At 71.3% G+C, this 57671-nt stretch carries 45 protein-coding genes and 2 pseudogenes (2 of these 47 only partly in view); 27 read left to right on the top strand and 20 right to left on the bottom strand.

The features are described from left to right. Window positions 1-689 carry the beginning of a serine/threonine-protein kinase gene (locus CGL27_RS28620; RefSeq protein ID WP_162953089.1) on the bottom strand. It extends 1030 nt beyond the left edge of the window, so the window shows 689 of its 1719 coding nt (coding positions 1-689); its start codon is at window positions 687-689; its stop codon lies off the left edge, out of view. A gap of 188 nt (window positions 690-877) precedes the next feature. Here CGL27_RS28620 and CGL27_RS28615 point away from each other — a divergent pair, with 188 nt between their 5' ends. The 8 genes from CGL27_RS28615 (at window position 878) to CGL27_RS28580 (ending at window position 8609) form a co-directional block, all read left to right on the top strand. Beyond that, the gene (locus CGL27_RS28615; protein ID WP_119990906.1) at window positions 878-1819 is read left to right on the top strand and encodes a TetR/AcrR family transcriptional regulator; all 942 of its coding nucleotides are present in this window, start codon (window positions 878-880) and stop codon (window positions 1817-1819) included. 65 nt (window positions 1820-1884) lie between these two features. Beyond that, window positions 1885-2778 carry a 3-keto-5-aminohexanoate cleavage protein gene (locus tag CGL27_RS28610; protein WP_014054324.1) on the top strand — a complete coding sequence of 298 codons (894 nt, stop codon included), beginning with the start codon at window positions 1885-1887 and terminating at the stop codon, window positions 2776-2778. A 74-nt stretch (window positions 2779-2852) separates the two neighbouring features. Beyond that, window positions 2853-3866, top strand: a complete 1014-nt coding sequence (locus CGL27_RS28605) for a 3-hydroxyacyl-CoA dehydrogenase NAD-binding domain-containing protein (protein ID WP_119990903.1) — start codon at window positions 2853-2855, stop codon at window positions 3864-3866. Beyond that, window positions 3863-4336: a thioesterase family protein gene (locus CGL27_RS28600; protein ID WP_119990901.1), complete on the top strand. Its 474-nt coding sequence runs from the start codon at window positions 3863-3865 to the stop codon at window positions 4334-4336. Before CGL27_RS28605 ends, CGL27_RS28600 begins: the two co-directional genes overlap by 4 nt. A gap of 151 nt (window positions 4337-4487) precedes the next feature. Further along, window positions 4488-5429: a class I SAM-dependent methyltransferase gene (locus tag CGL27_RS28595; protein WP_240450662.1), complete on the top strand. Its 942-nt coding sequence runs from the start codon at window positions 4488-4490 to the stop codon at window positions 5427-5429. A gap of 129 nt (window positions 5430-5558) precedes the next feature. After that, window positions 5559-6578 carry an NADP-dependent oxidoreductase gene (locus tag CGL27_RS28590; protein ID WP_119990897.1) on the top strand — a complete coding sequence of 340 codons (1020 nt, stop codon included), beginning with the start codon at window positions 5559-5561 and terminating at the stop codon, window positions 6576-6578. A 171-nt stretch (window positions 6579-6749) separates the two neighbouring features. Then, window positions 6750-6935, top strand: a complete 186-nt coding sequence (locus tag CGL27_RS28585; RefSeq protein ID WP_205587762.1) for a hypothetical protein — start codon at window positions 6750-6752, stop codon at window positions 6933-6935. A gap of 45 nt (window positions 6936-6980) precedes the next feature. Next, window positions 6981-8609 (top strand): recombinase family protein, encoded by a 1629-nt coding sequence (locus CGL27_RS28580; protein WP_119990895.1) that lies wholly within the window; start codon window positions 6981-6983, stop codon window positions 8607-8609. A 443-nt stretch (window positions 8610-9052) separates the two neighbouring features. On the opposite strand, the gene CGL27_RS28575 is transcribed toward CGL27_RS28580, so the two are convergent. Then, a complete protein-coding gene (locus CGL27_RS28575; protein WP_119994588.1) occupies window positions 9053-9832 on the bottom strand; it encodes a helix-turn-helix transcriptional regulator in 780 nt (259 codons plus the stop codon). A 384-nt stretch (window positions 9833-10216) separates the two neighbouring features. Between CGL27_RS28575 and CGL27_RS28565 the strand changes: the two genes are divergently transcribed. Next, on the top strand, window positions 10217-11257 hold the full coding sequence (locus CGL27_RS28565; protein WP_162953088.1) for a pyridoxal-phosphate dependent enzyme: 1041 nt from the start codon (window positions 10217-10219) through the stop codon (window positions 11255-11257). Between the two features lie 689 nt (window positions 11258-11946). Here CGL27_RS28565 and CGL27_RS28560 read toward each other — a convergent pair. Further along, window positions 11947-12885: an ATP-dependent DNA ligase gene (locus CGL27_RS28560; RefSeq protein WP_205587761.1), complete on the bottom strand. Its 939-nt coding sequence runs from the start codon at window positions 12883-12885 to the stop codon at window positions 11947-11949. Beyond that, on the bottom strand, window positions 12882-13838 hold the full coding sequence (gene ligD, locus CGL27_RS28555) for a non-homologous end-joining DNA ligase (protein WP_078643044.1): 957 nt from the start codon (window positions 13836-13838) through the stop codon (window positions 12882-12884). The genes CGL27_RS28560 and ligD overlap by 4 nt, the downstream gene beginning before the upstream one ends. Window positions 13839-13868: 30 nt before the next feature. Between ligD and CGL27_RS28550 the strand changes: the two are divergent. After that, a pseudogene (locus CGL27_RS28550) lies at window positions 13869-14968 on the top strand (Ku protein). Window positions 14969-15112: 144 nt separating this feature from the next. Here CGL27_RS28550 and CGL27_RS28540 read toward each other — a convergent pair. Further along, the gene (locus CGL27_RS28540; RefSeq protein WP_119990893.1) at window positions 15113-15940 is read right to left on the bottom strand and encodes an NAD(P)H-binding protein; all 828 of its coding nucleotides are present in this window, start codon (window positions 15938-15940) and stop codon (window positions 15113-15115) included. A 135-nt stretch (window positions 15941-16075) separates the two neighbouring features. Between CGL27_RS28540 and CGL27_RS28535 the strand changes: the two genes are divergently transcribed. Further along, window positions 16076-16684, top strand: a complete 609-nt coding sequence (locus tag CGL27_RS28535) for a TetR family transcriptional regulator (protein WP_240450661.1) — start codon at window positions 16076-16078, stop codon at window positions 16682-16684. Between the two features lie 9 nt (window positions 16685-16693). Here CGL27_RS28535 and CGL27_RS28530 read toward each other — a convergent pair whose 3' ends face one another. Beyond that, on the bottom strand, window positions 16694-18160 hold the full coding sequence (locus tag CGL27_RS28530) for a glycoside hydrolase (RefSeq protein WP_119990891.1): 1467 nt from the start codon (window positions 18158-18160) through the stop codon (window positions 16694-16696). A 302-nt stretch (window positions 18161-18462) separates the two neighbouring features. Here CGL27_RS28530 and otr(A) point away from each other — a divergent pair, with 302 nt between their 5' ends. Continuing rightward, the gene (gene otr(A) / locus CGL27_RS28525) at window positions 18463-20427 is read left to right on the top strand and encodes a tetracycline resistance ribosomal protection protein Otr(A) (RefSeq protein WP_119990888.1); all 1965 of its coding nucleotides are present in this window, start codon (window positions 18463-18465) and stop codon (window positions 20425-20427) included. A gap of 6 nt (window positions 20428-20433) precedes the next feature. On the opposite strand, the gene CGL27_RS28520 is transcribed toward otr(A), so the two are convergent. Then, window positions 20434-21933, bottom strand: a complete 1500-nt coding sequence (locus tag CGL27_RS28520) for an IPT/TIG domain-containing protein (RefSeq protein WP_162953087.1) — start codon at window positions 21931-21933, stop codon at window positions 20434-20436. A gap of 99 nt (window positions 21934-22032) precedes the next feature. Continuing rightward, the gene (locus tag CGL27_RS28515; RefSeq protein ID WP_078643038.1) at window positions 22033-22785 is read right to left on the bottom strand and encodes an IPT/TIG domain-containing protein; all 753 of its coding nucleotides are present in this window, start codon (window positions 22783-22785) and stop codon (window positions 22033-22035) included. 465 nt (window positions 22786-23250) lie between these two features. Between CGL27_RS28515 and CGL27_RS28510 the strand changes: the two genes are divergently transcribed. The 5 genes from CGL27_RS28510 (at window position 23251) to CGL27_RS28490 (ending at window position 31234) form a co-directional block, all read left to right on the top strand. After that, window positions 23251-24966, top strand: a complete 1716-nt coding sequence (locus CGL27_RS28510) for a serine protease (RefSeq protein WP_240450660.1) — start codon at window positions 23251-23253, stop codon at window positions 24964-24966. Window positions 24967-25259: 293 nt separating this feature from the next. Beyond that, window positions 25260-27518: a serine/threonine-protein kinase gene (locus CGL27_RS28505; protein WP_240450659.1), complete on the top strand. Its 2259-nt coding sequence runs from the start codon at window positions 25260-25262 to the stop codon at window positions 27516-27518. Window positions 27519-27537: 19 nt separating this feature from the next. Further along, the gene (locus CGL27_RS28500; protein WP_119990881.1) at window positions 27538-29022 is read left to right on the top strand and encodes a VWA domain-containing protein; all 1485 of its coding nucleotides are present in this window, start codon (window positions 27538-27540) and stop codon (window positions 29020-29022) included. Further along, the gene (locus CGL27_RS28495; RefSeq protein ID WP_119990879.1) at window positions 29019-29951 is read left to right on the top strand and encodes a hypothetical protein; all 933 of its coding nucleotides are present in this window, start codon (window positions 29019-29021) and stop codon (window positions 29949-29951) included. Before CGL27_RS28500 ends, CGL27_RS28495 begins: the two co-directional genes overlap by 4 nt. Beyond that, entirely contained in the window at window positions 29948-31234 is a 1287-nt protein-coding gene (locus tag CGL27_RS28490) for an extracellular solute-binding protein (RefSeq protein WP_119990877.1), read from the top strand. The genes CGL27_RS28495 and CGL27_RS28490 overlap by 4 nt, the downstream gene beginning before the upstream one ends. A 6-nt stretch (window positions 31235-31240) precedes the next feature. On the opposite strand, the gene CGL27_RS28485 is transcribed toward CGL27_RS28490, so the two are convergent. Beyond that, the gene (locus tag CGL27_RS28485) at window positions 31241-33142 is read right to left on the bottom strand and encodes an MFS transporter (protein WP_119990875.1); all 1902 of its coding nucleotides are present in this window, start codon (window positions 33140-33142) and stop codon (window positions 31241-31243) included. Window positions 33143-33343: 201 nt separating this feature from the next. Further along, window positions 33344-35995, bottom strand: a complete 2652-nt coding sequence (locus tag CGL27_RS28480; protein WP_119990874.1) for a D-alanyl-D-alanine carboxypeptidase — start codon at window positions 35993-35995, stop codon at window positions 33344-33346. A gap of 255 nt (window positions 35996-36250) precedes the next feature. On the opposite strand from CGL27_RS28480, the gene CGL27_RS28475 reads away from it, so the two are divergent. The 3 genes from CGL27_RS28475 to CGL27_RS28465 all read left to right on the top strand — a co-directional run bounded on the left by CGL27_RS28475 (window position 36251) and on the right by CGL27_RS28465 (window position 38677). Continuing rightward, complete coding sequence (locus tag CGL27_RS28475) at window positions 36251-37000, top strand: GPP34 family phosphoprotein (RefSeq protein ID WP_078643030.1); 750 nt, start codon at window positions 36251-36253, stop codon at window positions 36998-37000. A gap of 380 nt (window positions 37001-37380) precedes the next feature. Further along, the gene (locus CGL27_RS28470; protein WP_014054303.1) at window positions 37381-38274 is read left to right on the top strand and encodes a helix-turn-helix transcriptional regulator; all 894 of its coding nucleotides are present in this window, start codon (window positions 37381-37383) and stop codon (window positions 38272-38274) included. Between the two features lie 193 nt (window positions 38275-38467). Further along, window positions 38468-38677, top strand: a complete 210-nt coding sequence (locus CGL27_RS28465; protein WP_078643029.1) for a DUF397 domain-containing protein — start codon at window positions 38468-38470, stop codon at window positions 38675-38677. A 133-nt stretch (window positions 38678-38810) separates the two neighbouring features. Here the strand turns inward: CGL27_RS28465 and CGL27_RS28460 are convergent, their stop codons facing one another. After that, window positions 38811-39638: a hypothetical protein gene (locus CGL27_RS28460; protein WP_119990872.1), complete on the bottom strand. Its 828-nt coding sequence runs from the start codon at window positions 39636-39638 to the stop codon at window positions 38811-38813. A 185-nt stretch (window positions 39639-39823) separates the two neighbouring features. On the opposite strand from CGL27_RS28460, the gene CGL27_RS28455 reads away from it, so the two are divergent. After that, complete coding sequence (locus tag CGL27_RS28455; protein WP_119990870.1) at window positions 39824-40606, top strand: SDR family oxidoreductase; 783 nt, start codon at window positions 39824-39826, stop codon at window positions 40604-40606. A gap of 313 nt (window positions 40607-40919) precedes the next feature. Then, window positions 40920-42491, top strand: coding sequence for a sodium:solute symporter family protein (locus CGL27_RS28450; RefSeq protein ID WP_078643026.1), 1572 nt, complete (start codon window positions 40920-40922; stop codon window positions 42489-42491). A gap of 36 nt (window positions 42492-42527) precedes the next feature. On the opposite strand, the gene CGL27_RS28445 is transcribed toward CGL27_RS28450, so the two are convergent. Continuing rightward, window positions 42528-43103 carry a GNAT family N-acetyltransferase gene (locus CGL27_RS28445; protein WP_078643025.1) on the bottom strand — a complete coding sequence of 192 codons (576 nt, stop codon included), beginning with the start codon at window positions 43101-43103 and terminating at the stop codon, window positions 42528-42530. 290 nt (window positions 43104-43393) lie between these two features. Between CGL27_RS28445 and CGL27_RS28440 the strand changes: the two genes are divergently transcribed. Beyond that, entirely contained in the window at window positions 43394-44818 is a 1425-nt protein-coding gene (locus CGL27_RS28440) for a glycosyltransferase 87 family protein (RefSeq protein WP_119990868.1), read from the top strand. Here CGL27_RS28440 and CGL27_RS28435 read toward each other — a convergent pair. Then, the gene (locus tag CGL27_RS28435) at window positions 44803-45927 is read right to left on the bottom strand and encodes an ADP-ribosylglycohydrolase family protein (protein ID WP_078643023.1); all 1125 of its coding nucleotides are present in this window, start codon (window positions 45925-45927) and stop codon (window positions 44803-44805) included. The genes CGL27_RS28440 and CGL27_RS28435 overlap by 16 nt on opposite strands. Window positions 45928-46087: 160 nt before the next feature. Here CGL27_RS28435 and CGL27_RS50235 point away from each other — a divergent pair, with 160 nt between their 5' ends. Both CGL27_RS50235 and CGL27_RS52300 read left to right on the top strand, forming a co-directional pair. Continuing rightward, window positions 46088-46261 carry a hypothetical protein gene (locus CGL27_RS50235; RefSeq protein WP_162953086.1) on the top strand — a complete coding sequence of 58 codons (174 nt, stop codon included), beginning with the start codon at window positions 46088-46090 and terminating at the stop codon, window positions 46259-46261. Window positions 46262-46669: 408 nt separating this feature from the next. Beyond that, a pseudogene (locus tag CGL27_RS52300) lies at window positions 46670-46799 on the top strand (RNA-guided endonuclease TnpB family protein); the annotation flags it as partial. Window positions 46800-46857: 58 nt separating this feature from the next. Here CGL27_RS52300 and CGL27_RS28420 read toward each other — a convergent pair. Next, window positions 46858-49470: a bifunctional FO biosynthesis protein CofGH gene (locus tag CGL27_RS28420; protein ID WP_078643022.1), complete on the bottom strand. Its 2613-nt coding sequence runs from the start codon at window positions 49468-49470 to the stop codon at window positions 46858-46860. 324 nt (window positions 49471-49794) lie between these two features. Between CGL27_RS28420 and CGL27_RS28415 the strand changes: the two genes are divergently transcribed. Then, complete coding sequence (locus CGL27_RS28415; RefSeq protein WP_119990865.1) at window positions 49795-51315, top strand: CehA/McbA family metallohydrolase; 1521 nt, start codon at window positions 49795-49797, stop codon at window positions 51313-51315. 171 nt (window positions 51316-51486) lie between these two features. On the opposite strand, the gene CGL27_RS28410 is transcribed toward CGL27_RS28415, so the two are convergent. Next, a complete protein-coding gene (locus CGL27_RS28410; protein ID WP_119990863.1) occupies window positions 51487-52146 on the bottom strand; it encodes a class I SAM-dependent methyltransferase in 660 nt (219 codons plus the stop codon). Window positions 52147-52233: 87 nt separating this feature from the next. Here CGL27_RS28410 and CGL27_RS28405 point away from each other — a divergent pair, with 87 nt between their 5' ends. Further along, a complete protein-coding gene (locus CGL27_RS28405; RefSeq protein ID WP_119990861.1) occupies window positions 52234-52884 on the top strand; it encodes a TetR/AcrR family transcriptional regulator in 651 nt (216 codons plus the stop codon). A 54-nt stretch (window positions 52885-52938) separates the two neighbouring features. Here CGL27_RS28405 and CGL27_RS28400 read toward each other — a convergent pair whose 3' ends face one another. The 5 genes from CGL27_RS28400 to CGL27_RS28380 form a co-directional block, all read right to left on the bottom strand. Further along, on the bottom strand, window positions 52939-53682 hold the full coding sequence (locus CGL27_RS28400) for an SDR family oxidoreductase (protein ID WP_119990859.1): 744 nt from the start codon (window positions 53680-53682) through the stop codon (window positions 52939-52941). Window positions 53683-53686: 4 nt separating this feature from the next. Further along, window positions 53687-55429, bottom strand: a complete 1743-nt coding sequence (locus tag CGL27_RS28395; protein WP_119990857.1) for a D-aminoacylase — start codon at window positions 55427-55429, stop codon at window positions 53687-53689. Between the two features lie 140 nt (window positions 55430-55569). Then, window positions 55570-56697 carry an LLM class flavin-dependent oxidoreductase gene (locus CGL27_RS28390; RefSeq protein WP_078643017.1) on the bottom strand — a complete coding sequence of 376 codons (1128 nt, stop codon included), beginning with the start codon at window positions 56695-56697 and terminating at the stop codon, window positions 55570-55572. 113 nt (window positions 56698-56810) lie between these two features. Further along, window positions 56811-57593 carry an SDR family NAD(P)-dependent oxidoreductase gene (locus CGL27_RS28385; protein ID WP_078643016.1) on the bottom strand — a complete coding sequence of 261 codons (783 nt, stop codon included), beginning with the start codon at window positions 57591-57593 and terminating at the stop codon, window positions 56811-56813. Between the two features lie 10 nt (window positions 57594-57603). After that, a protein-coding gene (locus CGL27_RS28380) for an LLM class F420-dependent oxidoreductase (protein ID WP_119990856.1) crosses the window boundary here: on the bottom strand, window positions 57604-57671 show its final stretch. Its footprint extends 880 nt past the window's final position; the window shows 68 of its 948 coding nt (coding positions 881-948); its start codon lies off the right edge, out of view; the stop codon is at window positions 57604-57606.

Below are 57671 nucleotides of genomic sequence, written 5' to 3'. Positions count from 1 at the left end.
AAGGTGACGGCGTGCAGCGCGGCGGCCCCGGTGGGGCGCTGGAAGGGCGGCACGCCGGAGGCGACCGCGGACAGGGTCGCGCCCAGCGACCACAGGTCGGACGGCGGGCCGACCTCCTCCGCGGTCAGCCGCTCGGGCGCCATGTAGCCGATGGAGCCGAGGAGTTCGCCGGTGGTGGTGAGCGATTCGTCGTCTTCCAGGGCGGCGATGCCGAAGTCGGTGAGGACGGCGCTGCCGTCCCCGCGCAGCAGGATGTTGGCGGGCTTGATGTCGCGGTGCAGCGCCCCGGCGGCGTGCACGGCCTCCAGCGCGCCGAGCAGTTGCAGCCCGAGGGCGGCGGTGTGGCGGGGCGGGAGGGGGCCGCTGTCGGCGATCCGGCGGGCCAGGGAGGGGCCGTCGATCAGCTCCATCACGATCCAGAGCCGGTCGTCGTGTTCGACCAGGTCATGGACGCCGACCACATGGGGGTGGCGCAGCCGGGCGACGGTACGTGCCTCCCGCTGGGCCCGGCGCAGCCGTCGGTGGTGCTCGTGGTCGTCGCTCGCGACGTGCAGCTCCTTGGCGGCGACCTCGCGCGCCAGCATCTGGTCGTACGCGCGCCAGACCGTGCCCATGCCGCCGCGTCCGAGCCGGTCGCCCAGCTGGTAGCGGCCGGCGATCAGCCGCATGTCGTCCCCGCCCGATGTCACCCGATCTCTCCTGCTCTCACGCCCGGTGAGCATAGTCGGAAGCGTTCGAACCAAATCGATCTCAACTGATTCAACAGTCAGTCCGCATCGCAACGCCCAGGTGAAATTCCCGCTGATTTAGGGAGGAAGCAGGCATTCGCCATCCACATTCATTGCGCTTATCTCAACGCATCCGTACCGTGTCGGCCATGCGGCAACAGTTCGAGGTGGCGGAACGCGTGCGCGAGGTGATCGGCAAAGCCGGTTGCACCCAGCGCGAATTCGCCCGGCGGGTCGTGATGGACCCGTCCAAGCTCTCGCGTTCGCTCAGCGGGAGCCGGCGCTTCACCGTGGCCGAGCTGGCGCGGATCGCCGACGCCGGAAACGTGGACGCCGGATGGCTGCTCGGCACCGCGGCGACCGGCGGGGCCGCCGACACACCGCGGCCGCCCGCCCCGGCCGCGCTTCCCGACAGCGGGCGGCCGCTGCAGATCGTGCGGGAGACGGTGCGGCTCATCGCCGAGCGCGGCTTCCACGCCGTACGCGTCGCCGACATCGCCGCCGCCTGCGACACCAGCACCGCCACCATCCACTACCACTTCCCGGGCCGCGCCGAGCTGCTCGAAGCCGCCGTGCGCTGGTGCATGGACGAGGACACCGCGCGCCGCGCCGCCCGGACCGCCACGGCCGACGACGCGCGCGAGGAGCTGCGGCAGCTCATCGCGCTGCAGGCGCCGTACACCGAGCGGCAGCGGCAGCAGTGGCTGGTGTGGATGGACCTGTGGGCCGAGGCCGCGCGGTCCACGTCCATCGGACGGCTGCACGCCGACTTCTACCAGCAGTGGCGGCAGACCGTCGCCGAGGTGATCCGGCGCGGGATCGAGCAGGGGGTCTTCCGCGCCGTCGACCCGGAGTTCAGCGCGCTGCGCCTGACCGCGCTGATCGACGGACTGGCCATTCAGGTGCTCGCCACCGCTCCCGGAGAGGGCGGCACGACCGCCGAGGCCATGGACCTCGCCTGCAACGCGTACGTGGACTCCGAATTGACCGTACACACGACCGCACAACCGTCCGCACGTCCGTCCGCACGACCGACCGCACGGCGCTCCGGCGCCGATGAGGCCGGGCCGCCCGACCAGCCCGGACCGTAGGGCGGCCGACCAGCGCGGACCGTAGCTCCGCGCTGTTCCGCACCGTAAGAGAGGGAGAGAAGCCCATGCCCATGAACGACAGCGTCATCATCACCTGTGCCCTGACCGGCGCCGGTGACACTGTGGGCCGCAGCCCCCATGTCCCCGTCACCCCCGAGCAGATAGCCCGCTCCGCCGTCGAGGCCGCGGAGGCCGGGGCGGCCGTGGTCCACATCCACGTACGCGACCCCGAGACCGGCGCCCCCGCCCGCGATCCGCGGCTCTACCGCGAGGTCGTGGAGCGGGTCAAGGAGACCGGCACCGACGTCGTCATCAACCTCACCGCGGGCATGGGCGGCGACCTGGTCATCGACCCGGAGAACCCGCTCACCCACCTCCCCGGCACCGACCTGGTCAGCGGCCTGGACCGGCTCCCCCACGTCGAGGATCTGCTCCCCGACATCTGCACCCTGGACTGCGGCTCGCTCAACTTCGGCGACGGCAGCAACCTCTACGTCTCCACCCCCGACATGCTGCGTACCGGCGCCAAGCGCATCCAGGAGCTGGGCGTCCGCCCCGAGCTGGAGATCTTCGACACCGGGCAGCTGTGGTTCGCCAAGCAGTTGCTGGCCGAGGGGCTGCTGGACGACCCGACCGTCTTCCAGCTCTGCATGGGCATCCCGTGGGGCGCCCCGGCCGAGCCGGGCGTGCTCCAGGCCATGGTCAACATGCTGCCCGAGGGCGCCCAGTGGGCCAGCTTCGCGCTGGGCCGGACGCAGATGCCGTGGGTGGCGCAGTCCATCCTGCTCGGCGGCAACGTACGGGTCGGGCTGGAGGACAACCTCTACCTCAGCCGGGGCGTCAAGGCCACCAACGGCCAGCTCGTCGAGCGCGCGGTCCAGATCACCGAGCTGCTGGGCGCGACGGTCGCCACGCCGGACGAGGCCCGGCAGCGGCTCGGCCTCAAGCCCCGCGCGTAGTCCCCCCACCCCCCACCAGCTCCTCGTCTCTCTCTTCTCCCTCTTCTCTCTCCCCTCACACCCTTAGGACCGCCATGCCCTCATCCCCCTGCGCCCCCGAAGAGGTACGCCGCGTCGCCTGCGTCGGCGCCGGAGTCATCGGTGGCGGCTGGGTCGCCCACTTCCTGGCGCGCGGCTACGACGTCACCGCCTGGGACCCGGCACCCGACGCCGAGGAGAAGCTGCGCCGTCTCGTGGACGCCGCCTGGCCCGCCCTGACCCAGATCGGCCTCGCCGACGGCGCCTCCCCCGACCGGCTGACCGTCACCGCGACCGTCGAGGAGGCCGTGGCCGACGCGCAGTTCGTCCAGGAGAGCGCCCCCGAGAAGCTGGAGCTCAAGCGGTCGCTGCTGGCCCAGCTGGACGCGGCGGCCCCGCCCGGTGTCGTCATCGCGTCTTCCACCTCCGGCTATCCGATGACCGATATGCAGACCGAGGCCGCCGACCCCGGCCGCCTCGTCGTCGGCCACCCCTTCAACCCGCCGTATCTCATACCGCTGGTGGAGGTCGTCGGCGGGGAGAAGACCGACGCCGCGGCGGTCGAGTGGGCCTCGCGCTTCTACAAGGTGGCGGGCAAGTCCGTCATCACCATGGAGCGCGAGCTGCCCGGCTTCATCGCCAACCGGCTCCAGGAGGCGCTGTGGCGGGAGGCGCTGCACATGGTCGCCAACGGTGAGGCCACGGTGAAGGAGATCGACGACTCGATCACCGAGGGGCCCGGGCTGCGGTGGGCGTTCATGGGCCCCTGCCTCACGTTCGCCCTGGCGGGCGGCGAAGGAGGCATGGGACATATGCTCGACCACTTCGGACCCTCGTTGAAGTCTCCGTGGACCCGCCTCGAGGCGCCTGAGCTGGACGACACGCTGCGTGCGGCCATGGTCGACGGCTGTGACGAGGCGGCGGGCAGCCGTACCATCGCGCAGCTCGTCGCGGAGCGGGACCAGGGCGTCATCGACGTCCTGCGGGCGACTGGCCGACTGCCGGGGCAGCGCGCCGAGGGGACGGATTCCATCGCACATACCCCCAGCACCATGGGAGACGAGAAGTGAGCACCACGCTCCCCGACTACCGGCAGACCGTACGTCCCGAGTGGATCGACTACAACGGCCATATGAGCGAGGCGTTCTACGTCCTCGTCTTCGGCCACAGCACCGACGAGATGATGGTGGAGACCGGCCTGGACTCCGCCTACCGCGCCAAGACCGGCTGCTCCCTCTACACCGTGGAGTCGCACATCCGGTATCTGAGCGAGGTCGAGGAGGGTGCCGAACTCACGATCCGTACGCGCGTCATCGGCGTGGACGGGAAGAAGGTGCGCTTCACCCACGAGATGCATGTGGGCGAGCCGGTCGGCGCCCCCGTGGCCACGACCGAGCTGCTCGCGCTCCACATCGACCAGAACGAGAGCCGCTCGGCTCCGTTCCCCGAGGAGATACGGGAGCGGCTGACGGACCTGGTGGAGAAGGCCCCCGAGTGGGCGGGCCGGGCGATCGGCCCGGTTCCGGCCGAGGCGGGTTGAACGACCGCCGTCCCTCCTGAACGCCCCGGCCCCGGATTCGTCCGGGGGCCGGGGCGTTCGCCGTTCCGGATGAGGGATCGGGTGAGGTTGAATGGCGGTGGAGGCGGTGGCGGAAACGCCGAGAGACGCGTGTGCGAGGAGTGACGACGCCATGGCGGACGCCGGAGCGGGCACCGGACCGGATGCCGGACCGGACGGGAGCGGGAACAGGAACGGGAACGGGAACGGGAACGGGAACGGGAACGGGAACGGGAACGGGAACGGCAAGGGTGGTCGGCGCGTCGAGCTGAGCGAGGTGCCCGAGACCTTGCTGTGGAACCTCTATATGCGGGCCGCCGAGGCCCGCCGGGCCCGGACCGTGCTCGACGACCCCAAGGCCGTCGAGCTGGTCGACCGCATCGACTACCCCTTCGAGGAGACCTTCGGAGCGCCCACCCCGCTGCTGGCGCAGGGCCACGCGCTGCGCGTCCGCACCTTCGACACGGCCGTACGGACCTTCCTCGACGAGCATCCGGACGGCACGGTCGTCACACTCGCCGAGGGTCTCGAGACGCAGTTCTGGCGGGTGGACAACGGCCGGGCGCGCTGGCTGTGCGTGGAGCTGCCGGAGACCGCCGAGGTGCGGCGGGCGCTGCTGCCGGACGAGGAGCGACGGCGCACCCTCGCCCGCTCGGCGCTCGACCTGTCCTGGCGGGACGAGGTCGATCCCGCGCGCGGGGTGCTGATCACCGCCCAGGGGCTGCTGATGTATCTGCGGCCGACCGAGGTGAAGGACCTGATAGCGGGGTGCGCCGAGCGGTTCCGGGGCGGGGCGCTGGTCTTCGACGCGGTGCCGCGGTGGTTCAGCGCCCGGACGACGCGCGGCGAGATGCGCACCGCGCAGGGCTATCGCACACCGCCCATGCCGTGGGGCATGGACGCGGGCGAGCTGCCGAAGGTGCGGACGGCCCATCCGGCGATCACGGACGTACGCGAGATGCCGCCGCCGCGCGGGCGCGGCTTCTACTACTGGGCGGTGGCGCCCCTGATGCGGTGGCTGCCCGCGGTACGGAACCTGCGGCCGACGATGACGGCGATCGCCCGCTTCTCGTGACGTTCCGGGCCGCCACGCTCCGGGCCTGACGTCCCCGGCTGACGTCCCCGTCCTGACGTCCGCGGCTGTTGGCTGTTGGCTGTTGGGTCCGGTTGACCTTGCCGCATGCCTCACGTTTGGTTGGAGTCCATGACGAACCACACGCACCGCGAAGTCCGACTGGTGGCCCGCCCCGAGGGACCGGTCAAGAATGACCTCTTCGAGATCGCGGAGGTGCCAGTCCCCGAGCCCGGACCGGGCCAGGTCCTCGTGCGCAACACCCATATGGGCGTCGCCGCCGTGATGCGCACGCTGATGGACGAGAACACCGATGTGCCGATGCCCTCCTTCGAGATCGGGGCACCGCTGAACGGGCCGGCGGTCGGCGAGGTCGTAGCCGCTCCCGGTACCGACCTCACCCCCGGCGACCTGGTGGAACACCGGCTCGGCTGGCGGGAGTACGCGCTGCTCGACGCGGATCAGGCCCACCGCCTCGAACCGGGCCTGATGCCCGACCCGGCCGCCTACCTCTCCCAGGGCCCCACCGCTCTGATGGGCATCGAGCGCGGCGCCGCGGTGCGGTCCGGTGACACGGTGTTCGTCACCGGGGCGGCCGGTGGCGTGGGCTCCCTGGCCGGCCAGATCGCCCGGCAGTTCGGCGCCGCCCGGGTCATCGGCAGCACCGGCTCGCGGCAGAAGGCCGACCGGCTGATCGGCGAACTGGGCTATGCCGCGGTGGTCATCCGCGGCGCGGGCCCCATCGAGGACCAACTGCGCGAGGCCGCCCCGGACGGCGTCGACGCGGTCTTCGACAATGTGGGCGGCGAGCAGCTGACGGCGGCCATCGCCGTCGCCAACAGGGGCGCCCGGATCGCCATCGTGGGCGCGCTGGCCAGTCAGCTCGCCACGGAGGCCACGAATGCCTCCAATGCCTCCAAGACCGAGATCGACACGCTCTCGCTGCTCTCCCGCAGCATCACCCTGCGGGGCATCGCCCTCTACGACCACCTGGACCTGATCCCCCAGTGGAACCGCCGCTTCGCCGAGGGCCTGCGCACGGGCACCCTCTCCTTCCCGCACGCCCGGCTGCGCGGCATCGAGCAGGCCCCCCAGGCACTCCGCGAGCTGACCGAGGGACGCCACCTGGGCGCCGTCATCGTGGAGCTGTGAGGCCACGGGACGGGCAGTTGCCGACGGCCGGTTCCCAGCCGGCCGTTGTCAGCGGCCGATCGCAGTCTGTGGACGCGCCATGACCCGGCCCTCGCAGTCTGTGGACGCGCCGTGGCCCGGCCCGGTCGCGGGCAGCGGCGCCCGGTCGCGGGCAGCGGCGAGAATGGAGAGGTGAGACGCTCCGTGGACACCTCCGGCCCGATACGGCCCCGGCTGCCGTCCCCGACGTGGGACGTGCCCGAGCCGTGGCTCGCCGAGCGAGGCGTGGAGCTGCGGCTGAAGCGGGACGATCTCATCCATCCGCTGGTGCCCAAGAGTAAGCCGAATGGTGGCAACCGAGTGGGCCAGGCGTTTTAGACGCAAAACTGGACTACCCGGTGCGCCTTGACCGAAGGTGAACTCATGGGCAGAACAGCAGATCCGTCCAGGCTGTGTGATCTGTTCCTCCGCCGAAGCACATTGCAGGACGACAAGACCACGCTCAAGGCCCACGAAAGCGATTTGAGGGAGCGCGCCAAGCGGGAGGGCCTGACCGTCCGCAAGATCTGGAAAGAAGAGCTGTCCGCGTTCAAGGCGGGCGTCATACGAGAGGAATTCGACTCCGCGATAGCGGCCGTGCTCGCTGGGGAAGTACGTCACCTCCTGGTGTGGAAACTGGACCGGCTGAGCCGTCGGGGCATGGGGCAAGTCGGTCAGGTGCTCGACCAATTCGAGGCGGCGGGCGCACGTCTGGTAGCGCATGTTGATGGACTTGACAGCAGTGTTCCGCAGCATCGCGGGTTGTTCGCCTGGCTGGCGGAACAGGCCCGCTCGGAATCGTTCAACACATCCACCCGCACGCGCAGAACGAAGGCAGAAAAGAAGAGCTCGGGCGCCTGGCCCGGAGGGCAACCACCGTACGGCCTGCACATCAACAGGCGAACAAAACAGACGGAGCCTCACCCCAAGGAATATGCCACCTCTCGCCGTATAGCTGACGCACTCCTCAGGAACGAAGCGGCGGGTGCCATCGCCGACAAGCTCAACACGGAGGGACTGAAGACTCGCCGGGGCGGCAAGTGGCGGTCGTCCACGATCACCCAGCTTGCCCACTCCCCCGCGTGGGCTGGGCTCATGCCGGTCCACGAGCGCTACACCGACCGCGCCGGACGGGAGCGCTGGCGGGCCACCGGCGAGCCGTTCATCGGCCCGGACAGCAAGCCACTCCGCATTGGTGAGGGCGTGGTCACGGCAGAAGAGCGGGCACGCATTCTGGCGGGTCTGCGGTCTCGCACGTCCGAGTCCTTGGCCACCGGGAGGCGCGGTAAGCCGCGAGCCCAGTCACTCCTTTCCGGGCTGCTGAAATGCGGCCGGTGCGGGGGAAACATGACGAAGGGCGGCCGGTCGTATCGCTGTTATCGGCGTGTGAACCTGGGCAAGGCGGTGTGTCTGGGCATGAGCGTGCTGGTGGAAGACGCAGACAGGGCGTTGACGTCTGCTTTCATGTCACGCGTCACGTCACTCAAGGACGAACACGAGGTTTTTCAAGCGCTGGCTCACCGTTGGCTCGCCTACGAGAATCCGAAGGCGGACGCGCGCCGCAAGGAATTGTCCCTCGCCATGGACGATGCCGAGGCACGCTTGAACGCACTGGACGACGCCTACTTCGTGAAGGGGCATTTCAAGGGCGCCAAGGGGCAGCATCGATACGATCAGCTTCGAACAGCCATCGCTGGTCAGCTTGAAAGCATCACCGCCGAGTTGGAAGAGATCTCACAAGCCACGGACCTCACAGTTCTCCGGGATGGCGACCGACTGCACGAAGCATGGACCTCCGCCGATCTGGAGCAATCCCGGACGCTGCTCCGCATCGCCCTCCACTCGGTGACACTGCTCCCTCCTCCGAATACCGGTCCCCGGTCCTGGTTCGAGCTCTTCACGCGATTCTGCTTCCACTGGGTGGGCGAGAAACCACAACCGCTGGAGGTGGACAGGGCGCGCCTCGACGGCATCTTCTACTTCGTACCCGACACGGCAAGGCTGGCCGCGTAGGCACGGTGCCTGAAAGGCGCGCTGCGGGCACGCCGACGGCCGTAGAGGCTTTGGACGGGAGCTGCCACGGGGCGAGAGACCAGGGGGCCATACGCTGGCCCGCGAATCGGGCTGGCTCCTCGCCTGCCCGCAATGGCCCGATCGGCCCCCTGGTCTTGGAGGCTCGCCCCGTGGTGGCTGTCTAAAGCCTCGGAGGCCGTCGGCCCCCGCCACGACGCCCTGTCGCGACGGCGGCCGAGGGGCGCAGGGAAGGGAGTCGGACCGTGCCGCTCGCGGAAATCTCCCACATCCGGGCCGCATCGCTTCGCCGGGCGGTGGGCGCCCGGCCCGCCCGGCGCGCCGCAGGCGCGCCCTTGAGTAAGTAAAGAGACTTTAGAGGCGCCTTGGCCCAGCCCTCTGCCTACCGATCATGGCCGACCCATCGAGCCCCCTGAGCGGACCGGTCACTCCGGCGGGACGCTGTACCGCTCCAGGGTGGCCTTGGAGACCGAGGTGTCCATGAGGCGCAGCTCCCATGGGCCAGTGTTGACGTCAAAGTCCTTGCCGAAGCCGACCCACTTGCCAGCCATGCGGCGGCTGGTCGGCTCCACGAGCATCTGAATCGCGCCGTGGTAGCACGCGCCCTGGTAGTAGCCGTCGGTGGCCGTCTGTTCGGTCCACGTGCCCGTGACCACGCTCCGGTCAACGGTGAGGTCCAGGGAGAGCGGGGAGTCGGGGTTCAGGGACGCCCCGTTGAGTGACCTCGCCGTCAGACGATTGCCGTGCTGCACGAGCACCACGTAATGCCTGCCTTCGAAGGCATCCTCACGGCCTGACGAGTAGTACTCGTACCGGGAAAGCCAGACACCGCTGTAATTGTCTCCTGCCGTCTGCTGGCCCGCCCGGGTGTCGGCGGAGGCGGGGGCCACACCCCCGGCGCTCGGTGTCATGTCGTGCCCTCCTGTCCCATCACCATGGACTCTCGCCATGGGCACCTGCGGGGCGAATCCCAACGACTCGATCGGCATCCCTGTGACCCTCTCCAGTGCGCGGATGTAGACCGGCCTCGGCGATCTGCTGATACCGGATTCCCAGCGTTGGACCAGCCGCTTACTGGCCTCGTTCGGCTCGCCTAATTCGACACCTGCTCGGCGGAGCGCCTTCGCCAAGTCGTCCTGGCTCAAGCGGAGGCCGATCCGCACGGCCCGCAGCGCGTCATTTGGTACGTGCACCTCGGTCGTCATGACGTCCACGCTAGCCCCGAACGTCCACGAATGACACCGAAATGACGCCCTTTGAGGGACGCCCAAACAACGCCTTTTCTGTCGTCGCGATGCCCCGGGCAGTGGCGGCACCATCACGACCCAACGCGACAGAAGAGGCGAATCGTGATGGACGGATTGGAAAAGGGACAGCGGCTCATGAGCTTCCGGGTGTCCCATGACAGTGGCCGGACCTGGGGCGCCGAGGTGGTGGTCATCAGCAGCGACCCACTGGCTCCTCTTCTCACCTCGACCTGGCCACCCTGCCAGTGCTTACGCTGCGTGACCGGGTCACGCCCCGCGTCCGCCTCCCGGCTCACTGGCGGCACGGCTCAGTAAACGAGGGGCAGCGGTCAGAATGGACAGGTGAGACGCCCGATAGACCTCGCCACCCTGTACCAGTCCTGGCCGCCGTCCCCGTTGCAGGACGTACAGGACGAGTGGCTTGCCCGCCGGGGCGTGGAGCTGCGACTCAAGCGGGATGACCTCATCCACCAGTGGCTTTCCGGCGCCACCGGGGCACATGCACCAGCGGACCTGTACCCTCCGGGCAACAAGTGGCGCAAGCTCACACCGAATCTGCGCGCGGCCGTCGAGCAGGGTCATACCCGGCTGCTCACCTTTGGCGGTGCGTACTCCAACCACATCCGCGCGGTGGCGGCTGCGGGGGCCGCTTACGGGCTGTCGACGGTCGGGGTCATCCGGGGCGACGAGCTGGCCGGCGCGCCGCGCAACTGGTCGTTGGCGCGGGCCGAGGAGCATGGCATGGAGCTGGCCTTCGTCACCCGCTCCGCCTACCGCGAGACGCTGCGCGGCCTGAGCGAGGACGACCCGGGCACGCTGCGGGGGCTGGAGGAGCGGTGGGGGCGCGCCTACGTCCTCCCGGAGGGCGGTACGAACGTCCTGGCGGCGGGCGGGGCCGCGGACCTCGTCGCGGAGCTGCCCGACCTGGGTCCGGGCGATGTGGTGTGCTGCGCGGTGGGCACCGGGGGCACCCTCGCCGGTATCGCGGCCGCGCTCCCGGCCGGTGCGCGGGCGGTGGGGTTCGCCGTCCTGAAGGGGGCGGACGGCTATCTGGAGGGCGAGGTGGCCGAGTTGCACCGGCGCGGCTGGGGGTGCTCGTTCGGCAACTGGCGGATCGAGCACGGCTATCACGGCGGCGGGTATGGGCGCGTTCCGGTGGAGTTGGAGGCGTTCGCGGCTCGATTCGAGGGGCGGCATGGGGTGCGGGTGGAGCGGCGGTATGTGGCGAAGATGCTGTGGGGTGTGTACGGGCTGGCGGAGCGGGGCGAACTGGCCCCGGGTAGCCGGGTGACGGCGGTGGTCACGGGGCCGCCGGATCCGGAGGGTTCGGTGGGTTTGGTGGGTTCGGACGGTTCGGTGGGTGGTGCGGCGCTGTCGACCTGACGGGCGTCGTCGGTACTGCCCTGTCAGGGTTGCCCTGGTGCGGGGTGCCCCCTCACCAGGGCAACCCACTACCGGGCAACCCGCGCCGGGGTGTGTGGTGGGTGGCGGGGGTGGGGCCTCCGGTGCGGCGCCCTGGACCGCATATTTACGGCGCCGGTGCCCGGAGGCGTGGGGTGGGCCGGGGATTGGCGCCACAAATATGCGAAAGCGTCCAGGACACCACCCCTGCGACCCCACCCCCTCCCGTCTCGTCGGCGGCCACCCGCCGGTGGCCCAGTGCGTCCGTCCGGCTCACGTTCAGCCCGGGGGCCGAGAATTCAGCCCCTCCGGCGTTTGAAGACCGGGGCCCGGAGCAGTGCCCGCTATTCAGCCCCGGCGTTTGAAGAGCGGGTCCGGGGCGGATCGCTATTCAGCCCCGGCGTTTGAGGAGCGGGGGCGAGGGGCGGAGCCCGCTATTCAGCCCCTCCGGCGTTTGAGGAGCGGGGTCCGGGGCGGAGCCCCGGCGGGGGTCTAGGGGGCGGAGCCCCATCCCGCGCGGCGGAGCCGCATATTTGATGCTGTGGGAAGGGGCGGGGTGGGGGACTTTCCGCCGGAGGCGCCCACGGTCCGCACTCGGCATTCGGCCCCGGGGCCAGGTGCTGGGTGGGTGCGAGCCCCGGCCCTCTGCCGGCGGTGGCTCAGGGGGTGGGTCAGTCCGGGATGCGGAGGCGCATGACCGTCGTCGCCGCGTGGCGGACCGTGCTTTCCTGGCGGACCTCGACCGTCAGGTCCGGGGCGATCGGGCGGTAGGCGATCTCGGCACCGACCCGGTCCAGTGCGGTGGGGTGTTCGGCGGGCGGGGGCTGGGGGTCGGGCAGGTCGCGCAGGGCCGTGCTGAGCTGGGCCCGGACGGCCGTGGCGAGCGGGGCGGAGATGACGGGCGCGTCGTCGCCGGGAAGCACCAGCGCGAGGGCGCGCGGGCGGAGGCGGGGGCCGACGACGCCGACGACGACGGCGTCACGGGTCTCCGAATGGCGCAGCTTCCGCCAGTGGCGGCCCGGCCGGTAGGGCTGGTCCAGGTCCTTGATGACCAGGCCCTCGACCCCGATCTCCGGAAGCGCCTCGTACCAGGTGGCGGCGAGCTGTGGATCGGTCGTCATCGGCACGGCCTGCAGCGGTGGGCCGAGCGGTTCGAGGAGCGCCATCAGCCTGGCCCGGCGCTCCGCGTACGGAAGCGGCCGCAGATCCTCCTCGCCGATCGCGAGCAGGTCGAAGGCGGCGTAGGAGGCGGGCAGTTCCCGGGCGAGCCGGCCCGCCCGGGACTCGGACGCGGCGAAGGCGCGCTTCTGGACGGCGGCGAAGTCCGTACGGTTGCCCGCCCACACCACCACCTCGCCGTCGAGGACCGTGCCGGGCGGTAGCGGCCGCGCGGCGGCCTCCAGGTCGGGGAAGGCGCGGGTGATGATGCGGCCGGAGCGGGCCTGCATCCTTACGGCGTCCGCCAGCCGGAAGATCAGCAGCCGATGGCCGTCGAACTTGGGCTCGTAGGCCAGCCGCCGTCCGGGCGGGGCGGTCGGCAGGGTGGGGACGACGCGGGCCAGCGCCACGTCCACGGGCGGCTGAAGGGGCGGCTCAGGGGACGACGTCATCGGTCGACCGCGCCTTCGTCGTCGGCGTCCTGTTCTCCGTCGCCTTCACCGGCACCGCCCTCCCCCGTCGGCAGCGGGCGCGCCTGCGCCGGGTCCAGCAGCGGGGCGAGCAGATCCCCGTGGCGGTCGAGCCGCGCCGGGATGTCGTCGATCAGGAAGGACAGCGCCGCCGGGGTGTGGCACTCCTCGACCTCCTCCCAGGTTACGGGCGTGGAGACGGCCGGTTCTGGGAGGGCGCGGGGGGTGTAGGGGGCGGCGGTGGTCTTCGCGGCCGCGTTCTGGCTGAAGTCCACGTACACCTTCCCCGGCCGCAGCGCGCGGGTCATCTTGCGGATGACCAGGTCCGGCATGGCGTTCGCGGCCTCCAGGGCCAGCCGTCTGGCGTAGGCGGTGACCTGCCGGGAGGGGGTCGGCTCCACCGGCACCAGCAGATGCAGCCCCTTGGAGCCACTGGTCTTGGCGTACGCCGTAAGGCCGTCGGCGGCCAGCCGCTCGCGCAGCCATACGGCGACGACGCGGCAGTCCACGATCGTGGCGGGCGGCCCGGGGTCGAGGTCGAAGACGAGCCGGTCGGCGATGCCCACGCCCTGGTCGATCCGCCACATCGGGGCGTGGAGCTCCACCACGAGGTTGGCCGCCCACATCAGCGAGGGCAGGTCCTGGATCAGCACCTGTTGCGCGGTCTCCCCCTTATGGCGGGTGACCTCGGCCGTCGTCACCCAGGAAGGCGTGCCCGGAGGCGGGTTCTTGGTGAAGAACTTCTGGCCGTCGGGGCCGTCCGGGTAGCGGAGGAACGCCAGCGGCCGACCGTGCAGATGGCCGAGGAGCGGGTCCGCGGCCGACGCCAGGTAGTGCAGCAGCTCGCCCTTTGTGGTGCCGGTGGCCGGATGGATGACCTTGTCGAGGTTCCTGAGCGTGATCCGCCGCCCCTCCACCTCCGCGATCGGGGACATACGATAAGAATCTCACGAAAGGGATCAAGCATGCGATCTATCTGGAATGGGAACATTTCGTTTGGCCTGGTGAGCATTCCGATCAAGATCTATCCGGCCACCGAGGACCACTCGATCTCGTTCCGGCAGATCCACACCCGCGACGGCGGCCGCATCCGCTACCGCAAGGTCTGCGAGCTCGAGGACAGTCCGGTCGAGTCGAGCGAGATCGGGCGGGCGTACGAGGACGCGGACGGCGCGCTGGTCCCGATCACCGACGAGGACCTCGCGGCCCTTCCGCTGCCCACCACCCACACCCTGGAGATCGAGGCGTTCATCTCCGCCGCCGAGATCGACCCGCTGCAGATGGGCGACGCCTACTACCTGGGCACCACCGGCGCCGCCGGGGCCAAGCCGTACACCCTGCTGCGCGAGGCGCTCAAGCGCAGCGAGAAGGTCGCCATCGCCAAATACGCCCACCGTGGCCGCGAGCGGCTGGGGATGCTCCGCGTCGTGGGCGACACCATCGCGCTGCACCGGCTGCTCTGGCCGGACGAGGTGCGCGAGCCCGCGGGGGTGGCCCCCAAGGAGAAGGTGACCGTCAAACCGGCCGAACTGGACCTCGCCGACACCCTGATGGAGACGCTCGGCGAGGTGGATCTGAGCGATCTGCACGACGAGTACCACGAGGCGCTGGAGGAGCTGGTGGCGGCGAAGGTGTCCGGCGCCACGCCCACCGCCGAGCCCGGTGAGCGGCCCGCGGGCGCGCAGGTGGTCGACCTGATGGCGGCGCTGAAGGAGAGCGTCCGCAGCGCCAAGGAGGCCCGGGGAGAGGAGGCCGGGGAGGCTGCGAAGGGCGAAGCCGAGGAAGGGGAGGAGGGGGAGGGGGCGGAGGCGACGGTCCACGAACTGCGCGGCCGTAAGAAGGCCCCGCGAAGAAGGCCGCGGCGAAGAAGGCCCCGGCGGGCGAGAAGAAGACGGCGGCGAAGAGGAGCGGGGCGAAGGCGGCGAAGGCCGCGGAGGAGGAGCCCGCGGAGAAGGCCGCCGGGAAGACCGCCGGGAAGAAGCAGACGGGCACGAAGAAGGCCGCGGCCAAGAAGACCACCGCGAAGAAGCAGACGGGCGGACGCGGCACGCGAACCGCCTCCTGAGGCGGGCTTTCCCCTACCCGGGGCTGATTTCAGCCCGTCCGGCGTTTGCGGACACGCCCGAAGGGCGTCCGGGGTCCAGGGGGCGGAGCCCCATGGTCCGGGAAGGGGCGGGGTGGGGAAGGCCCGCCGCAGGCGCAACCCCGGTCAGCGGAAGGCGGCCACCCGGTCCTCCACCCACTGCGAGAACGTACGCCCGGGACGGCCCGTGATGCGCTCCACCTCCGGTGAGACCGCCTGCGGCCGGTCCACCAGCTCCGCGAAGACGCGCAGCAGCGAGTCCGCCATCTCCGGCGTGAGGAACCCGCCGGCCATCCGCTCCCGCGCCGCCTCGTGCGGGATCTCCTCGTACCGCAGCGGCCGACCGACGACCTCGCCGATGATGCGCACCTGGTCGGCGAAGCTCAGCGACTCGGGTCCGGTCAGCTCGGGCGTCTGGCCGACCAGGTCGTCGGCGAGCAGGGCACGGGCGGCGACCGCGCCCATGTCGGCCTCGTGGATGGCGGCCATCTGCGCCCCGGCGTACGGCCCGTACACCACGTCCCCGGCCTTGATCTGGTCCACCCACTGCAGGGCGTTCGCGGCGAAGGCGCCCGGGCGGACGAACGTCCACTCCAGCCCCGTGCGCTCGACCTCGTCCTCCAGTGCGCGGTGGCGAACGCCGATCGGGTTCGTGTGCGGATCGAGGTCCTGGAGGACGGAGGACGAGGAGAGCATCACGATCCGTCGTACACCGCTCTCCTTGGCCCGCTCCAGGAGCTTCTCGGTCCCCACCTGCCACACCACGGCGGGGTTGAGAAACAGCGCCGTGGCGCCGTCCAGGGGCATCTCCTCGGTCCGGGCCGCCCGTACGCCCTCCGGCAGCCGGGCCGCCTCGGGGTCGCGGGTGAGCGCGAGCACCTCGGCGCCCGCGTCGGCCAGCTCCTTCACCACATAACCGCCGACGTTTCCGGTGGCTCCGGTCACCACGAACATGATGAATCTCCTCGCGTGTCCTGCGATGGGTACATAACCGCAGTCAGGTTCATCCAAACAGATGACGTTGTCAAACGATTAGATGAGAGCCTGTCGGGGACCCCCGGCTAGCCTGTCCGGGCCGAGGAAGAGGAGATGACGACCATGCAGGGGACGCCCAAGAGGCCCCGCCGCGCTCCCACGCCCGAGGAGCGCAAGCAGTGCCCGGAGCGCTCCCGGCGGCTGCTGATGGAGGCGGCCAGGGACGTGTTCTCCGAGAAGGGGTTCGCGGGGGCCCGCGTCCAGGACATCGCGGACCGGGCGGGCCTCAACAAGCAGTTGATCGCCTACTACTTCGGCGGCAAGGAGGGCCTCTACCAGGAGCTCACCCGCGAGTGGCTGGCGCGCGAGGCGTCCTTCAACGACCCCGCGGTCCCCTTCGAGGAGCTGGTCGTCCGCTACCTCCGGGATGCGTTCGACGACCCCCGCGCCATCCGGCTGGCCGTCTGGCGCGGGCTGACCGACGAGGTGGCGGACGAGCATCCCGAGGACCTGTCCGACATGCGGCGCCGGCAGGCGGCGGGCGAGCTGGCGGACGACCTCGACCCGGCCGCCGTGCTGCTGATGTGCTACGCCGTGGTCTCCGCACCCGCCACGATGCCGCACGCCGTCCGCCAGATCTTCGGCATCGAGCCGGACTCGCCGGAATTCCAGGAGCGGTGGGAGGAGCAGTTGCGCCGCATCGTCCGCCACCTGGCGGCGTGAGACCCCGCCCTACTCCACCACCCCGTCGATCTGGAACGTCTGCACCGACTTCTCGGCGAACGGAACGCTCAGCCGCTTGCCGTCGAGCGCCGTGTCCCGGCGCGCGGTGTACAGATCGCCGGTGCCCGAGGTGTGGGTGGACCAGCGCGGCACCAGCCCGCCGGTGCCCCCGGTGACCTGGCCGAAGCGGGACAGGTCGAAGGTCAGCGGCTGCGCGGCGCCGGGGTTGACGGCGACGAGGACGAGCCGACGCGCGGCCGGGTCGTACGCGGCGACGGCGTGGTCCGAGCCGGTGTCCAGGATCCGCATCCCGGGGCGGATATGCCGGGTGAACTGGGCGAGCACGTAGTACTTGGTCTGCACGGCGCCGGGCTGGGCGGAGTCCGGGTCGTAGTGGATCAGCGCCCAGCCGGCGCTGGGGTCCATGACCTGCCAGTAACACCACGCGGTGGGGTGCAGCCAGCGGAAGTCCAGGCAGAGGTTGGTGGCCAGGGTCAGGCCGGTGCCGTCCCCGTCGCCGGTCTCGGAGTTCCAGAGCTTCTTACCGGCCGCGCGCACATCCGTGTACAGCAGATCGCGGCGGCCGCCCGAGCCCTGGTAGCCGTGGACGTTGACCTGGTCGACCAGCGCACGGGTGGCCGTGTCGAACGAGCCCCAGGTGGTGCGGGCCAGGTCGTAACTGGTCTCGTCGGACGCCGAGATCCGGGTGCCGGTCAGCCCGCGCGCGTCGAGCTCGGTGCGGAGGTGGCCGAGGACGGTCCGCTGGACCGCCGCGTCGATATGGCAGCCCTCCTGCGTGCCGTCGGCCTTCCACCACGCGGAGGACGGCTCGTTGAACGCCTCGACGGTGGCGAAGCGGACGCCCCAGTGGTCCTGGGCGTAGCGGGCGGTGGCGGCGAGATAGAGCGCGAACTGGCGGTAGTTCCAGGACTGGAGGTTGTTGCCGCCGTCCGCCGCACCGGACGGATTGTGGTTGAGACACATCCACCACATGGGCGAGTTGGAGAACAGCTCGCTGACGGCGCCCCGTTGGACGGCCTTGACCAGCGCCGCCCGCTGGACCGCGTCGGCGCCCCAGTGCCAGGCCGCGGAGGCGGGGTCCTCGCTGTTCCAGTCGTGCCAGTAGCCCTCGATCTGCTTGAACCGGGGGATGTTGGGCGAGGCCACCATGGACTCGCCGCCCACGCTGGTCCAGGAGCAGCCGCCGAGGTTGTAGCGGGCGATGTTCAGCCCGAGGCCGGGCAGCGATCCGCCGCCGTAGCCCACGGCCTTGGTGGTGAAGAAGAGATCGGCGAAGTCGTCCCGCTGCCCGAAGAGATTGGCCCACCAGGCGAGCGAGGTGCCCCAGCCCTCCCAGGCCCCGTGATCGGTGCCGGGGTCGACGCCGATGGTCTCGTCGGCCCAGGCCGTGCCGGTCATGAGCGCGGCGCCGAGCACAGTGGTGCCCGCCGCCGTCAGAAGCGTTCTGCGCCGCATCGTCCGTCCCCTCCGCCGCACCGGCCCCCGTCGCTTACGAAGCGTCGGGGCAGCGGCGGGCATTGTCGAGAGGTGTGACAGCGCTTTCTACGGACGGGTCACAGCCGGACGGGGCCACGGCCGGACGGCGGCCCGGCGCGGTGACGGGCCGTCGGTAATTCGGTTGCCTCCGCCCGCCGCCGTGTCCACGATGTCCGGGACCTCACCGCTACGAGCAGGAGCACAGGAGCAACAGATGCGCCGATTCCTCGGAACGACTCAGCGCCCCTACCGGACGACCGTCTTCGAGGACTTCAGCATCCATGCCCAGCTCTCCACGGGTCTCCCGGACCCTGAACATCGGCGTGCTCGCCCATGTCGACGCCGGTAAGACCAGCCTCACCGAACAGCTGCTCTACGACGCCGGGGTGATCGACCGGCTCGGCAGCGTCGACGCCGGGGACACCCAGACCGATACCGGCGAGATCGAGCGGCAGCGCGGTATCACCGTGCGGACCGCGGTCGCGTCGCTCACCGCCGGGGACACCCAGCTCAACCTGATCGACACCCCCGGCCACTCCGACTTCATCGCCGAGGTCGAACGCGCCCTCGGCGTGCTCGACGGCGCGGTGCTCGTGCTGTCCGCCGTCGAGGGCGTCCAGGCGCAGACCCGGGTGCTGATGAAGACGCTGCGGCGGCTGCGGCTTCCGGTGCTGCTCTTCATCAACAAGATCGACCGTGCGGGCGCCCGCGACGCGGGGCTGCTCACCGACATCCGGCGCACCCTGGCGCCGCATCTCCTCCCCCTGACGGCGGTACGGGAGCTGGGCACGCGGAACGCGCACGTCCGCTCGCGCTCCCTCGACGATCCGAGGATGCGCACCGAGGCGGCCGAGGTGCTGGCCGAGCTCGATGACGCGATGCTCGCACGCGTCGTGGACGGCCCGCTCCCCTCGGCCGAGGAGGTGTGGGCCGCGCTGGCGGCCCGTACGGCGGAGGGGCTGGCGCATCCGGTCTTCTTCGGCTCGGCGCTCAGCGGTCAGGGCGTCGGGGCGCTGGTCGAGGGGGTCGCGCGGCTGGTGCCGCCCGCGCCGGGCGGGGCGGAGCCGCGGGGCACGGTCTTCGCCGTGGAGCGCGGTGGAGGCGGCCGGGGCGGCGGCAGCGGCGCCCGGGGCGGCCGTACGGCGTATCTGCGGCTGTTCTCCGGTGAGGTGGCCTTGCGGCAGCGGGTGACGCTGCACCGCCGCGGGCCCGGCGGCGCCCTCACCGAGCACACCGGGCAGATCACCGCGCTGGAGGTCGTCGGCGAGGCGGGGGCCGCACGGGGGCCGCTGACCGCCGGGAACATCGCGCGGATCAAGGGGCTGCCCGGCGTCCGGGTCGGCGACCGGCTCGGTCCCGTCCGCGACGTCCCGTCGGACCGGCCGCACTTCGCCGCGCCCACCCTCCAGACCCTCGTCCACGCCCGCGAGCCCGGCGCCGCCGCCGCGTCCCGGCTGCACACCGCGCTGCTCGACCTGGCCGACCAGGATCCGCTGATCCACGCGCGGGCGATGCCGGGCGGGGCCACCTCGGTACTGCTGTACGGCGAGGTGCAGAAGGAGATCATCGCGGCCACGCTGGTCCAGGACTACGGCGTCGAGGCGGAGTTCGCACCGAGCCGTCCCGTGCTCGTCGAACGCCCCTCCGGGGTCGGCGAGGCCGGTCGTGAGATCGCCCGTTCCGGCCACACCGGGCCGTGGGCGACCGTCGGGCTGCGCGTCGAGCCCACCGCGCGCGGCGCCGGGGTGGTCTTCGGCTACGAGACCGAACTGGGCGCGCTGCCCCGCGCGTTCCACAACGCGATCGAGGAGACCGTGTACGACACGCTGTTCCACGGCCCCCGGGGGCGCTCGGTGACGGACTGCCGGGTCGTCCTCGTCCGGTCCGGCTTCCTCGGCCCGGAGAGCACCGCGGCCGACTTCCGCGACGTCACCCCTGTGGTGCTCGAAGAGGCGCTGGAGCGGGCGGGGTGGCGGGTGTACGAGCCGTACCACGCCTTCGAGCTGGAGCTCCCGCCCGAGACGCTCGCCGCGGTCACCGCCCAACTCGCCGCCGCCGAGGCGGACATCGGCGAGAGCGTGGACGGTGCCACGGGATGGCTGCTCCGGGGCGAGATCCCGGCCCGCCGGGTGCACGGTTTCGAACACGTCCTGCCCCGGCTGACGCACGGCGAGGGGGTGTGGTGGTCCCGGCCGTGCGCCGACCGGCCGCTGCGCGCCGGGGCGGCGCGCGAACCGCACGCCTGAGCGCGGCTAGATCCCGGGCGCCGCCACGCGGGTGTAGACGAGGCTGTTGCTGGTGCCGCCGGGCGTGGTGACCCGCACGTTCACCGACCCGGCGGGCCCGGACGGGGCGATGGCGGTGACCCAGATGTCGGAGGCGACGGTGAAGGAAGCGGGCGTGGTGCCGAAGAGCACCGTGCTGGTCGTGGTGAGACCGCTGCCGAAGAGCGTGACCGTGGTCCCGGCGTTGAGCGGCCCCTCGGTCGGCGACAGGCTGGTGAGGACGGGAACGGCGACATAGGTGTACGCGACGCCGTTGCTGGTGCCGCCGGGCGTCACCGCCGTGATCTGCACGGTGCCGCTGCCCGGCGGGGCCACCGCCGTGATCTGCGTGGCCGACACCACCGTGAACGACGAAGCCGGCGTCGCGCCGAAGCGCACCGCCGTCGCGCCGAGGAGATTGGTGCCGGTGAGGGTCACGGTGTTGCCGCCGGCGACGGGGCCCAGGGCGGGTGCGGCGCCGGTGAGGGTGGGGACGCCGACGTAGAAGTACGTCACCCCGTTGCTGGTGCCGCCCGGCCCGGTCACCGTGATCTGCACCGGCCCGGTGGCCCCCGGCGGGGCGACCGCGGTGATCTGGGTGGCCGAGACGACGGAGAACGACGCGGCGGGCGTGGAGCCGAAGGTGACGGCGGTGACGCCCGTAAGGTCGCTGCCGGTGAGCGTCACCGTGTTCCCGCCGCCGACCGGCCCCTGCCCCGGGGACACGGAGGTGAGCACGGGCACCGGCGCCGACACATAGCCGTACGCCACCCCGTTGCTCGTCCCACCCGGCCCGGTCACCGTCACCTGCACAATCCCACTGCCCGGCGGCGCCACCGCCGTGATCTGCGTGGCCGACACCACCATGAACGACGAAGCCGACGCCGAACCGAAACGCACCGCCGTCGCACCCGTAAAACCACTCCCCGTCAACGCGACCGTATTCCCCCCGACCGCCGGACCCTGCCCCGGAGACACCCCCGACACCACCGGCACCGGCGCCGACACATAGCCGTACGCCACCCCATTGCTCGTCCCACCCGGCCCGGTCACCGTGACCTGCACAATCCCACTGCCCGGCGGCGCCACCGCCGTGAGCTGCGTGGCGGAGACGACCGTGAAAGTCGTGGCGTTGGCGGCCCCGAACCGTACCGCCGTCGCGGCCAGAAGGTTGGTGCCGGTCAAGGTGACGACCGTGCCGCCGGAAGTGGGGCCCATCGTGGGAGTGATCCCGGTGAGAGCAGGGGCAACGGCGTAGCTGTACGCCACCCCGTTGCTGGTGCCGCCCTGCGTGGTGACCGTGATCTGCACGGTGCCGTTCCCCGGCGGCGCCACCGCCGTGAGCTGCGTGTCGGAGACAACCGTGAACGACGTGGCCAGGATCGGGCCGAAGCGGACCGCCGACGGCTGGATGAAGTTGCTCCCGGTCAGGGTGACCAGGGTCCCGCCGCCGGTAGAACCGGCGGCGGGACTGACGGAACTGATCACAGGAGGGGACGCCACGGCCGTCGAGGGACCGGTGCCTGTACCTGTGGCTTGAGGGGTACTCAAGGTGGATCTCCTTCTGGCGAGTCGTCCCACGGGTGATCAGATGCCGGGACCGGCCACGTACTGGAACGGGGTCGCGGCGGTGGCGCTGCCGGCCAGGGTGGTGACCGTGATGTCGGCGGGGCCGGGCGCCCCGTCCCCGGTGGGCGGCGACACCGCGGACAGGGAGGTGTCGTTGATGACGGTGAACGGCGCCGGGTTGCCGCCGAAGGTCACCGACTGGGTGGTGGACAGGTTGGTGCCGGTGATGGTCACCGCGGTGCCGCCGGAGGGCGGGCCCGAGGCGGGCGTGAAGCCGATGACAGTCGGCACGTCCACATAGGTGTAGGAGAAGCCGTTGTTGGTGCCACCAGCGGTGGTGACGCTCACCCCGACCGTCCCGGCCGCGGCACCGGCCGGTACGACCGCGGTGATCTGGCTGTCGGAGACGATGGTCGGCGTCGCGGTGTTGGCGCCGAAGTGCACGGCGGTGGCGGTCGACAGGCTGGTGCCGTTGATGGTGATGGTGTTGCCACCGGCCAGCGGCCCGGCGCCGGTGCTCAGCGAGGACTTGAAGGGCGCGCCGACGTAGAAGAAGTTCAGCGGATTGCTGGTGCCGCCGGCCGTGGTCACGGTCACCGGCACCATCCCGCTGCCGGACGGCGTGGTGACCGTCACGGAGGTGGGGGTGTTGGCGGTGATGGCGGCCAGCTTGCTGCCGAAGTGCACGGCCGTGGCACCGCCGAGGTTGGTGCCGGTGATGGTGACGGTCTGTCCGCCGGCGGACGACCCCTGACTGGGTGAGATGGGCATGGCGCATGGCCTCCTGAGGTGAGGGCGGGCGTAGCGTGGGGTGGACGGGACCGGACGGGCTGGGCCCGCTCGCGCTCACGGAAGTCCGTTGCGCGGCAGTGGGCGTTGGGGCACCCGCCCGGTCCTCCTCGCGGTACGCCTGGCGCCCGGCTCCGGCGAGGACGCGGCGCCCCCAGCACCGGAAAGAGACCGGCGGGGTTCCACCGCACACTTTCAGTAATCCATCCGACGTAGCCCGCCACAAGAAGGGTGACGCCACGTCACCCGAATGGCCGGGCGTGCGGGACAGGCCGGGCCGGGCACCGCACGCGCCGGGCCTGCCATCCCGCTCCGCGCCATCCCGGCACGCCCCTTTCCGGCCCCGGGTCCACTCCTCTCCGGCCCCGGGTCCACCCCTCACCCGTTCCCGTGACCCATCGGACGGACGGGTCACCTCCGTACCTCCCGGGCGTATGCTCTTGCCACATGGGGGCGGAAATGGGCATTACCGCCGATGAGACCTCCAGCGGGGGCACTTGGCGGGTAAGGATCCGGAGTTCGGCCGGTGACGTCCTGGGCGCCGGAATCCTTCTGGGCAGCGAGACGGTGTTGACGTGCGCCCATGTGATCCCCGACGACGGGCTCCCGGTGCCCGCCACCGAGGTGCTGGTCGACCTGGTCGAGGTGCCCGACGCCGCACCGGTCCCCGCGCGCGTCGCCGACGGCGGCTGGGTGCCCCAGCGCTCCGACGGATGCGGCGATGTGGCGCTGCTGCGGCTGGGCCGTCCGCAGCCCGCCGAGCACGCCGCGCCGCTCTACCGGCTGCCGCCGGTGCTCGGCCGCCCGGTGTGGATGGGCGGCTTCCCCAAGGGGCTCGACAACGGCCACTATCTGCGCGCCAAGACCGCCGGTCGGGTCGGCCCCCGGGCGGAGTGGGTGGGGCTCGACCCCAAGTCGCCCAGGGATGTGGTCCGTAAGGGCTTCAGCGGCGCCGGAGTGGAGGACGAGGCCACCCGGCATGTGATCGGCATGGTCGTCAGCCGGTACGACGACCCCGTCGGCGTCCCCTCCGCCGAGCGCCTCAGCGTCTCCTACATGATCCCGGTGGAGACGATCGTGCGCCATCTGCCGGTGGTCCACCGCTGGTTACGGGGCGACCCCGGGGTGGACCGGCCGCTGGTCTCCCGACTGACCACCGGCGTCCAGGACATCGGCTTCGCCCAGCGGCTCGCCGTATGGCTGCGCCGGGAGCCCCTCACCGGGCGCCCGGACATCGCGGATGTGGAGACCGTGGTCATCGAGGACGACGACCACGTGCGGTACGAGGCGCTCAGCCGCGCCATCACGCTCGCCGACCGCGAGCTGTCGGGCGGCGGCCCGGACGAGGCGGTCTCCACCGCGCCGCACGGCACCGTACCGCCGCTGGGCAGTGTGGACCTGGCCATCGACGTCACCGGGCGCACCGACACCGAGGTCGCGCTGCGGGTCGCGGACCGGATGGATCTGCGCTCGCCCGGCGACACCTCCCCGCTCAGCCGGGTCCGGGCCAACGCGGTGCCGCTCACCATCGTGGCCGTCGGCGTGGACCGCGCCCGCGACCCGGAGGCCCTGGTCGGCTTCATGAAGCTGCTCGCCGACCGGGGCGGCCGGCTGATGCTGGTCTTCCGCGATCCCCACTCCCGTGGACTGCGGCTGGCCGAGCGGCTGTTCCGCCCCGAGGCGGCCCGGATCGACGCCTGGCTGGACGAGCTCGCCGGGCGGGTGGCCCTCGCCGCCGACCGCGAGCACGAGGCGGCCGAGCGCGGGGCGCGCCGCTCGTCCCTGTCGGACGCCGAGGACGCGACGGCCTTACGGATCAATCTGACCCGGCTGCGCTCCGACCCCGAGCTGCGCTCCCACCGCATCGTCGTCAAGCTGGCCGCGTTCGAGCAAACGGTTCGGACGGTCGCCGAGCGGGCCGAGGAGACGCTGCGAGTGATCGAGGCCCAGCAGCCCGCGGTCCAGGAGCTGAAGTGGCAGCTCGTGTCGTACACGGCGATGCTCGGGAGCAAGGCCGAATCCGAGCGGGCGGAGCTGATCCCGCTGCACCGCGCCGCGGTGCGGCTGCTGGCCACGGTGCCCTGTGATCTGCCCGAGGCCCGCCGCGCCGTCGACCGGTTCGTGGCCGCCGTGCACACACCGCCGGAGGGGGAGGCGCCATGACGGAGGGCAGTCGTCCGGACGGCGGTCGTAGGGACCGCAGTCGTACGGGCGGCAATCGTCCGGACCGCGATCGCCCGGATCGCAGTCGTACGGACCGCGATCGCCCGCACTGCGATCGCCCGGACTGCCGCGGCGAGGGTCTGGGCCGGATCAACGCCCGGGGGTTCTGCACGGAGTGCGGCCGCAGGGCCCTGCCCACCGCCCCCGAGCCCACTCCCCCACCCGCCCAGGCGCGTACTTCCCCACCCACCCAGGCGCGCACGCACCCACCCACCCGGCCCGGCGAACCTCTGATGTCCGAGTCCACCGCGACCACGGCCCGTGCCCGCCGCCGCGATGTGGCGCGGAAGTTCACCTTCCGGCCGGCGGGCGAGGATCCGCTGGCCCTGCCCCGGGTCGAACTGCCCTCGCTGCGCGACCTGGTGATGGACGATCCGCATCCGCCCTCGCGCGGCCAGACCTGCGGCTGGGAGGGGTGCGAGGAGATCGTGGGGGCGCCCTACGCCGGACAGCCCGCGCTCTCCAGGGGCTACTGCCCGCGCTGCCGCCATCCGTTCGACTTCGCCCCGCGGCTGAGCCCCGGGGATCTGCTGGGCGATCAGTACCGGGTGATCGGCTGCGTGGGGTACGGCGGGCTCGGCTGGGTCTATCTCGCCGAGGACACCCAGCTGGACGACCAGCCCGTGGCCATCAAGGGCCTGATCAACAACGAGGACGAGGCGGCCCTGCGGACGGCGGTCGAGGAGCGCCGCTATCTGACCATGCTCGACCACCCCGGCATCGTCCGGATCATCAACTACGTCACCCAGCCCGACCCGCGGGACGAGACCGCGCTGGCGGGCTACATCGTGATGGAGTTCGTCGGCGGGATGACGCTCGCCCAGATCAAGGACCACATCGCGGACGCGGTCAAGCCGTACGACGGGCCGCGGCTGTACGAGCACATCCTGGCCTACGGCTGTCTGGTGCTGCGCGCGGTGGGCTATCTGCACGGCGAGAAGCTGCTGTACTGCGATCTCAAGCCGAGCAACGTCATGCACTACGAGGACCGGGTCAAGGTGATCGACCTCGGCGCGATGTGGCGGCTGGGCCAGCGGGACGGCGGGCCACTCGTGATCACCGAGCCGTTCGCCGCCCCCGAGGTGCTGGCCCGGGGCGCCTCGGCCCTCACCGAGCGCCATGACCTCTTCGGGGTCGGCAGGACGCTCGAAGAGCTCTCCGACAAGGCCACCCGGCAGGCCCAGCGGCCGCCGGGCCTGGGCGCCGAGTCCTACCGCCGGGTGCTGGCCCGCGCCACCGCGGCCGACCCGGACCGGCGGTTCGGATCGGCCGCGGAGATGTCCGAGCAACTGTGGGGCGTGCTGCGGGAGATCCACTCGCTGCGGCTGAGCCGGGAGCAGCCGCAACCGTCCACGCTCTTCGCCCCGACCTCGGCGCTGCTGGACTCCTCGCTGGGCCGGATCCCGGACCTGGAGCGCTGGCTGGACGGGGACCCCCGCCCGCTGCTGGCGTCCGGGCTGCCCCGCCCCGAGCAGGTGCCGACCGGGCTGCCGGTGCCGTTCCCGGACGCGGCGGATCCCGGCGCGGCGCTGCTGGGCGTGCCGACCGACAGCGGGCCCCGGCGGCTGATCGAGCAGTTGCACGCCTTCCCCCGCCCCTCCGCCGAGATCCGGCTGCGCACCTGCCGCGCCTATCTGGAGCTGGACGAACGGGAGGCGGCGGCCCAGGAGTTGGCGATCGCCGTGGAGCTGATCGGCTCGGCCGCCCCGTACGACTGGCGGCTGTCCTGGCACCGCGCCCTGCTGCGGCTGGCGGACGGCGCGGTGGCCGACGCCCGGCGGCAGTTCGACGAGGTCTACAGCGCTCTGCCCGGGGAGTACGCGCCCAAGCTGGCGCTGGGCTACTGCGCCGAGCACCTGGGCGACCACCAGGCCGCCAAGCGGTTCTACGAGGCGGTGTGGCAGCGCAACCGCTCGCAGGGCAGCGCCGCGTTCGGGCTGGCCCGGCTCCGGCTCGCGGCGGGCGACCGGGGCGGCGCGGTGGACATCCTCGGCGGAGTGCCGAAGGTCTCCCGCCACTACGACGCCGCGCGGATCGCCATCGTGCGGGTGCTGTCGGGGCGGCTGGGGCACCCCGACGCCCTGCCGACGGCCGAGGATCTGGCGGAGGTGCGCACCCGGCTGCCGCGGCTGTATCTGGACGAGGGGCGGGAGTCCGGCCCGGCCCGCGACCGGCTGACCGCGGAGTCGCTGGAGGTGACGCTGGACTGGGCGGAGCGGCAGTCCGGCGCCGGGGAGCGGATGGGCGAGCCCGCTGGGCACGCCCGTTCAAGGCGCTGGGGGCGGAAGGGGCGCGCCGCCGCGGCGGCCGCCGCGCCGCGGAGGGGAACCGAACCCCCGTCGCTGGTGTATGGAGAGTGGGAGGACGAAAGCGCGCTGCGCGCCGAATTGGAGCTGACACTGCGCCGGCTGGCCCGGCAGGCGGACAGCCCCGAGGCGCTCGGTGCGCTGATCGACCACGCGAACGCCATCCGGCCCGTGACCCGCGTCTGACGTCTGACAGGGGGATCAGATGAACGAGGACCGCAGAGAGCGACCACACGCCCCAGGCCCGGAGGGCGCGGACGGGAGTCCGGCCCTCACCCTGCGGGTGCATCAGAACAAGTACCTCCCCGCCTCGGCGGGCCGCACCGAGATGCACGCCATCGTCAGCGTCCGGGCCCGCGGCCTGGGCCCGGCGGCGGCCCGTACCGCCGCTTCGGAGGTCATCGTCATCGACTGCTCCATGTCGATGAGCTGGCCACCGACGAAGATCGCGGCGGCGCGGCGGGCCACCGCCACCGCGGTCGGCATACTCCGCGACGGCACCCGTTTCGCGATCGTCGAGGGCACCGAACAGGCCCAGGTCGTCTATCCGTTCACCGGTGGCATGGCGGTCGCGGGGCCCGACACCAAGGCCGCCGCCGCCCGGGTCGCGGCGCGGCTGCCCGCGGTCGGCGGCACCGCGATCGGCTCCTGGCTGGATCTCGCCCGACGGCTCCATCTGCGGCAGCCCACCGCGATCCAGCACACCCTGCTGCTCACCGACGGCCGCAATGAGCACGACCCGCCCGGCTATCTGGACAAGGTGCTGGACGCGTGTGCCCCGCATTTCACCTGTGACGCACGCGGTATCGGCGACGGCTGGGACGCCACCGAGCTGAAGCGGATCGCGCGCCGGCTGCACGGCAGGGCCGACGCGGTGCTGGAGGACGCCGCGCTGGCCGCCGAGTTCGAGGAGATGGTCTCCGCCTCGATGGCCAAGGCGCTGGCCGGGGTGCGGATCCGGATCCGCACCCGGGCGGGCAGCCGGGTCGGCTTCGTCAAGCAGGTGCACCCCACCCGGGTGGACGTCACCGACGAGGGCGTCCGCCCCGACGAGCGCACCTGGGAGTGGACCACCAAGGCGTGGGGCGACGAGACCCGCGAGTACCAGGTGTCCGTGCTCGCCGATCCGCGGGGCGATCCGACGGGCGACGACGTCGAGCTGGCCACCGTGGAACTGGCGGTGGAGGGCGACACCGCGCTGCCGCCACCCGAGCCGGAGTCCCTGCTGGTCCAGTGGACGGACGATGTCCTGCTGTCGTCCCGGATCGACCCCCGGCTGGCCCACTACGACGCCGATTCCGAGCTGGGCCACGCCATCACCGCGGGCTGCGACGCGTACGAGGCGGGTGACCGGAAGGGGGCCCGCCGCCAGTGGGGGCGCGCCGTCCAGCTCGCCCATCAGCTGGGCAGCGAGAAGATGCTGACCCGGCTGAGCGGGCTGGTCCACATCGTCGACGCCGCCACCGGCGAAGTGCGGATCCGCGAGCCCATCCGGCCACTGGACCTCAACTCGGCGATCATCGTGTCGGAGGAGAGCGTCCACTTCGTGGGGGTGGAGCGCCCGAGGGCCGCCGCGCCGCCCGCCGCGGATGTCATCTGCCCGGCCTGCGGGCGCCGGGCGCCCGCCACCGCCGAGTTCTGCCAGCAGTGCGACACTCCGCTGGGCGCCGAACCGAGCGGTGCGACATGAGCGGCACCCGAGCCTTCCTGGTCCGCCGGCTGATCGCCCTGCTGGTGGTCACGGCGCTGGCCGTGATCGCGCTGCTGGCCGCGTACTTCGGCGTCAGCCGCAACTCCGCGGCGGTGACCGACCGGTCCACCCCGGCGATACTGCAGGTCGCCGCCGCCCTCGACGCGCTGGACGCCTCCTACGACGAGGCGAAGCGCAGCATCTCGAGCCCCACCGCGGAGTTCGAGGGGCTCAGCGAGGAGTACCGCAACAAGCTGTCGACGGCCAAGCAGAGCCTGGCCCAGGTGTCCAAGAGCACCATCGGGGGCGAGTCGGCGCGCGGGTCGCTGCGCACCACGGCGGCGCTGGTGACGTCCTACGGCGACACCATCGAGCAGGCGTACGCCAGCCGCGACAACCCGACGCTCAAGAATGCCTACATGAGGTATGCCGACTCCATCCTGCGGCATGCCGACAGCGGCATCCTCGACCGCCTGAAGGCGGTGCAGAAGCGGCAGTTCAGTGTGCTCGACGACCAGACCTCCTTCGGCTGGCTGCTGTCGTTCGCCTGGTGGCTGCTGGTGCCGGGGCTGTTCCTGACGCTGGCGGCGCTGCTGGTGCACACCCAGCGCTTTCTGCGGCGCCGCTTCCGGCGGCTGGTCAGCCCCTGGCTGGCGGCGGCTACCGCGCTGCTCGTCGCGCTGCTGCCGCTGGCCGTCTTCACCTATCAGACCCAGGACCGGCTGGAGTCGGCCCGGACCAGCCTGACCCGATCGACCATCGGCCGCACCGGCGGCCCCACCGCCAGGGAGGTCGCGAGGACGATGCGAAGCGCGCAGTGGCAGGCCGGTGCGGTCGGCTGGATACCCGTGGGCGGCGCCGTGCTGGCCGCGCTGATCCTGGTCGGTCTGCAGCCGCGCATCGACGAGTACCGGTTCCAGCCCCGATGAGCGCGGCGAAGCGGTCCGGCCAGGCCACGGCCACCGTCCTCGGGCTGTGGATGGTGCTGCTGTGCGTCGTGGGCGCCGGCGATACGAGCGGCTGGCAGTCGCGCGGCAGTGTCAGCGTGCTCGCGTCCTGGACCGGCCCCGAGGGCGAGGCGTTCCGGAACTTGCTGGACACCTTCACCAGGCGCACCGGCGTCCATGTCGACTACCAGGGCACCACCGCGCTGCGCGAGGTGCTGTCCTCGGAGGTCGGCTCCGGAACACCGCCCGATATCGCCGTGCTGCCGAGCTCCGGCGAGCTGGCCGCCTACGCCGGCCAGCGCCAGCTCACCCCGCTGAACCAAGTGATCCCGAGCCGGGAGCGCACGGCGTACGGACGGCTGTGGACACCCCGGCTGAGCGCCAACGGGTCGGTGTACGGCATCGCGGTCAAGGCCGATCTCAAGAGCATCGTGTGGTACGACCATGACCGCCGCCCGGACACCCTGCCCGCCCTCGCCGCCGACGGCCGCCAGTGGTGCGTGGGCATGGGCGACGACGCGACCTCCGGCTGGCCCGGCACCGACTGGATCGAGGATCTGCTGCTCCAGCAGCAGGGCAGATCCGTCTACCAGGACTGGGCGACCGGCTCGCTGCCGTGGACGGATCCGCGAGTGAAGCGGGCCTGGGAGAGCTGGGGTTCGCTCTTCGGCAGGGACACCGCGCGCACCGCGCTGATCACCGACTTCCGCAAGGCCGGAAGCAAGCTGTTCGACGCCGACCCGCCGTGCGCACTGGAGCACCAGGGGTCGTTCATCCGCAGCGGCTACCCCCACCCGGACAAGGCGGACTTCACCTTCTCCCCCAGGCTGCTCCCCGATGCCGACCGGCGCTCCACCGCCCGGGAGGTATCGGGGGACTTCGCCGCGATGTTCCGTGACACCCCGCAGGCACAGGAGCTGATGCGCTATCTGGTCTCGGCCGACGCCCAGCGGACCTGGGGCCGGCAGACCGCCGCCAAGAGCACCCACCCGTTCTTCGCCAACCCTGGCGTCCCGCTCGACGCCCAGGGCGACGACGAGGTGGACCGGAAGATCGCGGAGACCCTCCGGGACTCGGCCTCGCTGTGCCTGGACGCCTCCGACGCCATGCCCACCCGGATGCGGCTCGCCTTCCAGCGCGCCGCGCTGACCTACCTCAGCGACACCACCCGGCAGCCGGACGGGCTGCTGCGCAGTCTGGAGAAGGTCCGCCAGAGCCTGCGCGGCGCCTCCGACCAGCCCTGGCTGTCGAGGGTCTGCGGCTGAGCGGGCTCACGGAACCATCTCGTCCGGGCAGGGTGTGCCCCGCGGCAGCTGGTACTTGCCCGTTATCCGGTAGACGCCGGGCCGGGGGGCGTGCAGCACCGTCCACTCGTCCTCCGGCTGGCCCTCCTCACCGCCCTCGGTCTGCTTGGTGAGGCAGCCCTCGCGGTTGACCGGCAGCTGGTCGTCCTCCCCCTTCGGGGCCCGGACGCTGTGCCCGTCGTTGTCCACCAGGCCCAGCCACGGCGAGTACGGGATGCGGATGAGCACCGGGCCCTTGGCGCGGACCGACAGCACCAGCTGGTCGGCGCCCGCGCGCTGCACGGTGGCGGGCGGATCGGCGATCTGCGTCGGGTCCTTGACCTCGTACAGCTTCCAATTGGTGTCGGACCAGACCTGGCGCAGATACGGCAGCTTGGTGCCGAGCAGCTTGGCCTCCTGCTCCGCCGCGGTGTCCGGGTCGTCCGCGGGCAGCACCACATAGTGCACCGCCCAGCGCTTGAGCCATTCGTGGTAGCTGGCCGGGGTCAGGGTGTCATCGCCGTAGAAGATCGGGTTCCGGTCGAGGTCGCGCTGGCGGTTCCAGCCGCGCGCCAGATTGACGTACGGGGCGAGCGCGGAGGACTCGCGGTGGCTGCGCACCGGAACCACCTCGACCCGGCCCCGGTCGGCCTTCTCCCGCTTGAGCCGGTCGACCAGCGGCGCCAGCTCACGGGCCCAGGACGCCGAGGGGGCGGTGTGGATGACGTCGTCGGCGGTCTTGACCCCCTGCCACACCGTGACGGTCGCGAGCGCCAGCACCAGAACGGTCCAGCGACGGCCCGCGGGTGTGGAGCGCAGCTCGGAGCGCGGGGGCTTGCGCAGGGCGGGCAGCGCCGCGATCAGCACCACTCCGCCGAAGATCATGCCGAGGCGGGAGATATTGGTGCCGACCTGGGAGGGAATCACCCAGGTGAGCACCACCCCGAAGCAGTAGAGCCCGGCCCCGACCCGCACCGTCGACCACGTGCGCGGCACGCACATCAGCACGGCGGCGCCGGTGATGAACGGCAGGATCACCGACCCGATGCCCATCGGCTGCTCACCGGAGAACGGGAACAGCCACGCCGACAGGCCGACCACCAGCGCGGGCGTGATCCCCAGCGCGTACGCGGCGGAGCGCCGCTTGGTCAGCCACAGACCGGCGGCCACGACGCCCACGAACAGGCCGGCCACCGGGCTGGACATGGTCGACAGCGCGGCCAGCAGGGCGGCCAGTACGAACCGTCCGGTCTTGTGGTGCCAGTGCCGGGACCGCCACCTGCGCGGCCAGGCGAAGATCACGGCCACCGCCGCGAGCCCGAACATCGCGCCGAGCCCGAAGGTCACCCGCCCCGAGATGGCGTTGCAGGCCAGCGCGAACGCGCCGTAGAGGGCGGGCCACAACGGCCGCCGTACGACACGGCTGCGCACCAGCAGCAGCGCGAGCAGCCCGGCGGACAGCGTCCCCGCGACCATCATCGTCGAGCGGACCCCGAGGACCGCCATCAGATAGGGCGAAATGACGCTGTACGAGACCGGGTGCATCCCGCCGTACCAGGCCAGGTTGTACGCCAGGTCCGGATGCTGGAGGGCGAACTCCGCCCAGGCGTCCTGCGCGGCGAGGTCACCGCCGCTGTTCGCGAGCAGCGCCACCCACAGCAGATGCAGCAGCGCGGCGGCGGCCAGGGCGGTGGCAACAGGATGGCGCCGGGCGGCTGCCCGGGCGCGCCCGAGCAGCCCGCCCGAAGCGGCCTGCCCGCTCTCACGCTCCGCCTCGGCCGGGCCCGTCGGCCCGGCCGGCCAGCGCTGCGTGGGTACGCGTATTCGTGCGGCGGTGCTCTCCTCCGAGCCCCCGCTTTCATCGGCCCGTGTCGGATCCACGGTGGTCACTGCGGCTCTCCCCGTCTTCCCCCGAGGTCTGCCCCATCGTCCTCAACCCCGCACCGGATCACTCCGGTTCGCATGCGGCGGGTCCAGGCCGGGGACCCACCGACGCTAGCACGCGCGGGCGGCCCCGAGCCGCGTCGGGCCCCGGCGGCGTTTCGCGCCGGGGCCGCTTCGCTGGTCCCCTCAGCCCACTTCCCCGCTGGGTCAGCCGATACGGGTCAGTTTCGCGCCGAACGACGGCTCGGACAGGTCATCCTTCAGGGCCACCGGCGCCGTGAGCTGTCCGGGGCCCGTGCCCACGGTCACCTCGCCGACGACCGTGCCCGCCTTGGCGGAGTGCGGCACCTTCTTACCGCCGTCGCCGATCTTGATGTCGACCCCCAGACCGGACCAGCCGACCGCCTTCAGATCCTTGGTGGCGACGACCGGCGTGGTGCCGCCGAGCCCGTCGTCGATCTGGCCGACCACATCGCCCTTCTTGATGACGGTGGCCGAGGTGAGGGCGTCCTGCAGGGTGCTGATCAGCTTGTAGCTGTTGGTCTGCGCGAGCTGGAGGCTGGCGTCCAGCGTGGTGGTCGCGCGCTGTTCGAGGACGACACCGAGGATCCGCTGCTTCTTGCCGTCGATCGTCCGCACGGCGCCCCACATCAGCGCACCGCCGGCCGGGGTGGACGAACCGGTCTTGATACCGATCACGCCCGGCTTCACCAGCAGATTGTTGTTGTTGTAGATCCGGTCGCCGAGCCCCGGGATCTCCGTGTTGGGCGTCGCCACGACCGCCCGGAACGCCTCGGCCTGCATCGCCGCCTTCGCCAGCTTCAGCTGGTCGGCCGCGGTGGACTTGGTGGACTCCTTCAGACCGCTGGGGTCGGTGTAGGTCGTCTGCTTCATCCCCAGACCCTCGGCCGCGTCGTTCATCTTCTTCACGAACGCCTCCAGCGATCCGGCGTCCCAGCGGGCGAGCAGCCGGGCGATGTTGTTGCTGGAGTTGATCAGCAGCAGCTGGAGCAGCTGATGCTGGGTGAAGGTCTGCCCCTCCTTGACCTCCGCCCGCGACTCGTCGGCGGACTTGGCCTCCTCGGCCGCCTGCGCGTCGATCGTGATCTTCGGGCCCTCCGCGTCGCCCTTCAGCGGATGGTCCTTGAGCACCACATAGGCCGTCATGACCTTGGTGACGCTGGCGATCGGCACGGGCTTCTGAGCCCCGGAGGTGCCCAGGCTGCCCACGCCCTCGACCTCCGCGGCGGACTGCCCCTGGCCGGGCCACGGCAGGGACAGCTCGCCGCCGCCGAAGCGGTAGGAGGCGTCGGCGGTGAGCTTCAGCGACGGCTCCGGCAGCGGCCGCAGCGCCTGGACGACGCCCAGGATGATCACGAGCAGCGCGGCCAGCGGCGTCCAGATCTTGACCCGGCGGACCGCCGTCCGCATCGGCGTCTCGGGCTTGGGCGGCGTGTTGGTGAGCTGCGCCAGCAGGTCGAGCGGCGCGGGCTGCTTGCCGTCCGTGGTCAGCGGCGGCAGCGGCTGCTGCTTGGTGCGCTCGGCCTCGGGCACGCCGGTCGGCGGGGCGGCGGGGGCCGACGGCGCGGCGGGGGCGGTGGGCGCGGTGGCGGGCTTCGACGGGGCCGGGTCGTCGGGGGACCGCAGCGGTACGAACTTGCTGGTCCGCTCGTTGTCCGACTCGGCGGCGGGCTTCTTGGCGGGCGTCTTCCCGGACGCCTTCGCGTCGGACGGCTTCTCAGCGGTCTTGGCGTCGGACGCCTTCTCGGACGCCTTCTCGGACGCCTTCTCGTCTGCCGGGGAGCTGACCGCCTTGAAGGCGGTGGTCGGCTGGTCGACGCCCTTCTTGCCACCCTTTCCGGGCTTCTCCGAGAGCACGCCGAAGGCGGCTGTCGCGCGGTCGACCGGCTTGTCGGAGGCGTCGTCGTCCGCATCGGACGCGGCGGCCTTCTCGGCCTCCTCCTTCTTGGCCCCCTCCTTCTCCTTCTTGTTCCCGTCCTCAGCCTTGGCGTCGCCGTCCGCCTTGGGCTTCAGCGCGCGGAAGACGGCCGTGCGCTGATCGACCGACGGCTCCGACGGCTCGTCGCCGTCCTCGGCACCCTCGGTCTCGGCTTCGGCTTCGGCGTCGGACGCATCTTCAGCCTTCGCGTCGGCGTCCGCCTTGGGCTTGACCGTACGGAAGACGGCGGTTCGCTGATCCACCGACGACTCCGACGGCTCGTCCCCGTCCTCATCCGCCTCGGCCTCGGCCTCGGAGGCGCCTTCAGCCTTCTCGTCGCCGTCAGCCTTCGGCTTCAGCGCGCGGAAGACGGCCGTGCGCTGATCGACCGACGGCTCCGACGGCTCGCCGCCGTCGTCCGCCTCGGTCTCGGCCTCGGGGGTACCCCCAGCCTTTACGTCGGCGTCGGCGCCATCCTCACCGTCCGCGCCCTCCGCGTCCGCTTCCGGCTCCACGTCCGGCTCGGGCGCATCCCCCTTGGGTGATTCGTCCGCCGCACCGGAATCCGCCTCCGGCTCGTCCTTCGCCTCCGACGTCCCGGAACCTTCGCCCTGTTCACCATCGCGAACACCAGAAACCTTTGCGTCGCCCCCGTCGGCAGCCGGTGCCTTCGGTTCCGCTTCAGCCTCCGCTTCGGCCCTCGCCCCGGAGGCCGCCTCGGAGGTCACATCGGGCTCATCGGAAGCCGACTGCGGCTCACCGGAACCCGACCGGAGGTCGTCGGACACGACGGCGACCGCCGTCGAGCCCTGGGCCGCCTCCGCTTCGCGCGAGATCGCGAGCCGCGGATCGCTTTCTCCCCTAGCCGTCTCCCCCGACGACTTCTGCTGATCCGACCTGCCGGGGGACTCGCCCGCCACCGATGCCTCCTCGATATGTGTCGCGGGACGCCCTACGCCCCGTGGCGTCACGTCCCGCAGCCCAAGCTCTACCAGTGTCCTGTGTGTCCGGCATGCGATGGTGCAACGCCACAGCCGGAGAGCGTCTTCAGGTGCCCGCCCACCCGCTAGACGAGAAAGACATACCTACTGGTTCCCACCCAAACCCCCCAGGCACTCTCGACAGACCAATGTGAGAGGGGTCACCCTGTCATTCATCCACGCGGGGAGGCATGGATGGGCAGGAGCCGCAGAACAATTCCGGAGGAGCTTCTGCTGCTCGCTTTGGACCCGACCACGGGTACCACGGCGCAGCCGCAGTCGCTCGACCTGGGTCTTGCCGGGGCACAGCTAGTAGAGCTGGCCCTGGCCGGACGGATAGCCCCTGACGGGGATCGTATCGCCGTGGTGCTGCCACGGCCGACCGGAGATCCGACTCTGGACTCCGCATTGGAGTTGCTGCGCCGACGCGGCAGCCCGGTGCGCGCGGTCCACTGGATCGGCGGGCCCCGGCTGGGGCTGCGCCAGACGTACCTCACGCACCTGGAGCGTTGCGGCATGGTGCATGCCGTGGCGGGCCAGATGTGTGGCGTACTGCCGACGACTCGCTACCAGGCGACGGACACGGCGATCAGCCGGGAGATCAAGGCCCGACTGGACAGTGCGATCCGCACCGGCGTACCGCCGGACCCGCGGACCGCCGCGCTCGCCGCCCTGGCCCACGCGGTCGGGCTCGGCAAGCATCTGTACCCCGGGAACGAGGGGCGCTCCTCGCGCTCCAGGCTCCGGGATCTGATCCGGCACGACCCGATGGGCGGTCTCGTGGCGCACGCCGTGATGGACGTGCAGAACGGTGTCGCGGCGCAGCCACGGCGCGCACCGGCCCCGGGCCGACAGGCGGGAACAGGCGCCGCGGTGGAGCCCGCGGCCGGCGTTCCGGCCCAGCCGTCCCGTCGCGGGAGCATGGCCCGCGTCGGAGCGCGCTGAGGCCCCTTCGGGGCACTACCGCACCACCACGTACAACCAGTCCGTCGAACGCACCAGCAGCCCGTCAGCGGGGCGGCGGAGACCGTTCCCGGCACCGTCCGGGGATGAGCGCCACCGTCCGGCTCCGAGCAGCACCCAGCACCACACACGCTCCACCGACCGCACCGCAGTCCCCACTGACCCGGTTCGGGAGCCGCTGAAGCGCGCGGGGTGGTGGGACGGCCGATTTGGACGACCGGCCGTCCCACCGCCCCGCGCGCGCGTTCGTCCACCGTGGTGCGGCCGCCTTTGTGCGGCCATTTCCCAGCGCGCTCCCGTCCGGTAGTGGCAGGCTGCTGAACAGCAGAAATCAGCAGTACGAAGCCGGAGGTGCACGTCCTGTGACATCGAACGTCGGCCCCACTGTCCGGCGACGCCGGTTGGGCCAGGAGCTGCGCAGACTCCGCCAGGAGAAGGGCATGACGGCGGAGGAGGTGGCGGAGGAGCTGATGGTCTCCCAGTCGAAGATCAGCCGACTGGAGAACGGGCGCCGCAGCATCAGCCAGCGCGATGTGCGCGACCTGTGCCGCACCTACAAGGTGGAGGACAAGGCGCTGGTCGATTCCCTGATGCAAATGGCGAAGGAGTCGCGCCAGCAGGGCTGGTGGAACGCCTTCGGCGATGTGCCGTACAGCGTCTACATCGGTTTCGAGACGGACGCGGCGTCCCTGCGGGTCTATGAACCCCAGGTGCTGCCCGGCCTCTTGCAGACACCGGATTACGCGGAGGCGGTGATCAGCGGCGCCCTCCCGGAGGCCCCGCAGGACCAGATCGCCCAGCGGGTCCAGGTCCGGCTCAGGCGCCAGGAGCGGATCACCGATCCGCTGGCCCCGCTGCGGCTGTGGGCGGTCGTGGACGAGGCGGCGATGCGCCGGGTGGTCGGCAACTCGAAGATCATGAGCGATCAGCTGGACTATCTGGTCCGGATGAGCCACGAGCCCCATGTGACGGTCCAGGCGCTTCCGTTCGACATGGGGTCGCATCCGGGGATGAGCGGGCAGTTCACCATCCTGGAGTTCTCGGACGAGTCGGACACCAGCGTCGTCTATCTCGAGGGCGTGACCAGCGACCTGTATCTGGAGAAGCTCAGCGATGTGCAGAGCTACAGCATGATGTACGAGCATCTGCGGGCCCAGGCGCTGAACGCGGATCAGAGCCGCCAGTTCATCACCGAGATGGCCCAGGAACACGCCCGCCGGCACCAGGAGGAGGGCGAGGCGGCCCCGGCGGACTGACGGGGGACGGAAACGCTCCGGTGCGAACGATGAGGGGCGGAGGCTACACCTCCGCTCCGTGCTGCGGAAGGGGCCACGGGAATATGCCACCCGGTCGAGTGAACGGCCCGCTTTCCGGACGATGTTGCCGAGTAACGTCGGTGACGCCTCCAATCGGGGGTGGCTCTCATCGACAAAAAGCATCGGAGCAATCGTGTCCATTCAGCAGGGAAAGACGAGCATGTGGGTGAAATCCTCGTACTCGGCCGGAAACGGCGCTTGCGTGGAAATCGCCTCCCCGGTCACCAGCGAGATCGCCGTGCGCGATTCCAAGGACCCCCAGGGACCGACGCTCAGCTTCGCCCCCGCATCGTGGTCGGCCTTTGTGTCCGACGTCAGCCGTGGTGCCTTCGACCTCGGCTGATTGACCTGACACCCGGCCGCGGTAGCGCGGTCGGCGGCGCAGGGCCACAAGCCTGTACCCGAGCCCTCTCGACCGGTCGCCGTCCCTGCCGAGAGGGCTCAAGGCGTTTCCGCCGCATTCCGGTGTCGCCGCTTCAGCGCAGTTCTGCCACGTATTGGTCTGTACCGGGAATCGTCGGAATGAACGGCGCCATGAATTCCACCCGGCCGAGTCCGCCATCGGCCACCTCACCGTCGAGACCGGCGAAACAGCGCTCCCAGCATTCCCGGGGATCGGACTGCAGGAACCAGAGCAGGGTCAGCCGGGTGTCGACCCCTTCGACCTGCTTCACATACGCCATCCGGTCCGAGGGCAGCGGGGTCGGCCGGAAGACCGTGACCATCGCGGCGGGCGAGCCCGCGAGCCGGCGCGGCAGATGACTGGACCGGAGCCAGGTGAGCAGTTCCTCCCGCTGCTCCGGGCCCTCGGTCTCGATCACCTCCAGCGCCAGCCCGGCATAGGGGTGGTCCAGCGCGTGGTGATCGCGCGGACCGGCGGCCCCGTCCCGGTAGACGGTGGCCTCGTGGTCCTGGAAGGCCGTGAAGACATGCGTACGGTCCTGGTAGACCCGCCCGTCCCGGAGCAGCCGCTTGTTGATCCCGACCGTCCACCGCATATGGTCCGCGTAGCGCCCCTCGGTGAGCCAGTAGACGGAGAGGTAGCAGCCGGCGGTCACCGGCCGGGCGATCGCCGACTTCTCCGGATAGCGCAGCAGTTGGAGTTCACGGGTGGCGACCCAGCGGCGGCCCGCGTAGATCCACGGCATGGCCATCGCGCCCGCGATGAAGTGGTCGTCCTCGTACCAGCGGTTGTAGGCGTACTCATGGCCCGGATGCGGTTCGACCATCGTGATCAGGGCATGCCCCGGGCGCACTCCGTACGGGCCGACGGAGGCCAGTTCCGCGTACGCGTCGCTTGTCATGCCCCCCAGGTCTAGCTGACGCGACGTCAGTTGGGGAGAGGGCCGTCCGTATCAAGTACGCGGATTCGGACGGCGGCAGCACGGCCGGGAGTGGCCTTCCGCCGGAGCCTGGGCGCTGCCGCGCTCTGGCCATCTGAGGGCCACACCCCTAATCTGACGCGACGCCAGATACGAGAGGTGCCGCCATGCCGCTGCAGGGCAAGACCGTCGTCGTCTCCGGGGTCGGACCCGGGCTGGGGGCCAGGGTGGTGGCCGCGTGCGTCCGGGACGGGGCGCGGGTGGTGATGGGGGCGCGGACCGAGGAGCGGCTGCCGAAGGTGGCGGAGGAGATCGATCCGGGCGGTGAGCGCACCGCCTGGCGGCCGACCGACATCGCGGACGAGGAGCAGTGCGAGGCCCTCGCCGCGCTCGCCGTGGACCGCTTCGGCCAGATCGACGCCGTCGTCCATGTGGCCGCGCTGGACAGCCACTTCGGCGGGCTGGAGGACGCCGACTTCATGTCCTGGGCCCGGGTGGTGGACATCAATCTCTTCGGCACGCTGCGGATGACCCGCGCCTGCCTGCCCGCGCTCAAACGGAACGGCGGCTCGGTCGTGCTGATCGGCACCCAGTCGTCGTCCGCCGCCCCCACCAAGGTGCGCCAGACCGCGTACGCCGCCTCCAAGGGCGCGCTGACGTCCACCATGTACGCGCTCGCCCGCGAGCTGGGTCCGCACCGGATACGGGTCAACACCGTGCAGCCCGGCTGGATGTGGGGGCCGCCGGTGCGCGCGTATGTGGCCGTCACGGCACAGACCGAGGGGGTGAGCGAGGCCGAGGTGCTGGCCCGGCTCACGGATGGGATGGCCCTGCCCGAGTTGGCGACGGACGGGGATGTGGCGGAGGCCGCGGCGTTCCTGGCCTCCGACCGGGCCCGGGCGATCACTGGACAGTCGCTGCTGGTGAACGCCGGTGAGCTGATGCGTTAGCGCGACTCCTGTCCGGCCTTTCGGGATCCCGCTCCCGTACGACCCATCGTTCGGTGGGCGTGCGTCTGACGAAGTGCCCGCTCATCGTGGGTTCACGAACAGGCGAACGACAACGCCCCGTCAGGTCAAGAAAGAGTAAATTCGTTCTTCTTTCTGATCTGTGTTCACACTCGTGACCCGTAGAACCCTTGACCGGTCACCCGAACGAGCGGTTCAATCCCGGAAGTACCCCGCTCCCGCTCGGGGGAACCGTCCATGACGAACGTCGCGGCGAAGTGCGCTCCCGTTCATATGGCGGACCCCTGGAGGGGACATGAACAGTCTCGACTGGGTTGTACTGATCGGCTACTTCGGTGTCATGGTCGGCATCGGCCTCTGGTCGCACAAGCGCGTGGACAACGTCAGCGACTTCTTCACCGCCGGCGGCAAGATGCCCTGGTGGCTGTCCGGAATCTCGCACCACATGTCCGGCTACAGCGCGGTGATGTTCACGGGATACGCGGCCATCGCCTACCAATACGGCATCACCTCCTATGTCACCTGGTCCTTCCCGATCGCCATCGGCATCGCGATCGGCGCCAACCTCTTCGCTCCGCGCCTCAACCGGGTGCGCAGCAAGCTGAAGGTGGCCTCACCGCTCGAATACCTGAAGAACCGCTACAACCTCCCCACTCAGCAGGCGCTGGCCTGGTCCGGGGTGCTGTTGAAGATCGTCGACGTGGGCGCCAAGTGGGCGGCCATCGCTACCCTGTTGTCCATCTTCACCGGCGTCTCGCTCAACCAGGGCATCCTGATCACGGGCGTGGTCACCGCCATCTACTGCACGGTGGGCGGGCTGTGGGCCGACGCGCTCACCGAACTCGGCCAGTTCATCATCCAGCTCATCGCGGGCATCGCGATGCTGATCGCGGTGCTCAATGAGCTGGACGGCTTCTCCACCTTCTGGACCGTCTGGGACGACCTCCCCGACAGCCACCACGAGCCGACCGTCGGCCCGTACACCTTGATCTTCCTGCTCGCCTACCTCTTCATCAAGACCTTCGAGTACAACGGCGGCATGTGGAACCAGGCGCAGCGCTACATGGCGACCGACAGCGCCCACTCCGCCAAGCGCTCGGCCCGGCTCTCGGCCATCCTGTGGTTCGTGTGGCCGCTGGTCCTGTTCTTCCCCATGTGGGTCGCGCCCCTGATCATCAAGACGGACAAGCCCGCCGACTCCTACGCCGAGATGGCCGAACACCTGCTGCCGCACGGTCTGCTGGGCCTGGTGATCGTCGGCTTCTTCTCGCACACCATGGCGATGTGCTCCTCGGACGCCAACGCGATCGCGGCGGTGGTGACACGGGACATCATGCCCGCGATCTTCAAGTCCGTCCGGGAATGGTCCTCCCGCACCGGGCTGCTCGCGGCCCGCTACACCACCCTGCTGTTCCTGGCCCTGTCCATGGCCATCGCCACCCAGGTCAACTCGGACTTCTTCGGCGACATCATCACCGTGGTGATCAAGTGGGTCGCCGGGCTGATGGGACCGATCGCGATCCCGCTGATGCTGGGCATGCTGCGCGCCTTCCGCAAGTCGGGGCCGACGGCGGCGCTGGTCAGCTGGGCCATGGGTCTGATCGCCTTCTACCTGGTCAACTACCCGATCAACGACGCGATCGACGGAGGGGTGAACCTGGAGTACCAGATCTCCGTCCCGCTCGCGGTCTCGCTCGTGCTCTTCATCGTCATCGGCTACATCAAGCCGGAGGACACCCCGGAGCGCGATGCCATCCTCGCCTCGCTCAACTCGGATGACGACGGGCCGGGTTCGGCGAGCGCCGCACTGTCGGAGCCCGAGCAGGGCACGACCGGCCAGAAGTCGGTCGCGGGCGCCACGGACTGACGCCCTCCGCGCGGCGGCCATGATCCGGGCCGCCGGTCACCCCCCATCGCGGGGTGACCGGCGGCCCGGTTCCGTCCGCGGGTCCGTGCCGGTCGTCAGATCGCACTGCATGAGGTGGGTGTCGATCCAGCGTCCGTGCTTACGGCCGACACCGGCCAGTTTGCCCGCCGGGGTGAAGCCGAAGCGCCGGTGGAGGGTGGCCGAGGCGTCGCTGCCGGCGTCGGCGATGACCGCGACGACCTGCCGTACGCCCGCCTCGGCACAGCGGGTGAGCAGGGCGCCGAGCAGCGCGGCCCCCAGCCCCGCGCCGGTCCGGCCGGGGGCGAGGTAGATGGCGTCCTCGGCGGTGTGGCGGTACGCGGGCTTGGGGCGCCAGGGCCCGGCGTAGGCGTATCCGGCGACCGTACGGCCGGTGCCTTCGGGAACCTCGGCGACCAGGAACGGCAGGCCCCGGTCGGTCAACTCCGCCAGCCGCCGCGCCCAGTCGTCGACGGTGGGCGGGACCTCCTCGAAGGTGACGACGGTCTCGGTGACGTAGTGGCTGAAGATCGCGGCGATGGCGCCCAGGTCGGTGTGGGTCGCATCACGTATGACGGCGGTGGAGGCAGGCACCGGCCCACCTTACGGCCGACGGTCCCGGGGCGGCCACCTTACGGCCAACGGCCCTGGGGTGGCCGCCTTACGGTCGGCCCGGCTCCGGCGGCGGGGCAGAAGTGGAATGTGATGCGGGGGTCGCGTTCGGGAGATCCACGCTGTCCAGGCAACCTCTCCTCCACCTGGCGTCCACATCCGGAACGTACGATGGGCGGCCGTCCGAGCCGACCGCCACCGATCGCACCACCCCGGACCCGACTCGACCCGCCCCGACCGAGCCGCGGTCCCCAGGGACCTCTGGAGCCCCCGTGACCGCCATACAGACGATCACCCACTCCCGGATCCGCCGGGCCCGCGCCTTCGTACTGCGCCGGCCGGTGCTGTGTGCGGCGGTCTTCTGCCTGCTCTCCTTCACCGGGTTCTGGATCGCGCAGCGGGCCGCCCAGGTGTCGATGGTCGATCTGCTGGTCTATCGCGCCGAGGGATGGTCCGTACGCAATGCGCAGGACCTGTATGACATGCGGGCGACTCGGCACAATCTCCCCAATACCTATCCGCCGTTCGCGGCGCTGATCTTCACCCCGCTGACCGTGATGGGCACGGGCGTCCTGCGGACCTTCGGGACGGCCGTCAACCTCGGCCTGATGGTCGCGGTGGCCCATCTGTCGCTGCGGCTGATCGATCTGCCCGCCCGGGTGCCGCGACCGGCCGCCGTCCTGGCCCTGGCCGCCGTCGCGGTGTGGTGTGAGCCGGTGTGGACGACCCTGCGCTACGGGCAGATCAATCTGCTGGTCACAGCGCTGGTGCTGTGGGATCTGACCCGCCGGGCGGGCCACCGCTGGGCGGGGCTCGGGACCGGCATCGCCACCGGGATCAAGCTGACCCCGGGGCTCTTCGTGGTCTTCCTGGGGCTCGCCGGACTGTTCCTCGGCCTCCGCCGGCTGTGGGCGGCCGGGGCGGCCCGGACGCGAGCCGTGCCCGGCAGCGGGCCGCCGCGGCGGCGCTTCCTGAACGACCATCTGCGGCGCGCGGCCGTCGCGACCGCCGCCTTCGCCCTTACGGTCGCGTTCTCGGCCCTGGCGCTGCCGCATGACTCCCGGCGCTTCTGGACCGAGGTCCTCTTCGCGACCGACCGCCCCGGCGATGTCGAGGGCGCGGGCAACCAGAACCTCAAGGGCGCCCTCGCCCGCATCCTGCACACCCCGGACCCGGGCATGTGGTGGCTCGTGGCAGCCGCGCTGGTGGGCTGTGTGGGCCTGGCCACGGCGGTCGCCGCCCAGCTGACCGACGACAGCCGGCTGCCGAACGCCCGCGCCTGGGCCGCCCTGACCTGCGCGGTGACCGCCCTCATGGTCAGCCCGGTCTCCTGGTCGCACCACTGGGTGTGGGCCGTCCCGATGGTCCTGCTGCTCGCGGTGGAGGCGGTGCGGCGGCGCACGGCGGGCTGGACGGCCTGGACGGTGGTGACCGGGCTGCTGTTCTGCTCCTTCATGGTCTGGTACGCGCCCCACAGCAGGCCGACCCGGGTGGAACTCCACCAGAACCCCGCCCAGATGCTCCTCACCGCCGTCTATCCGCTGATCGGCATCGCCTTCCTGGGCGTGGCCGGGTATCTGACCCTGCGCGCCGTAAGGCGTCCATGGGAGGGGAGCGGGACCGTACGGCGGCAGATGGCCACCGCCGGTACGGATGCGGCGCGGCGGCGGCCGGAGCGGACCTACGCGCGCGGGTAGCGGGTGAGCCAGGCCGGGGAGGAGCTGCCCGGGCCGTGGAGCGCGGGGCCCTGGGTCATCTCCATGGCGAAGTCGTCGGCCAGCTCCAGGATCGTGCCGCGCCCCTCGACCTCCGCCAGCCAGGCGGGCGGCAGCGCCGTCTCGCCGTGCAGCGCGCCCAGCAGATTGCCGCAGATGGCCGCCGTGGAGTCGCTGTCCCCACCGTGGTTGACCGCGAGCAGCAGCCCATGGCGGACGTCCTCGGCGACCAAGGCGCAGTACAGGCCCATCGCCAGGGCCTCCTCACCGGTCCAGCCCTGGCCCAGGGACGCGACGCGCTCGGGGGTCGGCAGGCCCTGCCGTACGGCGCCCAGCGCGTACCGCAGCGCGTTGGTGGTCTCCTCGTGGCCGGGGCGGGTGGCCAGATGGGCGAGGGCGCGCTGGACGGCTCCGTCCAGCGCCTCGCCGCGCGCGAGGCCGTGCACGATGAGGGCGAAGGCACCGGCCGCGAGATAGCCGGTGGGGTGGCCGTGGGTCTGCGCCGCGCACTCGATGGCCAGCTGGAAGACAAGCTGCGGCTCCCAGCCCACCAGCAGTCCGAAGGGGGCGGAGCGCATCACGGCGCCGCATCCCTTGGAGTCGGGGTTCTTGGGCGCCTCCAGGGTGCCCATGGTCTCGTCGGCGAGAGCGGTGATACAGGCCCGGCCCGGGGAGCGCTGGGCGTACAGCCACTCCTCGCGGGCCAGCCAGCCGGCGTCCTTACGGCGCTCATCGGGGCCCCAGTCGCGCTGGGTGGAGTACCAGCGGCGGTGTGCGGAGTGGATGTCGGTGGGCGGATGCCAGGCCCCCGTGTCACGGCGCACCTGCGCCCGTATCAGCCCGTCCACCGTGAACAGGGTCATCTGGGTGTCGTCGGTGACCCGTCCGCGACCGCCATAGGCGGGCAGGAAGTCCGTCACGCCCTCGGCTCCATGCGCCGACCTGATCTCGTCCAGCGAGGCGAACTCGACGGCCGCCCCCAGCGCGTCCCCGATGGCCCCGCCGAGCAGACAGCCACGCACCCGGCTGCGGAAGTCCTGCTGTTCGGCGCGGCCCCAGACGCCGGTCGCTGCGCTGGCGGTTGCGGTCACGACCTATGCCTCTTTTCTTCGCTGCGTGAATGGCCCTGAACTGTCTTTGAACTGTAATGGACACCGAATGATCGCCTCTTGGCCGCCGAGGATTGTGAAGGCGTCATCACCGAGAAGACGACGGATGGACGCATTCCGAAAATGCGAATTCCCTCACCGAATGTCGTATGCGCTCCGAGCCTTATCCGAACGCCGCCGGTCCGGGCTCCAGGGCCGCGCGGAGCTCGGCGAGCGGCGCCCGGAGGGTGGCGAGCAGGGCGGGATCCGTCCCGGGACACTGGGCGAGGTCGTCCAGGTCCCCACCGCTTCGTTCACGGTCTCCCAGCACGGCTGAGCGGCGGACAGCTCCGCCAGCGATCACTCGGCCCCGGCCCGGTCACCGAGGGCGGCTCTGCTGATGACCGTGGCCGCCACCACGGTCTCGGTATCCCACTCGTCGCCGTTCTCCGCCAGCAGCCTCTCGAAGGCGGTCCACCGCTCCCGAGCTTCGGTGACTGAGGGCGACCTTCAGGAGGTGAAGGATCCCGGAGTTGAGGGACCGCCGGTCCGCAGCAGCTTGGTCGGTCACCCGTTCGGGTAGGTCTGCCGGGATGCGCCGTGAGAAACGAACCGTGACGCTACGTTGGCGACATGATGACGCCAAGTGAAGCCGACCGGGCGGGGCACGTCCGGTACACGTACCGGCTTGGCGTGTCGTCCACCGCCCGTGGGTCGCTGCTGGCGGAATGGGACCGGTGCCCGCACCCCATGCGGAGCCGTCTCCCCCAGAGACAAGAACTCCGCCCACGTCATTGCTCCACCGGGCAGGCCTGAACCCGGCTGGCGCCGAGGGCGCAAGACCACCGGGAGCGCAGCTCCCGGAGGCAGCCTGAGCCAGGAATCCCCACACAGCTCTGTGGAAGGACTCCCCGGTCCGACCGTGAGCCGGGCTCAGTCCCCCAGCACCGGGAGCAGCTCCGGCAGATGGCCGTCCGAGGCGAGGGCCGCGGCCTGACGGTCCTCGGGGACGGCGCCGTAGGTGGTGGTGCGGGGGCGGGCGGGGCGTCCGGCCAGCTCGGCGATGGCCACCAGGTCCTGGATGGAGCGGTAGGAGCCATAGGACGAGCCCGCCATACGGGAGATGGTCTCCTCCATAAGGGTGCCGCCCAGGTCGTTGGCGCCGGAGCGGAGCATCTCGGCGGCGCCCTCCGCGCCCAGCTTCACCCAGCTGGTCTGGATGTTGGGGATATGGGGGTGGAGCAGGATCCGGGCCATGGCCGTGACGGCGCGGTTGTCGCGGCTGGTGGGGCCGGGGCGGGCAATACCGGCGAGGTAGACGGGGGCGTTGGTGTGGATGAAGGGGAGGGTGACGAATTCGGTGAAGCCGCCCGTCTCCTGCTGGATCTCGGCGAGCAGCCGCAGATGGGCCAGCCAGTGGCGGGGCTGGTCCACATGGCCGTACATCATCGTGGACGAGGACCGCACCCCCAGCTCATGCGCCGTCTTGACGACCTCGACCCAGGTGGCCGTCGGCAGCTTGCCCTTGGTGAGGACCCAGCGCACCTCGTCGTCCAGGATCTCGGCCGCCGTGCCGGGGATGGTGTCCAGGCCCGCCTCGCGCGCCGCCGTCAGCCATTCGCGGATGGACATCCCGGTGCGGGTCGCGCCGTTGACGACCTCCATCGGGGAGAAGGCGTGGACATGCATCCCGGGCACGCGCTCCTTGACGGCGCGGGCGATGTCGAAGTACGCGGTGCCGGGCAGATCGGGGTGGATGCCGCCCTGCATGCAGACCTCCACCGCACCCACGTCCCACGCCTGCTGGGCGCGGTCGGCGACCTGGTCCAGGGAGAGGGTGTAGGCGTCGGCGTCCGTACGGCGCTGGGCGAAGGCGCAGAAGCGGCAGCCGGTGTAGCAGACATTGGTGAAGTTGATGTTCCGGGTGACGATGTAGGTGACGTCGTCGCCGACCGCCGCCCGGCGCAGATCGTCGGCGATGCGGCACAGGGCGTCGAGCGCCGGGCCGTCGGCGTGGAACAGGGCCAGCGCCTCGGGGTCGGTCAGCTTGGTCGGGTCGTCGGCGGCCTGGGCCAGCGCGGCCTTGATGTCGCCGTCGATGCGGGAGGGGACCATCCCGGGGGCCGCGGCCTCGCGCAGCGCCTCCCAGTCGCCATAGACCTCGTCGAAGTCCTTACGGCGGTCACCGGTGCGGCCCTCGGTGTCGATGGTGTGGTGCAGATCGGTGCGGCCGGAAGCGCTGAACGCCTCCTCCGGCTCCTGCCAGGGCAGCCCGGTGGGGATCGCGTCCTCGCGGGCCAGGCCGGTCCCGGGGTCGGCGAGGGCGGTCACATGCGGCAGCAGCCGGGGGTCCAGCCAGGGCTCGCCGCGCTGGATGTACTCGGGGTAGACCGCGAGCCGTTCGCGCAGGCTGAAGCCGACGGCGGCGGAGCGCTCGGCCAGCTCGTCCACCTGGGGCCAGGGGCGCTCGGGGTTGACATGGTCCGGGGTGAGCGGGGAGACGCCGCCCCAGTCGTCGATACCGGCGCCGATGAGCTGCTCGTACTCCGCGTCGACCAGGTTGGGCGGAGCCTGGATGCAGGCGGACGGGCCCAGGATGTGGCGGGCGACGGCGACGGTGGCCACCAGGTCGTCCAGCTCCGCGTCCGGCATCCCCCGCATCGCGGTGTCCGGTTTGGCGCGGAAGTTCTGGATGATGACTTCCTGGATGCCGTGGTACGAGCGGGAGACGCGGCGCAGCGCGAACAGCGACTCCGCCCGCTCCTCCTGCGTCTCGCCGATCCCGATCAGCAGCCCGCTGGTGAACGGGACGGAGCTGCGCCCGGCGTCCTCCAGAACGCGCAGTCTTACCGCCGGCTCCTTGTCGGGCGAGCCGTAGTGGGGGCCGCCGGGCTCGCTCCACAGCCGCTCGGCGGTGGTCTCCAGCATCATGCCCATGGAGGGGGCGACCGGCTTGAGCCGCTGGAAGTCGGTCCAGGTCATCGCGCCGGGGTTGAGGTGGGGCAGGAGGCCGGTCTCCTCCAGGATGCGGATCGCCATGGCCCGTACGTACGCGATGGTGTCGTCGTACCCCTCGGCCTCCAGCCATGCGCGCGCCTCGGGCCAGCGGTCCTCGGGGCGGTCGCCGAGGGTGATCAGCGCTTCCTTGCAGCCCATTTCGGCGCCCCGGCGGGCGATGGCGAGGACCTCGTCGGGCGACATGAACATCCCGTGGCCCGCGCGGCGCAGCTTGCCGGGCACGGTCGCGAAGGTGCAGTAGTGACACTTGTCCCGGCACAGCCGGGTGAGCGGGATGAAGACGCTGCGCGAGTAGGTGATGACCCCGGGGCGGCCGGCCGCCTCCAGGCCCGCGTCGCGGACCCGGGCGGCGGAGGCCATCAGATCCTTCAGGTCGTCACCACGCGCCTGGAGCAGCACCGCCGCCTCGGCGGTGTCCAGCGCCACGCCGTCGCGGGCGCGCTTGAGCGCACGGCGCATCGCGTTGGCTGTGGGGGCGGCGGAGCCAGTCGGGGCAGCCGGTTCGTTTCCCTGCGCGCTCGTGGTCATCCTCCGAGCATACGAGCGGTGCGTGACACCGCCAGACGGCCCGGGCCTGCGGTTTTGTGGGTCTGATCACGGCTGCCGCGGGCCGTGGGCGGGAATAGGACACCGTGAAACGTGCGGGCTGCACGCGGCGGGTGCCGACGGCCGTTGCCCGGACGGGATTTGGCGCGGTGCGGACCGCCGGGCGAGAGGGACGGAGGCGGTGCGGGGGGATGTACGTTCCCTCGTGGCCATGGAGTTATCCACAGGGCTTTCCGCGCGTGTCACCCACGCGTACAACGGTGTCACGCGAGTGTCGGACGGCACTCTCGACTCTGGGGGTCCCTCATGCAGCGACGCGATGTACTCAGGCTCTCCGCGCTTGCGGGCGCGGCGGGTGTGCTGACACTCGATCCCATGACCTTCACCCAGGCCGAAGCCGCCGGCCCGGCCGACGACCATGAGCAGACGAAGACCCTCAGCGGCCATCTGCCCACCGGCGCACCGGACTTCGTCTATGTGCCCGTCGAGGTGCCGCGCGGGGTGCGCGAGATCGCCGTGTCGTACACGTACGACAAGCCGACCGTCCCGGCCGGTACGCAGGGGAACGCCTGCGATATCGGCATCTTCGACGAGCGCGGCACGGAGCTGGGCGGGCGCGGCTTCCGCGGCTGGTCCGGCGGGGCCCGTACGGAGTTCGCCATCAGCGCCGAGGAGGCGACGCCCGGCTATCTGGCGGGGCCGGTGAAGGCGGGCACCTGGCATGTCGTGCTGGGGCCGTACACCGTCGCCCCCCAGGGCCTGGACTACACGGTCACCGTCACGCTGCGGTACGGCGCGCCCGGCACCCCCCGCACGCCGGTGTATCCGCCGCAGCGGGCGAAGGGCCGGGGCCGCGCCTGGTACCGGGGCGACTCGCATCTGCACACCGTGCACTCCGACGGCAAGCGCACCCCGGCCGAGCTGGTCGCCGCCGCCCGTGCCGCCGGGCTGGACTTCATCACCACCACCGAGCACAACACCACGTCGGCGCATGCCGCGTTCGAGGGTCTGTGGGGCGATGACCTGCTGATCCTCACCGGTGAGGAGATCACCACGCGTAACGGCCATGTGGTCGCCCTCGGCACCGACCCCGGCACTTTCATCGACTGGCGCTACCGCGCCCGGGACAACCGGTTCGGCCAGTTCGCCCGCAAGGTCCGGCAGGCCGGCGGCCTGGTGATCCCGGCCCATCCGCACGGCACCTGTGTCGGCTGCAACTGGAAGTTCGGCTTCAACGAGGCCGACGCGGTCGAGGTGTGGAACGCGGACTTCACCCCGGACGACGAGGTCACCATCTCCGAGTGGGACAACACCCTGGTCGCCGCCTCCCGGGGCGAGGGCCGCTGGCTGCCCGCCGTCGGCCACAGCGACGCCCACCGCGAGCCCCAGGTCGTGGGCCTGCCGCAGACGGTGGTGCTGGCCGACGACCTGTCCCGCACCGCCCTCCAGGAGGGCATCCGGGCCGGCCGGAGCTGGATCGCCGAGTCCTCGAAGATCGACCTCACCTTCGAGGCGGTCGGCGGGCGCGGTAAGCACGCCGGTATCGGCGAGCGCCTGAAGGTCGGCGGCGCGGAGGAGGTGACGGTCCGGCTGAAGGTCTCCGGCGTGAGCCCGGGCTGCTCGGTGCGGTTCATCACCGACCAGGGCCAGCTCTACGGGACGGCGGTCCCCGACTCCGGGACGCTCACGGCCGAATGGCGTACGACGGCGTCCTACGCGGCCTATGTGCGCGCCGAGGTGCGCCACGCCCCGGCGGACGGCGGGGCGTCGGGGATACCGGGCCCGATGGCGGCGATGACGAACCCGATCTGGCTCGGCGAGCACTGACGGCTGCGGCTGGCGCTGGCGGCTTCGGCGAGCGCTGGCGGCTTCGGTGACCACTGACACCTTCCCGGTCACCGGAGCCGTCCGGGCGGGCGCGCCACGCCGTCCGCCGCCGGTCGGTCAGCGGTAGTAGCAGCCGCTGTCGAGGTCCTCGGCGAGGGTGCGGCCCCCGGCTCAGAGGCGGCAGCTGATCTCCATGCCGTCCTCGATGGGGAAGGTGACGTTCTGGTAGCCGTTCGCCGGGGCGCGTACGTAGTCGAGATACGACCGCAGGAGGCCCTCGCCCTGGTCGACGTCGTCGGCCACGACGAGGGTGCCGGGCCGCAGACGCGGTTCGAGCATCCGCAGCACGGGCAGGCACAGGTCCTTCCAGCCGTCGAGCAGCAGGAGGTCCACGGAGCCATCGAGGTCGGCGAGGGTCTCCCGGGCGTCCCCCTCCAGCACGGTGATCACGTCGTCCAGCCCGGTCTCGGCGAAGGTGCGGCGGGCGGCGGCGATCTTCTCCTTGCTCATCTCCGTGGTGATGACGCGCCCGGTGCCGTTGTCCCGCACGGCGGCGGCCAGATGGAGCGTGGAGATCCCGAAGGACATGCCGAACTCGACCACCGTGGCCGGGCGGATGGCGCGGACCAGGTTGTAGAGCAGCTTCCCGCCCTCGGCGGAGATCGGCATGTAGATCCCGGCCGCGGCGTCGGCCAGCTCCTGCGGGGCCAGCGATTCCACTGCGCCGGGCGGCAGCTCCGCCTGGGCGGTCCCGTCCTGCTCGGCCAGCTCGAACATCCGGCTGATGGCGGTCTCGACCCGGGGGTCGGCAAGCGTGTGAGTGACTGTCATGGGTTTTAGAGTAGACGCGACGTTGCGTCTTGTCTAGAAGGGATGGCGCGAGGGAGGGTGGTTATCCTGAGATCTCGGGGAGGCGAGATGGCACGCGCGACACAGACCGCCGGGACGAGCGGCACCGCCCGGCCGGCACCACGCCACCACGGCAACCGGCACGGGCGCAGCGAACAGGCCCGGCTGTCGGTGCTGAACGCGGCCGACGACCTGCTGGCCGAGAAGGGTTTCGCGGGCGTCACGATGGAGGGGATCGCCGCCCGGGCCGGGGTCGCCAAGCAGACGATCTACCGCTGGTGGAGCGCCAAGACCGACATCCTCATGGACGCCCTTCTCCAGGACGTGGCCGAGGACCTGCCCGTGCGCGACCGCGGTGACCTCGCCCTGGACCTGCGCGGCTATCTGTGCGACCTGGCCGGGTTCCTCAGCGGGTCCGACTCCGGCGCCGTCTTCAAGGCCCTGGTCGCCCAGGCGCAGCACGATCCGGCGTTCGCCCGGGACTTCCGGGCCCAGTACCTCGACGGCCAGCGCCGCCGCGACCGCCTCCCGCTGGAACGGGCCATGGAGCGCGGGGAGTTGCCGCCCGGCCTGGACCTGACGGCCGAGACCGACCAGCTCATGGGCCCCGTCTACTACCGGGTGCTGGTGACCGACGAACCCGTCGGCCAGGAGTTCACCGACCGGCTCGTGGACGCCTTCCTCCACCGCCACGGGCTGACACCACCGGCGAACGGCTGACGCCCGGTCCAGGGACAGGGGCCGCTCCCCCGCCGTGCCGGCAGAGGGGCCGTGTCAGCCGATAGGCCGCGCCGCGCGGACCCGGCGGCCGCCGTCGACCACCAGGTCCGCGCCGGTGATCCAGGACGCCTCGTCCGAGACCAGCCAGCGGACCGCGCGCGCCACGTCCTCCGGTTCGCCGATCCGGGCCAGCGGGAGCGCCGCGGCGATCTCGCGCTCGCCGGGCTCCCAGACGAAGCGGGCCATCTCGGTGCGGACCAGGCCCGGGGAGACGGCGTTGACGCGGACCGACGGGGCCAGTTCGGCGGCGAGCTGGCGGGTGAGGCGGAGGAGGGCGGTCTTGGTGGTGCCGTAGGCCCCGATACCCGGGCCGACGCCGTGGGTGCCCTCGGTGCAGATGTTGACGACCGCGCCGCCGTGGTCGCGCATCCAGCCGCGCCATGCCGCCTGGATCAGGCGCAACGGGGCCTCCACGTTGACCGTGAAGGCCATGCGCCAGGCGAGCGGGTCCACCGTCATCAGCGGGCCCAGCGGGGCGTTGGTGGCGGCGTTGTTGACCAGGATGTCGAGGCGGCCGAACTCCTCGAGGGTGCGGGCCACCGCCGCCTCCAGGTGCGCCGGGTCCGCCACGTCCCCCGGGCAGGCGATGGCGCGCGGACCGAGGCGGCGTACGGCCTCGGCCAGCTCCCTCGGGTCCCGCGCCGTGACGCACACCGCCGCACCGTCCGCCGTCAGCGCCTCCGCCACCGCCAGGCCGATACCGCGGGAGGCGCCCGTGATCAGGGCCGCGCGTGCCATCGGCTCAGCCCCTCGTGCTCACCGTCTCCGTGTCCCGGCCCGACCGCAGCACCCGTCCCGGCACCGCGCCGGTGATCTCGTCGTCCCGGATGGTCTCGGTGCCGCCCACCCGGACACTCACGATCCCCATCGCCCGCGAGTCCAGCCGGGGGCTGTCGCCCGGCAGGTCGTGCACCAGCCGCGCCTGGCCCGCGTCGATCCGCTCGGGGTCGAAGAGGACCAGGTCGGCGTGGTAGCCCTCGGCGATCCGGCCGCGTTCGCGCAGCCCGAGCAGCCGCGCCGGATCGTCCGTAAGCATCCGTACCGCCCGCTCCAGGCCGACCAGTTTCCGTCCGCGCAGACAGTCGCCGATGAAGCGGGTGGTGTACGGGGCGCCGCACATCCGGTCCAGATGGGCCCCCGCGTCCGAGCCGCCGAGCATGACGTCCTCGTGATCCCAGGTGCGCTGTCGCAGCTCCCAGCTCGCCGGGTCGTTGTCGGTCGGCATGGGCCACAGCACCGTGCGCATCTCGTCGGCGGCGCAGATCTCCACCAGTGCGGCGAAGTCCTCCTGCCCGCGCTCGGCGGCGATGTCGCGGACGACCCGGCCGGTCAGCCCGGCGTTGGCCGCGCTGTAGGTGTCGCCGATGACGTACCGCCCGAAGTGGGTGAGCCGGCGGAAGACCCCGGCCTCGGGGCTGCTCGCGCGGCGCAGCATCTCCGCCCGCACGTCCGGGTCGCGGAGCTTCGCGATCCGCTCCGGGATCGGCAGCCCCAGGATGTCGCCCCAGCCCGGGATGAGGTTCAGCGCGCAGAAGGTGCCGAGCGACATGTTCATGGGGGTGAGGATCGGCATGGTGAGCGCGACGATCCTGCCGCCCGCCTTACGGGCCCGTTCGCTGGCCTGGAGCTGGCGCGGCACCCGCTCGGGGACGGCCGCGTCGATGGTCAGGACGTTCCAGTTGAGCGGGCGGCCGGCGGCCGCGCTCATCTCCACCAGCAGATCGATCTCCTCGTCGGCGAACTGGTCGAGACAGCCCGCCACGATCGCCTCGATCTGCGTCCCCTCGTGTTCGCCGACGGCCCGGGAGAGCGCCAGGAGCTCCTCGGGCCCCGCGTGACGGGAGGCGACCGGCTGTCCGTCCCCGTCCGAGTGGGTCGAGGACTGGGTGGTGGACAGCCCCCACGCCCCCGCGTCCATCGCCTCGTGGAAGAGGAGCAGCATCTCCTCCAGCTGCGCGGGCGTGGGCTGTCCGCCGATCGCGTCCTCGCCCATCACATGGCGGCGCAGCGCGCAGTGCCCCACCATGAAGCCCGCGTTGACGGCGATCCGGCCCTCCAACGCGTCCAGGTACTCGCCGAAGCCGTGCCAGTTCCAGGGCGCGCCCTGCTCCAGCGCCACCAGCGACATGCCCTCGACCCGGCTCATCATCCGCCGGGTGTAGTCGGCGTCGCCGGGCCGGTCGGGGTTGAGCGGAGCGAGGGTGAAGCCGCAGTTGCCGCCCGCGACGGTGGTCACGCCGTGGTTCATGGAGGGGGTGGCGTACGGATCCCAGAAAAGCTGGGCGTCGTAGTGGGTGTGCGGGTCGACGAACCCGGGCGCGAGGATGAGCCCGGTGGCGTCCTCGGCGGACCGCGCCGGTTCGGTGACGGTCCCGGGCTCGGCGATGGCCACGATCCGGCCGTCCCGGATGCCGACGTCGGCGACGTAGGAGGGCGCGCCGGTGCCGTCCGCCACGGTGGCGCCCTTGATCAGGTGGTCGAGCACGGGTGGATCCCTTCTCGCGTCTGCGGCTGCTGGGGCCCGGCACGCACGTCTGCGGCTGCTGGGGCTCTGCTCTCGCTCTGCGGCTACGGAGTCTCTGCTCGCGCCTCCGCGGCTACGGAGTCTCGCTCTCGCGTCCGCGGCTACCGGGTCCCGGCGTGGCGGAAGCGGGTCGTGCGGTGCACCGGATCGGTGTCGATCTTCGGGATGACGTGCTCGCCGATGAGCTTGACCGTGTTCATCGTGTCCTCGTAGCCGATCCCGATCGGCAGCCCGAACGACAGCTGGTCGGCCCCGGCCTGTTCCCACCGCTTGCACTGGCGGAAGACCTCGTCCGGGTCGCCGCAGATCATCAGCTCCTCGGCGATGAGGAGTTCGATGATCTCCTCGGTGTACTCCGGCAGCAGCTCGGGCCACTCCGGGATGCCGTCCGGGCGGGGGAAGGTGTCGTGGTAGCGGAAGAGCAGCGACTGCAGATAGTTGAGCCCGCCGCCGACCGCGATCTCGACGGCCTTGGCATGGGTCTCCGCGCAGATCGCGGTGGAGGTGACCATCACGTTGTCGTTGACGAAGCCGCCGACCGGCTCGGCCTCCTTGATCGCGTTCTTGTAGGAGTCGAGGACCCACTCCATGTCGGAGACCTTCTGGATGGAGAAGCCGAGCACGCCGAGGCCCTTCTTGCCGGCCATCGCGTACGAGGGCGGCGATCCGGCCGCGTACCACATCGCCGGGTGGGAGCCCCCGTACGGCTTGGGCAGCACCTTGCGCGGCGGCAGCGACCAGTGCTTGCCCGCGAAGCCCTGGTACTCGTCCTGCAGCCACATCTTGGGGAACTCGGCGATCGTCTCTTCCCAGATCTCCTTGGTGGCGTTCATGTCGGTGATCCCCGGGAGGAAGCCGAGGATCTCGTGGCTGCCCGCGCCCCGGCCGGAGCCGAACTCGAACCGGCCGCCGGAGAGGTGGTCGAGCATCGCGACCTTCTCGGCGACCTTGACCGGGTGGTTGACCTGCGGCAGCGGGTTGAAGATGCCGGAGCCCAGGTGGATGCGCTCGGTGGCGTGGGCGAGATAGCCGAGGTAGACATCGTTCGCGGAGAGGTGGGAGTACTCCTCCAGGAAGTGGTGCTCGGAGGCCCATGCGTACTTGAAGCCGGACCGGTCGGCCTGGATGACGTACTCGGTCTCCTCGAGGAGGGCGTGGTGCTCGGCCTCGGGGTCGGTTCGGCGTCGGCTTTCGGGGACGTATCCCTGCACAAAGAGTCCGAATTCCATGGAGGTTCACCGCCTCAGACGACTCGATCTGACGCATCGTCAGATTTTGATTGACTCTGACACCGCGGACAGGGACCGTCAAGGGCCGCAGCCGCGCCGGACCCGGAGGGGCCCTAGAAGACCGAGACGCCGGTCAGCCAGCCGCCGTCGACGACGAACGGCTGGCCCGTCACATACGACGAGTCCTCCGACGACAGGAAGAGCGCCAGCCGCGCCACCTCCTCCGGGCGGCCGATCCGGCCCAGCGGCACCAGCTTGCGGTACAGCTCGTCGACCGCCGCCGACGCCTCCGCGGTGTCGGCGCCCGGGTCGAGCTGGGCCGGGTTGGTCATGGGGGTGTCGATCGCGCCCGGGCATATCGCGTTGACCCGGATGCCCTTGTCCGCGAGCTCCATGGCGGCCACCCGCGTCATCCCCACCACGGCCGCCTTCGTCGCGGCGTACGAGGTGAGGAAGGCCATACCGGACAGGGCGACGTACGAGGCGGTGTTCACGATCGTCCCACCGCCCGCCGCCGCCAGCTCCGGCGCGAGGGTCCGCATCCCCAGGAACGCCCCGACCTGGTTGACCTGGACCACCTCCAGATACTCCGTGAGCGGGGTGCTGACCAGCTCGTTGAAGCGGAGGATCCCGGCGTTGTTGACCAGGCCGTCGACCGCGCCGAAGGCGTCCTTCGCGGCCTCGACGGCGGCGTTCCAGTCGTCCTCCCGGCCCACGTCCAGATGGACGAAGCGGGCGCTCTCGCCCAGCTCCTTGGCCAGCGCCTCGCCCGGCTCGTCCAGCACGTCGCAGAGGACCACCCGCGCGCCCTCCGCCACGAACAGCCGCGCCTCGTGCTCACCTTGTCCGCGCGCCGCCCCGGTGATGACGACGACCCGCCCGTCCAGCTTGCCCATTCCGTTCTCCCTAGTCATCGAGGTGCGGAGCGACATCGGCGGCGAAGGCCGCCATCTGGTCGGTCAGTTCGGTGTGGT

Origin of the sequence: Streptomyces sp. 11-1-2 (assembly GCF_003595545.1) — a bacterium.
GTDB lineage: Bacteria > Actinomycetota > Actinomycetes > Streptomycetales > Streptomycetaceae > Streptomyces > Streptomyces hygroscopicus_B.
The sequence above is the reverse complement of the archived record's forward strand: the minus strand, read 5'-3'. Positions and strand labels throughout refer to the sequence as shown.

Coding starts and splice junctions, on each gene's coding strand:
- CGL27_RS28615 (WP_119990906.1), top strand. CDS start 878: ATGCGGCAACAGTTCGAGGTGGCGGAACGCGTGCGCGAGGTGATCGGC.
- CGL27_RS28610 (WP_014054324.1), top strand. CDS start 1,885: ATGCCCATGAACGACAGCGTCATCATCACCTGTGCCCTGACCGGCGCC.
- CGL27_RS28605 (WP_119990903.1), top strand. CDS start 2,853: ATGCCCTCATCCCCCTGCGCCCCCGAAGAGGTACGCCGCGTCGCCTGC.
- CGL27_RS28595 (WP_240450662.1), top strand. CDS start 4,488: ATGGCGGACGCCGGAGCGGGCACCGGACCGGATGCCGGACCGGACGGG.
- CGL27_RS28590 (WP_119990897.1), top strand. CDS start 5,559: ATGACGAACCACACGCACCGCGAAGTCCGACTGGTGGCCCGCCCCGAG.
- CGL27_RS28580 (WP_119990895.1), top strand. CDS start 6,981: ATGGGCAGAACAGCAGATCCGTCCAGGCTGTGTGATCTGTTCCTCCGC.
- CGL27_RS28575 (WP_119994588.1), bottom strand. CDS start 9,832: ATGACGACCGAGGTGCACGTACCAAATGACGCGCTGCGGGCCGTGCGG.
- CGL27_RS28560 (WP_205587761.1), bottom strand. CDS start 12,885: ATGACGTCGTCCCCTGAGCCGCCCCTTCAGCCGCCCGTGGACGTGGCG.
- ligD (WP_078643044.1), bottom strand. CDS start 13,838: ATGTCCCCGATCGCGGAGGTGGAGGGGCGGCGGATCACGCTCAGGAAC.
- CGL27_RS28540 (WP_119990893.1), bottom strand. CDS start 15,940: ATGTTCGTGGTGACCGGAGCCACCGGAAACGTCGGCGGTTATGTGGTG.
- CGL27_RS28535 (WP_240450661.1), top strand. CDS start 16,076: ATGACGACCATGCAGGGGACGCCCAAGAGGCCCCGCCGCGCTCCCACG.
- CGL27_RS28530 (WP_119990891.1), bottom strand. CDS start 18,160: ATGCGGCGCAGAACGCTTCTGACGGCGGCGGGCACCACTGTGCTCGGC.
- CGL27_RS28515 (WP_078643038.1), bottom strand. CDS start 22,785: ATGCCCATCTCACCCAGTCAGGGGTCGTCCGCCGGCGGACAGACCGTC.
- CGL27_RS28510 (WP_240450660.1), top strand. CDS start 23,251: ATGGGGGCGGAAATGGGCATTACCGCCGATGAGACCTCCAGCGGGGGC.
- CGL27_RS28505 (WP_240450659.1), top strand. CDS start 25,260: ATGTCCGAGTCCACCGCGACCACGGCCCGTGCCCGCCGCCGCGATGTG.
- CGL27_RS28500 (WP_119990881.1), top strand. CDS start 27,538: ATGAACGAGGACCGCAGAGAGCGACCACACGCCCCAGGCCCGGAGGGC.
- CGL27_RS28495 (WP_119990879.1), top strand. CDS start 29,019: ATGAGCGGCACCCGAGCCTTCCTGGTCCGCCGGCTGATCGCCCTGCTG.
- CGL27_RS28490 (WP_119990877.1), top strand. CDS start 29,948: ATGAGCGCGGCGAAGCGGTCCGGCCAGGCCACGGCCACCGTCCTCGGG.
- CGL27_RS28475 (WP_078643030.1), top strand. CDS start 36,251: ATGGGCAGGAGCCGCAGAACAATTCCGGAGGAGCTTCTGCTGCTCGCT.
- CGL27_RS28460 (WP_119990872.1), bottom strand. CDS start 39,638: ATGACAAGCGACGCGTACGCGGAACTGGCCTCCGTCGGCCCGTACGGA.
- CGL27_RS28455 (WP_119990870.1), top strand. CDS start 39,824: ATGCCGCTGCAGGGCAAGACCGTCGTCGTCTCCGGGGTCGGACCCGGG.
- CGL27_RS28450 (WP_078643026.1), top strand. CDS start 40,920: ATGAACAGTCTCGACTGGGTTGTACTGATCGGCTACTTCGGTGTCATG.
- CGL27_RS50235 (WP_162953086.1), top strand. CDS start 46,088: ATGTCGTATGCGCTCCGAGCCTTATCCGAACGCCGCCGGTCCGGGCTC.
- CGL27_RS28420 (WP_078643022.1), bottom strand. CDS start 49,470: ATGACCACGAGCGCGCAGGGAAACGAACCGGCTGCCCCGACTGGCTCC.
- CGL27_RS28415 (WP_119990865.1), top strand. CDS start 49,795: ATGCAGCGACGCGATGTACTCAGGCTCTCCGCGCTTGCGGGCGCGGCG.
- CGL27_RS28410 (WP_119990863.1), bottom strand. CDS start 52,146: ATGACAGTCACTCACACGCTTGCCGACCCCCGGGTCGAGACCGCCATC.
- CGL27_RS28405 (WP_119990861.1), top strand. CDS start 52,234: ATGGCACGCGCGACACAGACCGCCGGGACGAGCGGCACCGCCCGGCCG.
- CGL27_RS28400 (WP_119990859.1), bottom strand. CDS start 53,682: ATGGCACGCGCGGCCCTGATCACGGGCGCCTCCCGCGGTATCGGCCTG.
- CGL27_RS28390 (WP_078643017.1), bottom strand. CDS start 56,697: ATGGAATTCGGACTCTTTGTGCAGGGATACGTCCCCGAAAGCCGACGC.
- CGL27_RS28385 (WP_078643016.1), bottom strand. CDS start 57,593: ATGGGCAAGCTGGACGGGCGGGTCGTCGTCATCACCGGGGCGGCGCGC.